Below are 47482 nucleotides of genomic sequence, written 5' to 3'. Positions count from 1 at the left end.
TTCATGGACATCTTGACGTTGGCGAGGTCGACACCGCTGTTGTCCGCCTTGACGCGAACCTTGACGTTGTAGTCAACCACGCGCTTTACGGCGACGAGGATTTTCATGGACGTTAGTCCTCCGCAAGTCTGTGAAACGCCCCGGTGGGCGTGTGACATTTAAAAGGGGTCTTAGCATACCGGGCACTTTTCGTGTTCGATAGTACCCGGTCACATGATTTACGATGAATTGGTCGGGAAAACAGGACAAAGCCCTGTTTTCCCGACCTGCTGCTGTGCCTCAGGCAACAACCAGCTGGTTGGAATAGGCTTCCAGATGATGATCGTCGTCACCGAACTGGTGACTGATCATGACCAGGCGCTTGGCGTAGTGGGCGCCGTTGTATTCCCAGGTCATGGCGATGCCGCCATGCAGCTGGATGCACTGCTCGGCAACGTAGCGGGCCGCGCGGTTGACGATGAACTTGGCGGCGGACAGCTTGGCGCTGCGCTCGTCGCTGTCCTGGTCGTCGGCGACGCAGGCTGCCAGGATGGCCATCGAGGTGCCGCGCTCCAGTTCGCTGATCATATCGACCATGCGGTGCTGCAGAACCTGGAACTTGCCGATCGGCACGCCGAACTGCTTGCGGGTCTTCAGGTAGTCCAGGGTCAGGTCGCAGGCGGTACGCATGGCGCCGACCGCTTCACCGCACAGCGCGGCAATGGCGCGGCCACTCTGGTAGCGAATCGCATCGTAGGCGTCGCCAGCAGAGCCCAACAGCTCGCCCTGGACCTTGTCGAGGAACAGTTCGCAGCCCTTGCGGCCATCCACGGTGGCATACACGCGGCGGGTGACGCCTGCCGCGGCGGGGTCGATCAGGAACAGGCTGATGCCCTGCTGGTCGCGGACGTCACCGGCGGTGCGTGCGGAGACCAGGATCTTGCCGGCGGTCTGGCCGCCGATCACCACACCCTTGCGACCGCTGAGCAGCCAGTTGCTGCCTTCCTGTACCGCGGTGGTCTGCACATCATGCAGGCAGTAGTGGCTGCTCGGCTCTTCCAGGGCGACGCTGGCCTGCAGCTCGCCGCTGGCGATGGCGCCCAGCAGTTCTTCCTTCTGTTGCTCGTTGCCCAGCTGGCCGATCAGGCCGCCGGCCAGGATCACCGACTCCAGGTAGGGTTCCAGGCAGATGCCACGGCCCAGCTGTTCCATGATCAGCATGGTTTCCACGCCGCCGCCGCCGAAGCCACCCAGTTCCTCGGAGAAGGGGATGGCGGTCAGGCCCAGCTCGCCCAGTTGCTGCCAGAATTCGGTGCTGAAGCCGGCGTCGCTGTCGCTGAACTCAAGGCGCTTTTCGAAGGTGTAAACGTCGCGAACCAGGCGGGCCGCGGTGTCCTGGAGCATCTGCTGCTCTTCAGTCAATTTGAAGTCCATGGTCGGCGCTCCTTAGAGTTCGAGGATCATTTTCGAGACGATATTCTTCTGGATCTCGTTGGATCCGCCGAAGATCGACAGTTTGCGCATGTTGAAATAGGTCGAAGCCGGGGCTGCGGCATAGTCGTCGACGAGGAACTCGCCGTCATAGTCCAGCTCCAGCTCTTCCGGCAGGAAGGGCAGGGCATACGGCCCCAGGGCCTTGCGCGTCAGGTGGGTGATGGCCTGGCGGATCTCGGTGCCCTGTACCTTGAGGATCGAGCTTTCCGCGCCGGGTACACCACCTTCGGAGGCGGCGGCGACGATACGCAGGGTGCTCACCTCGGCAGCCATCAGCGACATTTCCACTTCGGCGATCTGCGCGCGGAACAGAGTGTCCTCGAGCAGTGACTTGCCGTTCTTCTGCTGTTTGGCGGCGATGCGCTTGAGGTTGCTCAGCGCTGCCTTGGAGGTGCCGATACCGGCCAGGCCGGTACGCTCGTGGGTCAGCAGGTACTTGGCGCAGGTCCAGCCCTTGTTCTCCTCGCCGACCAGGTTCTCCACCGGCACGCGCACGTCATCGAAGAACACCTCGTTGACTTCATGGTCGCCGTCCAGGGTGATGATCGGACGGACAGTGATGCCGGGGGTGGCCATGTCGATCAGCAGGAAGGAGATACCGCGCTGCTGCTGGGCTTCCGGATCGGTACGCACCAGGCAGAAGATCATGTTGGCGTGCTGGCCCAGGGTGGTCCAGGTCTTCTGGCCGTTGACCACATAGTGATCGCCATCACGCACGGCGCGGGTCTTCAGCGAGGCCAGGTCGGAACCGGCGCCCGGCTCGGAGTAACCCTGGCACCACCAGTCCTCACCGGACAGGATGCGCGGCAGGTACTGCTGCTTCTGCGCTTCAGTACCGAACTTGATGATCACCGGAGCGACCATGGCGACGCCGAAGGGAATGGTGCGCGGTGCCCCGGCAGCGGAGGACTCTTCGTCGAAGATGTGCTTCTCCACGGCGCCCCATGTAGTGCCGCCATGCTCGACCGGCCAGCCCGGTGCATACCAGCCCTTCTTGGACAGGATCTGCTGCCAGCGCTCATGATCGGCCTTGGTCAGGTGCTTGCCGAGTTTGACCTTGGCTGCGATGTCCGCCGGCAACTCCTGCTTGAGGAATTCACGCACTTCGTCACGGAAGGCGAGTTGTTCAGCTGTGTAATGGATTTCCATGTTGGGTCCTCGTTGTTATTCAGCTGCCGGCGCCGCGTCAGGTGCGGCGCCGGCAGAAAAGTCTCAGAGATCGGCGAACTTGCGACCTTCTTTGGCCAGTTTCTCCAGCAGCGGAGCCGGTTTCCACCAGGCGCCGAGCTGTTCGTGGAATTCGCAGATGCGGGCATAGACACGATCCAGGCCGACTGCATCAGCATAGAACATGGGGCCACCCTGGTGCGCCGGGAAGCCGTAGCCGTTGATGTAGATCACGTCGATATCGCTGGCACGCTGGGCAATGCCTTCCTCGAGGATCTTCGCCCCTTCGTTGATCAGCGCATAGATGGTGCGTTCGATGATGTACTCATCGGACAGCTGGCGGCGCTCCACGCCCTGCTCTTTTGAAGCGGCATCGAGAATCGCCGGCAGTTCCGGGTTGGGCAGCGGGGTACGCGAGCCCTTTTCATAGACATAGAAACCCTTGCCGGTCTTCTGTCCGAGCATGCCGGCCTCGGCCATCTTGTCGAGGATGGTCGGCAGCTTGAACTCGGCGGGCAGGGTCTGGCGCTGGCGGGTGCGGATGGCCAGGCCGATATCCAGGCCGGACAGATCACGCATGGCGAACGGCCCCATGGCCAGCCCGAACTTGCGCAGCACGCCATCGACCTGCTCCGGAGTGGCGCCTTCTTCCAGCAGAAACTCGGATTCGCGGCCGTACTGGAATACCATGCGGTTGCCGACGAAGCCGTCGCACACGCCGACCGGCACGGCGACCTTCTTCAGCTTCTTGCCGATGGCCATGGCGGTGGCCAGCACTTCGTCGCTGGTCTTCTCGCCGCGCACCACTTCCAGCAGGCGCATGACGTTGGCCGGGCTGAAGAAATGCAGGCCGACCACGTCTTGCGGACGCTTGGTGAAGGCGGCGATCTGGTTCAGGTCCAGCGACGAGGTGTTGCTGGCGAGGATGGCGCCGGGCTTGCAGTTGGCATCCAGGGCTTCGAAGACCTTCTGCTTGACGCCCATTTCCTCGAATACCGCCTCGACCACCACATCCACATCGGCCAGGTCGGCGTAGTCGGTGACGCCGCTGACCAGCGCCATGCGTTTCTCCAGGGCGGCTTCGGTCAGGCTGCCACGCTTGACGCTCATGCCGTAGGTGTCGCGGGCGCGCTGGATGGCCTTGTCGCGGGCGTCGGTGCTGATCTCCAGGATCTTCACCGGGATACCGGCATTGGCAAAGCACATGGCGATACCCACGCCCATGGTGCCGCCACCGATCACCGCAGCGGATTTGATGTCGCGCACCGGGGTGTCCTTGGGCAGGCCATCAACCTTGGAAGCCAGGCGCTCAGTGAAGAAGGCATGCACCAGGGCGGCACGCTGCGGGGAGACCAGACACTCACCGAACAATTCACGCTCGCGCTTCAAACCTTCGGCCAGCGGTAGAGTAAAGGAGGCTTCGACGGCGGATACGCAGCGCTGCGGCGAGAACAGACCTGGGGTCTTCTTCTCGATCTCGGCGCGCTTGGCTGCGACCAGCGCGGCATTGTCCACGCCTTCGAGCTTGTCGGTACGCTCGCCGGTGCGGCGCGGGCCCTTGCCTTCGGCAATCAGCTTCTCGGCGAAAGCCAGGCCAGCGGCCAGCAGCTCGCCGTCGAACAGCTCATCGACCACGCCCAGTTGTTGCGCTTCGGCAGCAGCGATAGGTGCGCCGCTGACGATCATGTCCAGGGCCTTCTCGACACCGACCACGCGGGGCAGACGCTGGGTGCCGCCGGCGCCCGGCAGCAGCCCGAGTTTGACTTCCGGCAGGCCGACCTTGGCGTCCTTGCGGGCGATACGGTAGTGGCAGCTCAGGGCCACTTCCAGACCACCACCCAGGGCGGTACCGTGGATCACGGCGACGCTCGGCTTGTTGCCGGCCTCGATGCCGTTGACCACGTCAGGCAGCCCCGGCGCTTGCGGCGGCTTGCCGAATTCCTTGATGTCGGCACCAGCAATGAAGGTGTTGCCTTCACAGACCAGGACGATGGCCTTGACCTCAGGGTCAGCCTCGGCTGCATTGAAGCTGTTCTGCAGTCCCTCACGCACGGCCACACCCAAGGCGTTGACCGGCGGATTGTTGACTCTGACTACGGCAACGGCGCCTTGCCGTTCCAGGGTGACGACGTCCGACATGCTGAATCTCCTGTGAATCAGATCAGTTTCGTTGTGCGAAATAATGAAATCACGTTTCGCATAGCAAAATACAAAACTTGGGAAGCATTGTCGATGCCCGTTGCAAAATGGTGCGTTATAACGGGCGCTGATGATTACACTCCGAGGCGTTCGATATCCCGGGCGAGGATCGCCAACTGGTGCGCCAATTGGTTCTTCACCTTGTCTTCGGACACCAGGTAGGTTGGCGCGCCGCAGGTCAGTGCCATCAGCGTGCCGTCCTGCAGATGCAGGGCCACGCCGGCGGCATTGACGTTGCGATCCCAGTCACCCAGCGACAGGCAGAAGCCGTACTTCTGGTAATCGCTGAACGCCTGTTCCAGCTGCTTTTCCAGTTCCGGCCAGGTATCGGGATTGCGTGCCGCCAGCGAACTCATCACATGGCGGCGTTCCTCTTCCTTCATCGCCGCCAGGTAGGCGCGCCCGGCGGCGGTGGTGGCCAGCGGCAGGCGCACGCCGACATCCATGCGCAGCGAGGTGATCTCGGCGGGGCGGCAGTTCTCGACATAGATCATCGACAGGCGGTCGCGGCAGGTCAGACCCACGGAGGTGTTGGTATTACGGGCGAACTCGTCCAGGTACGGCTTGGCCAGCTGGCGCACCCGCAGGTTCGATACATAGGCGTAACCGAGGGCCAGCACGCCAGAATCCAGCTGGTACTTCTCCAGTTGCGGCGAATAGGACAGGTAGCCGAGCTTGGTCAGCGTGTAGGTCATGCGCGACACGGTGGGCTTGGGTAGGCCGGTGATCCGGGCGATATCCTGATTACCCATGACCACCGCGCCCTGGCTGAATGCGCGCAGCACATCGAGTCCGCGGGAGAGCGCCTCGACGAATTTGCGGTCCTTGGGTGGGGTTTGTTCTGGCAGATCGTCATTCATAAAGCATTCGTACCTTGATATGGCATCCGAGTGCGGCGCCTGCCATTCGATCGGCAGCGCCGGACTACTATTGTTGTGGGCTGGGCGGAACGATACAAAGGACGAAGCGTTCTGCACAGCGATATTGTTTTGATTTGTTCGGATGATTGCACAGCTGCGAGAGATAGAATAGCATCTTTTGGTATTGTGTTTCGCTGTGCAAAATAATAGTCCAAAAAAGAGGTTCCGATGTCCACATCTCCCTGCGTTGTTGCCGGCCAGTTGGCCGAACTTGGTCATGCCAACCTGTATGATCTGCTCCAGCAGGCCTGTCGTGATTATGGTGACAAACCGGCATTTTCCTGTGGCGCGGACTCGGTCAGCTTCACGGCGTTGGGCAGCCACGCGGACAGTTTCGCCCGCTATCTGCGGCATGAGGCCGGGTTGCAACCCGGTGATCGGCTGGCTATCCAGCTGCCCAACCTGCTCCAGTACGTGGTGGCCATCTTCGGCGCACTCAAGGCGGGCCTGGTCATCGTCAATACCAACCCCCAATACACCGCTCCGGAAACCCGCCACCAGTTCGCCGACTCCGGTGCCAAGGCGGTGGTAGTGCTCGACAAGCTGGTCCCGCTGGTACGCAGCATCCAGCCGCAAACCCAGATCGAGCGACTCATCGTCACCAGTCTGGATGACTGGCGGCATCCGCAGGAACAGGGCGATGCCGCCGACGTGACCCGTTTCATGGCGGCACTGGCGATCGGCAAGACCCTGCCGGAGATCGACACCGGACGCGGCCTGGATGACCTGGCCGTGCTGCAGTACACCGGCGGCACCACCGGCGTATCCAAGGGCGCCATGCTGACCCACCGCAACCTGCTGAGCAACGTGCTGCAGGCGGTGAGCATCATCAAGCCCGGCGAGGTGGAATACGGCAACGAGGTGCGGGTGTCGCCGCTGCCGCTGTACCACATCTTTGCCTTCACCGCGAACTGCCTGGCCTCGGTGTTCACCGGTTTCAACAGCGTGCTGATCACCAACCCGCGGGACCTGGACGGCATGATCGCCGACATGCAGCGGCACTCCATCACCCTGTTCACCGGCATCAACTCGCTGTTCGTCTCGCTGATGGCCCACCCGCAGTTCGACAGCATCGATTTCAGTCGCCTGAAATGGGTCAACTCCGGCGGTGCGCCGCTGAACCTCTCGGTGGCCCAGCGCTGGTTCGAGCGTACCGGCAGTGTCGTCCGCGAGGGCTTCGGCATGACCGAGACCTCACCCGTGGTGGTCGCCTCCACCGGCAACACGCCTTATAAGGAAGGCTTTATCGGCCAGGCGGTGATCGACACCGAAATGAAGATCGTCGATGACCTGGGCCAGGAAGTCCCGGCCGGCGAGCCGGGTGAGCTGCTGATTCGTGGCCCGCAGGTCATGCAGGGCTACTGGCAGCGTCCCGAAGCCACCGCGGAAACCTTCACCGAAGATGGCTGGCTGAAGACCGGTGACATCGGCGTGATCGACGAAGACGGATTCCTCAAGCTGGTCGACCGCAAGAAGGACATGATCCTGGTATCCGGCTTCAACGTGTATCCCAATGATGTGGAAGACGCGGTCATGCGCCATCCCGGTATCCGCGAATGCGTGGCGGTCGGCGTGCCGGATGAGCGCAAGGGCGAGGCGATCAAGCTGTTCGTCAGCCTGCACGATCAGAATCTGACTGAAGCCGACATCATTGCCCATTGCCGTGAACAACTGACCGGCTACAAGGTGCCGAGCTTCATCGAGATCCGCGACGACCTGCCCAAGTCCACCGTCGGCAAGTTGCTGCGCCGGGTGCTGCGTGATGAAGCCCGGGCGCAGGTACAGCCATGAGCGCGCTGGTGCTGAGTATCGTCGACGGCATTGCCGAGATCGCCCTGGATGACGGCAAGGTCAATGCGCTGTCCGAGCAGATGCTTAATGAGCTGCTGGCGGCCATCGACCAGGCTGCCAGCGCCGACGCTGCTCTGCTGATCTATGGCCGGGCGGGTTGTTTCAGTGGTGGCTACGATCGCAAGTTGATCGCTGCCGGCGGCCCGGCCTGTGACGCCATGCGCGCCGCCGGTGACCGCTTGACCCTGGCCCTGCTGGACTATCCGGCGCCGGTGTTGATGGCCAGCACCGGGCATGCCATGGCCAAGGCCGCCTTCATGCTGCTGCTGGCCGACTATCGCGTCGGCGCGGCCGGCGCCTTCAATATCGGCCTGAACGAAGTGGCCATCGGCATGACCATGCCCGATGCCGCCATGCCCCAAGCGCGGGCCGGACTGGCGCCGCAATGGCTCAACCGCTGTGCCCTGCAGGCGCAGATCCTCAATCCGCAGCAGGCGCTGGAGGCTGGCTTCTATGACGAGCTGGTGACCGGTGGTGAGCTGCTGGAGCGTGCCCGGGACAAGACCCGGCAACTGGCGGCACTGGACCGCAAGGCCTACCGGGAAACCCGTCTGCTGCTCAATGCGCCGTTGCGGGGTGAGGTGCTGGCAGCGTTGGGGTAACCGAGAGGGTTACGCTGCTGGGAACGTCAAGTACCAGCTTGATGGGCGGACTGGCTTGAGACACTGCGCCATCCGGCTGTTCCGCGGACGAGCTGGTGCTCGTCCCTCCCGGGCTGGCGAGCGTCTGCTCGCCGACCGGGGCGCTCACTCCTTGAAATACACCGACTGGGTGCTGGTCAACAACAGCACTCCATCCTCCGACCACAGGTGTGCTACCTGATCCGCATAGTTGCCATGCAATCGGGAAGCCTTCGCCTGACCCAGCACAAAACCCGTACCAGCCTTGCTCAGCTCATCAGCGGTGGCATGGAAGTAGTGCGTCATGGACACGGTGCCGGAGGGAGTGAAATGGTCGCGTAACAGGAAAATGCGTGGTGCAAACACGTCACCCAGCGCGGTCAGCGAGCAGTAGTCGAGTGGCCGTTCGGGATAATCACGGACCCACAGCAGTGACTCGGTATCTGCCGGCTGGTCCGCCGCACGTGGCTGCAGGGGGATGCCGCGTATAAAGCGGAAGTCATACTGCTTGAACCAGTTGCGGATGCTGATATCGACTCGCTTCAGCGTATCGGGGCGCGGGGCCGGGGGTGGGCTCAGTTGTTGCTCGGACAGGGTGTCCCGGCGAGTGGCAAAGAACGCCGTCGCGCTGGTGACTACCTCACCGTCCTGCTTCTGCAATAACAACCAGTGCTGGGTCGAGCGGTTGGTACGCAGTGGCGTAGCCTCGATCTCGAACTCTCCTTCGGCCACCGGGCCGGCAAAGTTCACCGTCAGCGACACCGGATCACCCAACCGCTCGGGGTGCTGCAGCACCGCGTTCAGCAGCGCGGCGGCGGTAATGCCGCCGAAGGGCCCGACCATGTTGTTGTAGGTCTCGGCGGTACGGCCGCTGTAGCGGTGAGTATCCATGGGACGCAGGCTGATGGCGCTGTCGAAAACGTGGGAGGCCGGGTGCGGATTGTTCATCTATCTGGGCTCGTCTGGCGAATGGGGTACGGATACAGGGATGATACCTCACTTGATTCGGCCGGCTGAGCGGGCCGGCCCATGCTGGCAATTTGCTGACCCCCTGAATGGGCGATTAACAATTTCATAAATAATGTGCTAGGCGCGCTTGTGAATGACCGCGGATCGACAATACTGGTTCTGGGTCATATTGCCCGAACGGCTCCAGTTGGATACATATGCGTCCATTGGGGCGGGAAACAACAATAATAAAGGATGATTCCCCATGCAAACCAGGCTGATCAGCGCGCTGGCTGTCGGTTCGTTTCTGCTGACCGGATGTCTCAGTGGTGGCGGTGGCTCTTCGAGCAGGCCATCGACTCCCTCACCCGAAGTTACCATTACCTATACTTCCCACGGCGTACCGCACATCCAGGCCCAGGATTACTACGGGCTGGGATACGGGGTGGCGCATGCCCATGCCGAGGACAACCTCTGCACCCTGGCCGAGCAGATCCTGAAAATGCAGGGCAACAAGTCCCGCTATTTCGGTCCCGGCGAGAATATGGCCAATCTGCTGTCGGATGTTGCCTACAAGGCACTCGACTTCGAGACTCGGGCCGCCGCGCTGTACGACAGCATGTCGGACAGTTCGCAGCAACTGATCGAAGGGTATGCCGAGGGCTATAACGCGGCCGTGGCCGCCTATAACAGTCCCCAGGACTATCCGTCACCCTGCCGTGGCGCCGAGTGGGTGCAACCGATCACACCTACCATCCTGGCGGCCTATCACCTGGATTTGGCGACGCTGGCCAGCACTCGCAACTTCCTCGCGGCCATGGCCATTGCCCAGCCGCCGACCGCGCCGATAGTGCAGGCCCGGCAGGCTGATACGCTGCTGGCCCAGGAGCAGGGGCCGCGCCCCCTGCGCAGTGCATACCCACTGACCGTCCAGCTGGATGCGGAGAAGGTGCTGACCAACGAAGGCATCGGCAGCAACGGCTGGGCGCTGGGGTCGCAGCGGGTCAATGACGCCAACAGCCTGCTGCTGGGCAATCCGCACTTTCCCTGGGACGGTGAACTGCGTTTCTTCGAGGCACACCTGAAGATCCCTGGTGAGCTGGAGGTGCATGGCGCCAACATGCTCGGCCTGCCGGTGATCACCATGGGCTTCAACAAGGATATCGGCTGGACCCATACCGTATCCCAGGCCAAGCGCTTCACCTTGTATCAGCTGGCGCTCGATCCGTCCGATCCGCTGCGCTACTACTATGATGGCGAGCTGCGGGATATCGAGTCGAAGACCGTGACCATCGATGTGCAAGGACCCGATGGTTCTGTGGTTCCCTACTCGCACCAGCTGTACTTCAGCCATTATGGGCCGATGGTCGACCTGTCCAGCCTGAGTCCCGCGCTGGGCTGGACCGGCACGGCGGCCATCACCTACCGCGACGTCAATATCGACAACAATCGCGGGATGGACCAGTGGCTGGCGATGGGGCTGGCGACCAGTACCCAGGAGGTGATGGACAGCTTCGCCACTCACCAGGGGCTGCCCTGGGTCAACACCATGATGATCGACAAGGAGGGCAACGCCTCCTATATCGACGCCTCGGTAACGCCGCTGCTGTCGCCGCAAGCCGAAGGCTACTGGCGCGCGGCGATGAACACGCCGGAACTGGCTGGCCTGTGGCAGGACGGCGCCGGCCAGATACTGCTGCCGGGCCATCAGTCGCAGTATGCCTGGGCCAACCACGCCGACGCCGTGGTACCGGGCATAGTGCCGTTCAGCCAGGCCCCGCGCCAGACCCGCACCGACTATGTGTACAACGCCAACAGCAGTCACTGGTTGTCCAACCTGGACGAGCCGCTGGAGGGCTACAGCATCATCTATGGGCCGGAGCAAAGCATTCGCAGCCCGCGCACCCGCTATAACGCGCAGATGATCAGCGATCCCCACGCCTTCGGCCTGACCCTGGCCGACCAGCGCTTCGATATCGACTCGCTCAAGGCGGTGCTGGACATGAACGGCTCGCTGTTCGGCGGCAGCTTCCGCAACCAGTTGGTCCAGCGCTGTACGCAGTATCCCGAGATCATCGTCGACGGCCAGAACCTGGATGTCAGCGAGGCCTGTGGTGTACTCGATCGCTGGGACGGCCTGTACAACCTGGACAGCCATGGTGCGCACCTGATGCGTGAGTACCTGCAGGGCTTCCGCGTGCCGCTGCACCGCGACCTGCGCGATGACCTGTTCGCCGTGCCCTTCGATGCCGCTGATGCGGCCTACACCCCGGGCGGGCTGAGCCAGACCATGACGCCGGAGGAACTGCTCAAGCCGCTGTACGATGCCGCCGAGCGGCTCAAGGCCGAAGGCATTGCGCTGGATGCGCCGCTGGGCAGCATCCAGTATGTGCTCAAGTCGCCAGCGCCGGAGCACAAGATAGCGGTGCACGGCGGGCAGTCCTTCGAGGGCCTGTTCAACATGATCAGCCAGGGCTCACGCTCGACCTCCGATCTGGCCACCATCCTCACCGGTGAGCCGGTGCCGGACAGCGCCAGCCTGTCCCGTCGTGATGAAGGCAACGGCGAGAAGAGCGCCTATCGCATCACCTATGGCTCCAGCTTCGTGCTGGCCCTGGCCTATGTCGATGGAGAGCCGCAGGCGCAGATGTACCTGAGCTACAGCCAGGCGCATGACCCCGAGTCGGCGTTCTTCGCCGACCAGACTGAGCTGTTCAGCGACAAGCAATGGCGCGACATGGCAGTGACCGAGGCGGATATCGCCGCGGATACGGTGCGGGTCGTCGAGTTGAATCTGCAATAGGGCGTGCGGGCCGGCCGTGGACCATGGCCGGCCCGATTTTGGAGATAGATCTCAGCCGCGCTGGTAGGTACCGATCAGGCGGTTCATCGCCAGGGTGTGCGGCTCGACCTTGGCCAGCAGCTCCCACATGTTCAGCCCTGCCGGCAGGTTCAGCTCGGTATCCAGCGCCAATACCCAGAAATAGTATTTGTGCTGGCCGTGGCCCTCGGGGGGCATCGGACCGCCATAGCCGGGCTTGCCGAAATTGTTCTGGCCCTGGGTATGCTCGCTGCAGTCCTCGGCAAGGCTGTCGATATTGCCGGGGATGTTGTACAGCACCCAGTGCACGAAGCCGTAGGTACCGTTGGCCGAGACCAGCGGGGCATCGGGATCGTGACAGATCACCGCGAAGCTTTTGGTGCCAGCCGGGGCATTGCTCCAGCTCAGTGCCGGGGAAACATCCTCGCCCTCGCCGGTATGCCGGGTGGGAATCGCGCCGTCGGCAGCGAAGGCGCTGCTGCTCAGTTGCAGATCGAGATTCAATGCAAAACCCATGGTGTTCTCCTTGTCAGTATGAAGAGGGAAGGTTGGACGCGTGGCCCATCAGCGAATCAGGGTGCTCAGCAGCCACAGCCCGAGCAGCAACCAGATGATCCCGCCGATGAAGCGCTTGCGGATAAAGGCGCTGACCCCAAGATAGATGAGAAACAGCCCTAGCACGACAAAGGCGATGCTGAGAATGCTGCTGTCGACGCCCAGCGCCCGGGAAAAACCATTGACGAAGGCGGTGCTGGCGCCACTGAGCATATCGAACACCCAGGCCAGGCCATCGACGATCAGCCTGACCAGGGTGCCGAAGGCCTGGCCCAGCCATTCAAAAGGGTTGGTATTCACATGCATCGGAAAGCTTCCGGTTGGATGGGATCGATACCATAGCAGAGATGTGGGCGCGGCCAGAAGTTCCAGTGCCGGGGTTGATCGGGCAGTATGATGGGTGCAGCTTTGTTCCCCCTCTCCCCAACCCCCCTTCGGGCCCCGGCCCTTCGCAGAGCTCAGGGCGTTCAGGCGGGCGAAGCAGTGCTTCGCTGATTACGCCTTCACCCCGCGAGGGGAGAGGGAGTTCGTTTGTGCTGGCCGAGACAACGTAGCTATCCTGCAGCGACGGTTACATCAAGCATACTCAGAACAGCCGGAGAGTACAGACTGGCTCCCTCTCCCCTCGCGGGAGAGGGTTGGGGAGAGGGGGAAACCCCTCACACCCGCTCAATCACCGCCGCCACACCCTGACCCAGACCGATACACAGGCTGACCAGCGCATAACGCTTGCCGCTACGCTCCAGCTGACGCAGCGCGGTCAGCGCCAGGCGGGCGCCGGAGGCGCCCAGCGGGTGGCCGACGGCGATGGCGCCGCCGTTGGGGTTCAGGCGTGGGTCGTCGAAGGCGATGCCCAGTTGCTTGGCGCAGCCCAGTACCTGGGAGGCGAAAGCTTCGTTGATCTCGATCACGTCCATGTCGTCCAGCGTCAGGCCGGCGCGGGCCAGGGCCTTGTTGCAGGCTTCCACCGGGCCCAGGCCCATGACGCGGGGTGCCACGCCGGAGACGGCGCCAGCGAGGATGCGACCGCGTGGTTTGACGCCGTATTTCTGGCCGATGGCTTCGCTGCCGATGATCAGTGCAGCGGCGCCATCGTTGACCCCGGAGGCGTTGCCGGCGGTGACCACGCCACCGTCGAACAATGATCGCAGGCCGGACAGGGCCGCCATGTCGCTGCTTGGGCGCGGATGCTCGTCCTGGTCGACCACCTTGTTGGGCTTCTTGCGGCCCTGCGGCACTTCGATCGGCAGGATTTCCTCGGCGAAAAACCCATCGGCGCGCGCCTGCTCGTACAGCGCCTGGCTGCGTGCGGCATAGGTGTCGGCTTCTTCGCGGGTAATACCCAGGTCGCGGGCCACGTTGTCGGCGGTCTGTGGCATGGTGTCGTCACCGTATTCGGCTTCCACCTTCGGGTTGGGGAAGCGCGCGCCTATGGTGCTGTCGAAGGCGCGGAAGTCGCGGGAGTAGGGGCTTTCGCTCTTGGCGATGACGAAGGGCGCACGGCTCATGCTTTCCACGCCACCGGCGACGAACAGTTCACCCTCACCGGCCTTGACGGCGCGGGCGGCATCGAGAATGGCCGCCAGCCCGGAACCGCACAGGCGGTTGACGGTGACGCCGGCCACTTCCTGCGGCAGCCCTGCCAGCAGCCCGGCATGGCGGGCGACGTTGCGCGCATCCTCACCGGCCTGGTTGGTATTGCCGATGACCAGGTCTTCATAGTCGGTACCGGCAAAGGCGTTGCGCGCCACCACCGCGCGGATCACATCCGCCAGCAGGTCGTCGGGACGCACGCTGGCCAGCGCGCCGGCGTGGCGGCCGAAGGGGGAACGCAAACCATCATAGATATAGGCAGTCATGGGGTTACTCCTGGAAGTCGGGGGTGGTCAGCGGCAGGTCCAGCTGTACGCGGCGGCGCAGCCAGGGGCTGGGACGATAGCGCGGCTCGCCATACACGGCCTGCATGTTGTTCAGAACAGCGAGAATCGCCTGTTTGCCATAATGCTCACCGAAGGCCAGTGGGCCCTGCGGATAGCCCAGGGCGAGCTGAATGGCGCGATCCAGGGTCTGCGGGGTGGCGATGCCTTTCTGGGCAATGTCGCAACCCAGGTTGACCACGCTGGCAATCAGCCGCTGGATGACGAAGCCGGGCGAATCATTGATCACTTCCACCGGTACGCCATCGGCACCCAGCGCCTGGCGGGCCTGGGCGACCAGGTCGGCAGCGGCGGCAGGCTGGCGCATCAGCGTGCGGCGCTTGTCCCAGTTGGCGAAGCTGTCCAGCGCCAGGGTGCGTGCAGCGGGCAGGTTCTGGCGGGTGAGGGCGGCGGTGCAGTCCTCGCCCAGCGGGGTGATCAGGCAGATGGCCTCGGCGGACGGCTGCTCAGCGGTTTCCAGGGTGGCACCGGCAGCGGCCAGTACCTGCGCAACCTGACTGCGCAGGGCAGCATCTTCAGTCTGCAACCAGTAGGGACGGTTCAGCAGTACGCTGTCTGCTGCCGGCTCGGGCTGCTCGATCTTCTGCCCGTCTTCATAACGATAGAAACCCTGGCCGGTCTTGCGCCCGAGCAGGCCGGCGGCGACGCGCTGCGCGGCAATGAACGACGGGGTGTAGCGCGGGTCATGGTAGAACTGCTCGTAGACCGACTCCATCACCGCGTGGGACACGTCCAGCCCGGTGAGGTCGAACAGCTCGAACGGCCCCATGCGAAAGCCCGGTCCGTCACGCAGGATGCGGTCGATCTGCTGGGGCGTGGCGACACCTTCGCTGAGCATGCGCAGGGCCTCGGTGCCGAAGGCGCGACCGGCGTGGTTGACCAGGAAGCCGGGGGTGTCCGGGGTGATCGCCGGGAAGTGACCGGCCTGTTCCGCCAGTGCCACAAGGCCATCGATATAGCGCTCCTCGGTGCGCGAGCCACGCACCACCTCGACGATCTTCATCAAGGGCACCGGGTTGAAGAAGTGGAAGCCCGCGACCCGCTCCGGACGGCTGCAACCAGCGGCAATGCGGGTCACCGACAGCGAGGAGGTGTTGGTGGCCAGCAGGCAGTCTGCGCTGACGATAGCTTCCAGATCGGTGAACAGCTTCTGCTTGACCTCGAGAATCTCGACGATGGCCTCGATGATCAGGTCGCAGTCCTTGAGTTGCTGCAGTTCGGCCGCCGGCTGCATGCGGGCATTGATCGCCTCGAACTCCGCCTCGCTGAGCTTGCCCTTGGCCAACTGGCGCTGCAGCAGGTTGCGGTTGAACGCCAGGGCATCCTCGATGGCTTCGGCGCGGGTGTCGAACAGCAGCACCTGTTGCCCGCTGCTGGCGAACAGCTGGGCGATGCCGCGACCCATGGCGCCGGCTCCAATGACTCCAATCCGATTGAACATATACAGACCCCTTGCTACCATGTTCCGCTAGGCGAAATGGTATTTCAATTTAAAGTGGGATGAGATTAAATCCTGCGGGCCATCAGTGCAAGCCAGCGCTGTTTATGGTGACCCATCAGCCAATATTGACTCTGCTTACGCCCGGTCTGGCCCATGGCATACTGCCTGCCCGTCGATAAGAGCCCTAGAGAACAGCATTCATGAGTGAAGATCATAATCTGGCCGTACAACGCACGGTAACCGGTTTTTTCCAGGATATCGGTGGTGAACTGCTGGAATTCGGCCCCGGTCGTGCGGTGATCGGCCTGACCCTGGAGCCGCGCCACCTGAACAACGCCAGCAACCTGCATGGTGGCGTTACCGCGACCCTGCTGGATGTGGCCATGGGCCTGTGCGGTACCTACGCGGAAGATCCCGACCAGCGGCGGGTCGCCATTACCCTGTCGCTGAACGTCAACTTCAGCAGCGTCGCCAGCGACGGTGCCCGCCTGCGCGCCGTCGCCACCTGCCGCAAGGCCGGCCACAAGGTCTTCATGGCCAGCTGCGACCTGCTCGACGAGAACGATACCCTGATCGCCTTTGGCGAAGGGGTATTCAAAAAAGGTGCATTGCGCAGAGACCTGCCGTGAGTAAACTGCTGCTGCCATTGGGCGTCGGCCTGGAGCTGATCGCCCTGGCCGGCCAATGGCAACAGTTGAGCTGGTTTGCGGCGGCGGCGCTGGCTGGTTATTTCCTGCTGCATTTCACCCGGCTGCTGCCCTATCCGCGTATGCTGGGCCTGCTCACCCTGGGCATGTTGCTGGCGCTGGCGGTATTGGGGCAGTCCGACCCGGCGCTGTGGGGCCGGTTGGCCGGCTCGGCGGCCTACTACACCAGTTTTCTCGGTGCCCTGGGGCTGATGCAACTGCTGGCCCGGCACCTGCCGCACCTGCGGGAAATGCACAAGGCGCTGCTCGCCGGGCCGGCATTGTGGCTGTATCCGCGCTATGTGCTGACCGCCGGCAGCATCGGCTCGATTCTCAACTTCGGCATGATGAGCCTGCTGTGTGGCACCCTCAGCCAGCATCTGCAGCAGTATGCGCTGGACGACGCGCAACGCCGCGCCGGCATGCGCGCGGTGATGGTCACCACGCTGCGCGGCTTTGCGCTGGTACCGCTGATTGCACCGACCAGCATCACCATCGCCATGATCAGCCGGGAAATGCCCGAGCTGTCCTGGGCGGTGATGTTTCCCTATGGACTGGTGGCCACCGTGCTGCTGGTGGTGGTCGGCTGGCGGCGGGAAACCCGCGGCCTGCTGGCCCTGCGCGAAAGCATCGGGGACAACAGTCGCGCTACCGGCATGGGCCAGTTACTGCTCGGCAGCCTGCTTGGCCTGGCCGCGATCGGCGTGCTGGCCTGGCTGACCGTGCTGACGCCATCCCAGGCGGCGATGATCCTGGTGCCGTTGGGCATCATTGCCTACCTGCTGTGGCGTGAGCGCTCGCCGCGCGAAGTGCTGAACCAGGTGACCGACAACCTGGTGAGCATGCACAACGAGATGTTCATCTTCGGCTGCGCCGCCTTGATGGGCGGCGTGCTCGGCGCCATCGCGCCGCTGGAGGAACTGGCGGCCTGGCTGGCGCAGGAGCCGAAGTACAACATGCTGCTGGCGGTGGCCAGCCTGTTCGGCATCATCCTGCTGGCCATGGCCGGGGTGGCGCCCATCGTCTCGCTGTCATTGCTGGTCGGCCTGCTGGCCGAGCTGGCGCGGCTGGGTGTGCCGATCATGACTCCGGCGCTGGGGCTGATGTGCGGTTTCTCGATCGCCATGATCTTTTCGCCATTCGGCCCGTCGACGCTGATCCTGGCGCGCTTCAGCGGCGAGAAGCCGCTGCGGGTGGCGTTCGGCTGGAACGGCCGCTTCGTCATCAGTGCACTGCCGCTGCTGTTGCTGCTATTGTTCGTGGTCCATTGGCTGCACGCATAACAGATCCATGCCCGAACTACCCGAAGTCGAAACCACCCGCCGCGGTATCGCCCCTCACCTGGAGGGGCACCGCGTAACCCGGCTGATCGTCCGTGATCCGCGCCTGCGCTGGCCGATCCCCGAGGATCTGGCGATCCAGATCGAGAACCAGACCTTCACCGCCATCCGCCGCCGCGCCAAGTACCTGCTGATGGATATTGGCGGCGGCACCCTGATCAGCCACCTGGGCATGTCCGGCAGTCTGCGCCTGGTGCCGGCCGGGACGCCGGTATTCAAGCATGAGCATGTGGATATCGAGCTGGATTCGGGCATGACCCTGCGCTACACCGACCCGCGCCGGTTCGGCGCCATGCTCTGGCAGCGTGCCGGGGAGCAGCATCCGTTGCTCAGCAAACTGGGGCCTGAACCGCTATCGGATGACTTCAACGGCGAGCGCCTGTACCAGCTGTCACGTAAGCGCAGCATGGCGGTCAAGCCGTTCATCATGGATAACGCGGTGGTGGTCGGGGTGGGCAATATCTACGCGACCGAAGCACTGTTTGCCGCCGGCATCGATCCGCGCCGCGACGCCGGGCGCATCAGCCGTGCCCGTTATCTGGAGCTGGCCGACGAGATCAAGAAAGTGCTGGCGCGGGCTATCGACAGCGGCGGTACCACGCTGCGCGACTTCATCGGTGGCGATGGCAAGCCGGGCTATTTCCAGCAGGAGCTGTTCGTCTATGGTCGGGCCGGGCAGTTGTGCAAGATCTGCGGTACTACCCTGTCCGAATGCCGGCTGGGGCAGCGCAGCTCGGTGTATTGTCGCCGCTGTCAGAGCTGAGTCGGGTCCGGCTCGGCGGTGCTGCTGCCTTCGCTGGCGGACTTTACCGGCACGGTGCCGAGCTGCGCCTGCTCGGCCAGGGCGAAGGTCATGATCACATCGCTGATCACCTGGCGCCGGGAGGGTGACAGTTCCAGGAACATCTCAATGACTTCCCGTTCCCGATGGGGAATGTCGGGATAGGGCAACTGCCGCTCGCGTACTTCATGGCTGCCCGGCTCACCGAAGCGCAGCGTGCGTGGATCGACCTTCAGCCAGCGGGCCAGCACCAGCAACTTGTCCTCGCTGGGCAGGGTTTCGCCTTTCAGCCAGCGCCGCACACCGTGCAGCGTCATCGGCTTGCCGAGATAGCGCAGATTGAATTCGCGTTCCAGCACCGCCGGCTTGGCTGGATAGCCGGCATGCTGCATGGCCTGTTGCAGGCGTTTGGCGAATTGTTGGCGGGTATTTTCCATGCAGGAAACACTACAGGCTATCGGTGGGAGGCGGCGTAACAGGAGAAATGCCTTTGGTTACGTTTTTTACGTGATTTATGGTTAATGCTCTCGTGCTACCATTCGGATGGCTTTCGCTGTCGGCAGGCTGGAACAATGGGGAAGCGAGCCTGGTTCATCGGACAGATACCTCGCTCCTGCTGAGGCTTTGATGAGGTGAGCAGCGAATCGTTGCAGCCGCGGCGAGTTTTAATTGGATGATGGCCATGCCCCGCCCGGTATCGGGTGGGCTGTATTTCCTGGCTGGTCATGGCGGGGATGAGGAGTCTGCGGTGAGAGAGCCGGGAGACAGGCTGGAAACGGGGGCGGGGGTGGCCGATCTGTTGCGGGCAGACCGGGACTCCGAGTTCCTGGCGATCCTGTTCGATGCCCTGGCCGATGGCGTGCTGGTTATCGATGAGCGGGGGATCATCCGCTCGGCCAGCCGGGCCGCTCTCGAGCTGTTCCGCTATGGCGCTGATCAGGCGCTGAATCAGCCTGTCTCGCTCTTGATGAGACTGCCCGCGCCCTCGGGCCAGGAGAGCCCCTGGCTTGCCGCGCAGTCCGTACGGCGGGAGGTGACGGGACTGTGCCGCGACGGTGAAGAACGTGCCCTGCGCCTGGGCGTCGGCAGCCTCATGTGGCAGGGACGGGAAATGCTGGCGATTACCTGCCATGACGTTACCGAACAGCGCCGGCACACCGAGCGCATCACCTTCCTCGCCTCCCATGACAGCCTGACCGGCTGCCCCAATCGTGAACATTTCCTGCGCCGTCTGACGCAGGCACTGCAGCAGTGCCGTGCTGCGGGGCGTTGTCTGGCCGTGCTGTTCATCGACCTGGATGGGTTCAAGGCGGTGAATGACCGGTACGGCCACCGGCTGGGGGATCTGCTGCTCAAACGGGTGGCCGAGCGCCTGCGCTGCCGGCTGCGTGATCTCGATCTGCTGGGCAGGCTCGGCGGTGACGAGTTCGTGGTGCTGGCCCACCTGGACAATGATCCGGTATTGGCGCAGAGGCTCGGGGCTCGCCTGGTTGACAGCCTGCAGCAGCCATTCAGCTTGAGGGGCCTGTCGGTGCAGGTCACCGCCAGTATTGGTATCAGCCTGCTGACCGAGCAGCAGAGCGCGGAGGACCTGCTGGATGAGGCGGATATCGCCATGTACCAGGCCAAGCTGGACGGCGGTGACCGGGTCGGCATGTTCAGCGAAGCGCTGCGCGAGCGCAGTGCCATGGCCTCTCGGCAACTGGCTGGATTGCGCCAGGCCGTGGCGCGCGGGCAGCTGGAACTGCACTACCAGTTGCAATTCGATATGCACAGCCTGCAACCTGCCGGTCTTCAGGCCATGCTGCGCTGGCGCTCCGAGCAGGGCCTGGTAATGCCCGAGCAGTTCATGTCTGCGGCCCGGGCGCATGGGCTGGCGTCCGGTATCGAACGCTGGGCCTTGCAGCAGGCTTGTCGGGACAAGGCCCTGCTCATGGCCGATGGGCTGCTGGACGCGCGGGTGGCCGTACGCATCGGCCCGGCTCTGCTCCGGGTGCCGGGGTTCGCGGCAATGGTGCAGGGCCTGCTCGAGGAGCATGGCCTGGCTCCCCGTCATCTGGAGCTGGAGGTCATCGAGGAAAGTGTCATGGACACCAGCGCACCGGCGCGGCAGAACCTGCTGACGCTGGCCGAGGCCGGTATCAGTCTGGGGGTGGGCAACTTTGGTTCCGGACATGTCTCTCTTGCCCGTCTGAAGGAGCTGCCCGCCAGCATCCTGAAGATCGACCGTATGTTCACGGCGGATCTGCCCGACAGCATCACTGATAGAGCGATCATTCGCGCTGTGCTGGACATGGCTGCGGCGCTGGACGTGCGCACCCTGGCGCAGGGCACCGATAGCGTGGCGCAGATGGCGTGCCTGCAGGAGCTGGGTTGCACGCTGGGGCAGGGTTGCTGGTACGCCTCGCCAATGTCGCTGGCGGAGCTGTGCGAGTGGCTAGGCGAGGCCGGCTGAGAAAATGTGCGTCTGGTAGCGCTTTGCCCGCGTCGCGTTTCCTAATAGCGTGAATGCGCCTACAATGGCCATTGAGTGCACTCCGGGAAGGGGTGCGCTGAACAATAAACGATGCTCCATCGGGCTCACCATCAGGGATTACACATATGCGCCTGCTACGTCACTTCACTGCCCTGTCCGCCGGTCTGCTGCTGGCCGGCAGCGTCATGGCCACCGAGGCCAACTTCGGTTATCAGGAACACGTCGAGAACCCCGGCATCTTCGCCATGGTCGGTGATCTGGTCATCGCCCGGCCGATCGGCGCGGCGATCACCGCCGTGGGTGCCGCGGCCTTCGTCATCAGCCTGCCGTTCACCGCGCTGGCCGGCAATACCGCCGAGGCGGGCCAGGAACTGGTGGTGCGTCCGGGCAAGGAAACCTTCATGCGTTGTCTGGGTTGCACCAAGAGCGGTTACGGTCGCAAGCAGCGCGACGAGAATCTCTGAGCGAGGCGATATCGGTACCGCAGGAAGCGGCGACCGGGGCCTGTCTGTCGGGTAGTCGGGGCTTATGCGAAAGATAGTCGAGCGGGCCTGGTTGCCGGGCCTGCTGCTGGTACTGCTCGGCTTGATGATATGGAGCGCGCAACTGGCCACGCTGGCGGCCGGCGTGGCGCTGTTCGTGCTGGGTATCGGGCGGCTGGAAGAGGGCTTCCGGGCCTTCTCCGGTGGTGCCCTGGAGCGCTGGTTGAAGTGGAGCACCAGTGGCCTGTGGCGCAGCCTGGCGGTTGGGGTGGTGGGTACGGCGCTGGTGCAGTCCAGCGCCCTGGTCACCCTGCTGAGTGTGGCTTTTCTCAGTGCCGGCCTGATCAATACCCTGGGCGGGGTAGGTCTGGTGCTGGGGGCCAACCTCGGCACCACCTCCGGCGCCTGGCTGATCGCGCTGGCCGGTCTCAAGCTGGACATGGCGCAGTTGTCGATGCCGATGCTGGCGTTCGGAGTGTTTCTGGCGCGGCGTGACAGCAGCCGCGAGCGCGGTACGGGGCTGGCACTGCTGGGCATTGGCCTGGTCTTTCTTGGCATCGATCTGATGAAAACCGGCTTCAGCAGCTTTGGCACCGGGGCGTTCGAGCCGGGCCAGCACGCGGTTGGGGGCTGGGCCGGGGTGCTGCTGTTCGTGCTGATCGGCACCGTGGCGACGGTGATCATGCAATCCAGCCATGCCACTCTGGTGCTGGTTCTGGCGGCGCTGGCGGCCGGCCAGTTGCAATACGACAACGCCCTGGCGCTGGTGATCGGCGCCAACCTGGGCTCCATCGCCCCGACGCTGTTCGCCGCCATCGGCAGCAATAATGCGGGGCGACGGATTGCCGCCACCCATCTGATCTTCAACCTGGTCACCGCCGGTGCCGCGCTGCTGCTGCTGCACCAGTTGATGGCGGCGGTGGAATGGCTGGCCGAGCTGGGCGGGCTGGCGCCGGATGCGCACATGCTCAAGCTGGCGATCTTCCATACGCTGTACAACGTCTTCGGCCTGGCGCTGGTGCTGCCCTGGAGTTTCCTGCTGGTCCGCGCGCTGGAGCGCTGGCTGCCCGACAGCGAACCGCTGCCCGAAGGTGGCGGCATGCTCAGCGAGCAGCCGCGTACCCGGGCACTGTACATCAACGATTCGGCGCTGCTGCACGCCGATACCGCGCTCAAGGTGCTGGACCAGGAGTTGCAGCATCTGGCGCAGTTGAGCCGGCAGGTGGTCGGGGCGGCGCTGTACCTGCCCTCGAGACTGGCCGAGCTGACACCCGCCGAGCTGCATGAGCAGGTACGCCAGCCGGTGCCGCTGGCCATGCGCGAGGATGCCGATGCCCTGTATGAGCGTCACATCAAGGGCGTGTATGCCGATATCGTCGACTTCCTCTCGCATATCGACGTCTCGCTGTTGCCGGAGCAGCAGCAGGCGCTGCTCAACGCCACCACCGCCGCGCGGGATCTGGTCAGTGCGGTCAAGGCGGCCAAGCACCTGCAGAGCAACCTGCGCCAGCAGATCGACAGCAGCCAGCCGCTGATCCGTGAGACATACACCCGGCTGCGGGAACAGGGCGGGCTGTCGCTGCTGGAATTGCGTCACTGGCTGGAAGTGGCCGGTGACGCCCCGGACCGGGAGCAATGGCTGGAGCACGGTGAGGCGCAGGACCGGCTATTCGCCGAGGCCTTCCAGCGTGACCTGCAACAGCATCTGCGCAACCGCGAGCTGGATGGCTGGCAGGCCACCTCGCTGCTCAATGACCTGCACTACATGCTGCGCGTGCGCCGACACCTGCGGCGCGGGCATCTCGGGCTGGCACAGCGGGTATCGGCGGATGAGGCCCAGCGCCTGGAACAGGCGGTCAGTCTGGCCTGACCTGACCTGGACGGGGGCTTTGTCACCTTCTGCTCCGTCATCTTTCTTCCCCGTCATCCTTCGCGCAGGCGAAGGATCCATGGTGCCGGCAGGCTCGGAGTTGCCGGTGGATCCTTCGCCTGCGCGAAGGATGACGAGGTGTGGGAAGGATGACGGGGCTTGGGAAGGATGACGAGGTTTGGGACGGCAAGGGTGGCAGGGGCTGGCCCAGTGAGGGGATGGATTATTGTGCAGTTGGGGCTGGGTGGCGGACGCTGGCCTGACCCTCACCCCGGGGATCGCTGGCGGCGCTGAGTTCGCCTTTGCGCTTGTCCCATAGCAACACCTGCATGTCGCCATAATCCCGGCCGACCGGCTTGATGCGGTGGCCCAGGGCTTCCAGCGCTGCCTGTTGCCGGCTATCGAATGTGCTGTCCTCGACCTGGATGTGGTCGGGCAGGTACTGGTGGTGGAAGCGCGGGCGACTGACCCACTCGTCTACCGGGCGCCCATCCATGGCCTGCAGCGTGCCGAGCAGGACCATGCTGATGATGCGGCTACCGCCGGGGGTACCGAGTACCGCCAGTTGCTCGGCGTTCTCCAGCATGGTCGGTGTCATGCTCGACAGCGGGCGCTTGCCCGGCGCGATGGCGTTGGCCTCGCTGCCGGCAAGGCCATAGCTGTTCCTGCCGGAGGGATCGGCGGCGAAGTCGTCCATTTCGTTGTTCAGCAGCACGCCGGTGCCCGGCACGGTGAAGGCCGCGCCGAATGGCAGGTTGATGCTGAGGGTGGCGGCCACCGCGTTGCCCTGGCGGTCGATCAGCGAGAAGTGCGTGGTATTGGTACCCTCATGGAACGGCTGCGCCGGCCCCAGTTCGAGGCTCGGTGTGGCGCGCTCGGGGTCGATGCCGGCGGCCAGCTGGCGCGCATGCTCGCGGGAGATCAGCCGCGCCGTGGGCACCTCGACGAAGTCGCTGTCACCCAGCAGGGTGGCACGGTCGCGATAGCTGCGGCGCATCAGCTCGACCAACTGGTGGGTCCATTGCAGCGAACCCGGCGTGGCGCGGGGCAACTGCTCCAGACCCTGGAGAATACCGGCCAGAGCGATGCCGCCAGCCGAGGGCGGTGGCGCGCTGATGACCTCGAAGCCGCGGCTGCTGAAGCGGATCGGCTCACGCTCAATGACCCGGTAGTTCGCCAGGTCGGCGGCCTGCCAGATGCCACCCGCGGCGCGCACCCCATCGATCAGGCGTTCGGCGACCGGGCCGCGATAGAAGCCGTCGAACCCCTGTGCCGCCAGGGCGCGCAGGGTGGCGGCCAGCTCCGGCTGGTGGACCAGGCTGCCGGGCGCGGGGGCCTGATCCTGATCGAGGAAGATGCGTGCGGTCTCCGGGTCCTGCTGCATGGCCGACAGGCGAAAGCCCACCAGCATGCGGTAGCTCTCGCCGACGGCGAAGCCCTGTTCGGCGGCGGCAATGGCCGGGGCCAGGCTCTGGCTCAGCGGCAGGCTACCGTAGTTGTCCGCCAGGTGCACCAGCGCCGCGGGCAGGCCGGGAATGGCCGCCGCCAGCGGGCCGTTGATTACCCGCTGCAGCTGCTCGGCATCGTCCAGGTACATGTCGCGATGAGCGGCCAGCGGAGCGGTTTCCCGGGCGTCGATGAAGCGGTAGCGGGGTTCGCTGTCGCCGGGCTGGCGCAACAGGAAGAAGCCGCCACCACCGATGCCCGAGCCGTAGGGCTCGACCACCGCCAGGGTGGCCGCCACGGCGATGGCGGCGTCGAAGGCGTTGCCGCCCTGATCGAGAATCTGATGGCCGGCGGCGGTAGCGACCGGGTGAGCACTGGCAACGGCCTGCTGATCGGGCGCTGAAGCGGCGTGGGCTGTCAGGCTCAGCAGCAGCGCCAGCAGGATTGGCAGGCGCATCAACATACTCATTTGCTGCTGGTGAGCAACTGATACTTGTCCATCAGCTGCTCCCTGGTTTCGACATGCCCGGGGTCAAGCGGAATGCAGTCGACCGGGCACACCTGCTGGCACTGGGGTTCGTCGAAATGGCCGACGCACTCGGTGCACAGGTTGGGGTCGATGACATAGATTTCCTCGCCCTGGGAAATGGCCCCGTTGGGGCATTCCGGCTCGCAGACGTCGCAGTTGATGCAGTCGTCGGTAATGATCAGGGCCATTGGGTCACTCCGGGAAGCTGTTCAGCCGTTGAAGCGCTTGAGCAGGGCTTCATGTACCACCGGATGAACGAATTTGCTGACATCGCCACCCAGGGAAGCGATTTCGCGGACCAGCGTGGACGAGATGTAAGAATACTTCTCCGACGGCGTGAGGAACAGGCTTTCCACTTCGGGCGCCAACTGGCGATTCATGTTGGCCAGCTGGAATTCGTACTCGAAGTCCGATACCGCGCGCAGGCCGCGCAACAGCACATTGGCGCCAACGTCCGCGGCAAAGTGCGCCAGCAGGGTGGAAAAGCCCACCACTTCGACGTTCGGGTACTGTTTCAGCACCTCGCGCGCCAGCTCCACGCGCTGTTCGAGCGTAAAGGCCGGGTTCTTCTTTGGGCTGGCGGCTACGGCCACCACCACCCGATCGAACAGCTTGGCAGCGCGCCCGACCAGGTCCGTGTGACCCATGGTAATGGGGTCGAAGGTGCCGGGATAGAGAACAGTATTCATTGGCTTCAGTCCTGCCTGTGGGTACCGGAGGGCAGATGGTAGCGTAATGACCCCGTCGCGGCAAAACGGAAAACCGCATCAAAGCCTGCCCGGCAGGCTGTCGGGGCCGGGGGGGCAGCTTTCGGGTTGTCGCGCGCCTGCGCGACGACAGGGGTGAGTTGGCCGCGAGGCCGCAGGCGTAGCGCCCGAACGCGGACCGGGGGGCTACACCCCCAGGCGCTACACCCGGGTAGGTTGCTGTCGCTGCCACAGGCTGTACCAGACCTGCCCGGCTTTCTTGTTCCGATGCAGCTGCCAGTTCGCTGGCCAGCTCAGGCGCTCCGGTGCGGTTTCGCTTTCGGTGTAGATGAGGGCGTTGGCGCTCAGCCAGCCGTTGGCTTCCAGCGCGGTGCAGGCCGGGATCAGCAGGTCCTGGTGAAAGGGCGGGTCGATAAACACCACATCGAAGGGCGCCTCCGGCGTGCCGGCCAGCAGGCCCAGGGCATCCTGTTGACGTACTTCGCCACGCTCGCAGTGCAGGGTCTGCAGATGGCCGCGCAGCGTTGCCACCACCTCGCGGCTCAGGTCGCAGGCCAGTACCCGGGCGGCGCCGCGGGACAGGGCTTCCAGGGTCAGGGCGCCGCTGCCGGCGAACGGGTCGAGGCAGTGTGCTCCTTCGATATCCCCGCTCAGCCAGTTGAACAGCGTCTCCCGGACCCGGTCGGGGGTGGGCCGCAGCCCGGGTTGCTCGGTGAAGCTGAAACGACGGCTGCGCCACTCGCCGGCGATGATGCGCAGCTGGCTCTGGCGGGCTTTGGTTTGCTTCATGCCTGCGGCTCCGCGAGGGCCGGGTCGGCATCCAGTGGCGCCGGTGCCTCACCCTGGCTCGGCAGATCCTCCGGGTCCTGCTGGATGACCAGCGCCGGACCGACGGTGATGACCAGCCGCCGGTCGGGGTGGAAGTGCCGGGCGAAGGCGTCGCGGATATCCTCGGTGGTCAGTGCCTGCACCTGGTCGAGGAACAGCTGCAGGTGATTCAGCGGCAGGCCGTAGAAACCGATCACCCCGAGCTGGGCGACGATGGCGGCATTGTTGGCGGTACTCAGCGGGAACTCGCCATTGATCTGTCGCTTGGTGCGCAGCAGTTCGGCCTCGGTCGGCCCTTCGCTGATGAATTCGTCGAGGCTCTGGTGGATTACCGACAGCGCCAGGTCCACCTGGTCGGCACGGGTCTGCATGCTGACCATCACCGGGCCGGTGGCCTGCATCGGTACCAGCCGGCTGCTGACCGAGTAGGACAGGCCGCGGCTCTCGCGGATTTCCTGCATCAGCCGTGAGCCGAAGCCCGAGCCGCCGAGAATCTGGTTGCCGACGTACAGCGCCGCATAGTCCGGGTCGTGCCGGCTGATGCCATGCTGGCCGACCAGGATATGGGTCTGCTGGCCGTTGAAGTCGATATGCCGGTGGCTGGAGGCAATCGGCAGCGGCTCGCCGATGGGGGCGGCGGCCGGACCCTGGGGCAGGGCATCGGCCAGCCGCTGGGCAATGCGCTCGGCGCGCTCGCGGTCGATGGCGCCGACCAGCGCGATCACCGCGTTGCCGGCGCTGTAGTACTGCTGGTGGAACTGACGCAGCGTGTCGGGATTCAGTTCGGCCAGGCTCTCGGCGGTGCCTTCGGGCAGGCTGCCATAGGGGTGCTGCGCATACAGGTCAGCCCAGAAGGCCTCGCTGGCCAGTGCCGAAGGGCGCTGCAGGCGGAACTGCAGGCTGGCCAGCAGCTGGTTGCGCAGGCGCTCGAAGGCATCCGCGGGGAAGCTCGGGCGGGCGATGACCTCGGCGAACAGCGCCAGTGCTGGGTCGAGCTTGTCCGCGGCGGTCAGGCTGCGCAGGCCGGCCAGTGCCATGTCCCGGTGCGAGCTGTTGGAAAACTCGGCACCCAGCCGCTCGAAGCCGGCGGCGATGGCACCGGCGTCCTTGTTGCCGCTGCCCTCGTTGAGCATGGCGTTGGTCATGGTCGCCAGCCCCGGCAGCTCGCCGTCGCGGCTGGCGCCGGCAGCGAACAGCAGTTGCACGTCGAGCATCGGGAGCTCCTCGGCGGGCATGAAGTAGACCCGCGTGCCCTGGCTGGTGGTCCAGTGCTGCAGGTCCAGGTTGCGCCGGGCCGGCGGTTGCTGCAGGTCGATGTGCTGCAGCGAATCCAGTTCGGGCAGCAGTTCCTCTACCGCATCGGGCTGCGCCTCGGGGTCGGCCGCGGCGACCGGCTGGCTGGTCTGCTCGGGTGCCGGCTGTGGTGCCTCTGGTGCCGGTTCGCGCAGCAGCAACAGCGCTGCGACCAGGGCGATCAACAGCAGCAGAATCAGCGCCCAGCGCCGTTTGGATGTTGCAGCGGCCATCAGCGCTCCTCCTCGGTGGCAACAGGCAGAATATGCGCGCGGGTCAGGCGCTCGGGTACCAGGTAACGCCGGGCGACCTCGCTGATCTGCTCCGGGGTGATCGCCTCCAGCGCGGCAATGTCCTCATCCAGCAGGGTCCACGGCAGGCCGATGCTTTCCAGCATGCCGATCTGGTTGGCCTGGTGACTGATGCTGTCCTGGGCGTAGACCAGCTGCGCAGTCATCTGCGCCTGCACCCGGTTGAGTTCTTCCTGGCTTGGCGGCGTCTGTTTGAGCTCATCGATCTGCTCCCAGAGTGCCTGTTCCAGCTGTTCGAGGCTGACCTGACGGGACTGGTTGGGTACCCCGGAGAGGAAGAACAGGCTGTCGCCGCGGGCGAAGCCTTCATAGTTGGCCGAGGCGGCGGTGGCCACGGCATCGGCACGCTCCAGGCGGCTGGCCAGGCGGGCGCTGTAGCCGCCATCGAGCACCGCTTCGAGTAGGCGCAGGGCGTGTACTTCCCAGGCCTGTTCGGCGGTACTCAGGGTGGGCACGTTGAAGCCGAGCAGCAGGCTGGGCATCTGCACCGGCAGGTTGACGGTCAGGCTGCGTTCACCACCGGCGGGCAGTTCCAGCGGCGCCCTGGCAGCAGGGCTGGGCGTATTGTCCAGCGGGCCGAAGTAGCGTTCGACCAGGCTGCGCACCGCCTCCAGCTGGACATCGCCGACCACCACCAGGATGGCATTGCTCGGTTGGTAATAACGCCGATACCACTCGCGCAGATCCTCCACGCTGAGGCGGTCCAGGTCATGCATCCAGCCGATCACCGGCTGGGCGTAGGGGCTGGCCATGTGCGCCAAGGTCAGGAAGCGCTCGTAGGCCAGGCTGCTGGGGTTGTCGTCCACGCGCAGGCGGCGCTCCTCCTTGATCACCTCCATCTCGCGCAGGAACTCGTCCTCGGGCAGGGTCAGACCGTGCATGCGTTCGGCTTCCAGCTCCAGGGCGATGGCCAACTGATCCCGGCTGAGCACCTGGTAGTAGGCGGTGTAGTCGCGGCTGGTGAAAGCGTTTTCCTGGGCACCGAGGCTGCTCAGCAGGTGCGAGGCCTGGCCCGGCGCCAAGCGCTCGCTGCCCTTGAACATCATGTGCTCCAGGGCGTGGGACAGTCCGGTGCGGCCCGGTGGCTCATAGCTGCTGCCGACCCGGTACCACAGTTGAGAGACCACCACGGGGGCGCGATGGTCCTCGCGGACGATGACCTTGAGGCCATTGTCCAGGGTGAATTCGTGGGTTGGCTGTCGGGTGTCGTTGGCCTGGACACTGCTGGTCAGGCCGACCAGCAGTAATAGAATGAAAAATAATGAGCGCCGCGCCATGTGCATCTGGAGTCCTGTGGCTAGAGGGTCATACCGTCGATAGCGGAAGTGGGGTAGGATAACCCAACCTGTGCGACACGTGTCGCGCTCGTGACGTAGGGTAGCTGGCCTGTTTGATGTCAACTTGTTGAAAAACAAGAAAAAACAGCATATTGAAGTTGCTAGTAAGCACAAGGGTACGGTGGCGGAGCTGCTGTATCTCTAGGCACATAGATGCCGTAAAATCCGCGTTTTATGGTTGAAATTTGACCAAAACGTGGTGACTGCAACATTTGGAAACAAATTGGTTGCAGCTAAAAAAACGTGCCCTAGGGGCGGCGTACTGCCCCTGCCTAGGGACAGTTGCGCCTGCCTTACCCTCGCTGAGAAGCGCAGGTGCAACTCAATACCAGAGCGCAAAGCTCTTCATCGAAATGTCGGGACGAAGCATCAGCATCGTTATCCGACCCAGCATATGCCTGCTGGTCTGCTAGGAAGGCATGCATACGGGGCCAACCTGTATGTGTGAAGCCCTTCTGACAATGTCTTGATAATCCATCCGCGAGGAAGGAATTTTCCTGTGAGCTATACGCAGGGACAGGGCTAGCAGCAGTAACCGCATGACTAACGCATGTAAATTCTCGACAGACCCCTCGTCATTATCGACGGGCCTACGATAGCTATCGGCCCCAGCCAAACGGCAACGCAGCTGGTTATTCCTGTAGGTTAAGGGAATACGGCATCGACACAGCTGCCGGGGGAAAGAGAAAGTCTAAACGGTGAAGTGGTTCGATGATGGGAACGTGGAAATCCTGACCATCCGCCAGTCGCACTGGCAAGCCAAGCGTAAGCAAGGCCCATGGGTGTGAGGAAGAGGAGGCAACAAAAAGCAAATGTCGGGCTGTAATGGTTCGAATAGCGGGTGAAACATACCGACGCCAGAAATGGTGGCCCACTTGTTGCTGGTTTATGAGGGCAGAAGTATCTGCTAAAACCTGAATGAAAGACCCAATGGGGAACGGACCTCCCCATTAGGGGTAAGTCCGTCCAGGGTATCTTGGAGGACAGTATGAAAAGTCATAAAGGAACATCTGACTCTGCGTCCCCCACCGCTCAAGGTTGGCACCAGCTGGACTGGAGCCGCATCAACCAAGCGGTGAGGAAGACGCAGCTACAGATTGCTCAGGCTACACGGGACAACGACTGGCGCAGAGTAGGAAGGCTGCAAAGGATGTTGACTCGTTCGTTCCACGGCCGCTGTTGGGCTGTGAAACGGGTGACGGAAAACCGGGGTCGCAAGACGCCGGGGGTCGATGGGCAAACATGGGGTACACCCAAAGCCAAATGGACGGCCGTCAGTAGACTGTCAAGAACGCGCGGGTACAGGCCCATGCCGCTTCGGCGTGTATGGATACCCAAGCCCGGAAAAGCGGAAAAGCGTCCTCTGGGAATTCCCACGATGCTGGACCGCGCAATGCAGGCGTTGTACTTGCTTGCCTTGGAACCAGTGGTGGAAACGACCAGTGACCCGAAGTCGTATGGCTTCCGGTCGGATCGTTCTACTGCTGATGCGATGGTGGAACTATTCCACCTGCTGTCCCCTAAAACGGGCCCGCAGTGGGTTATGGATGCCGACATCAAAAGCTTCTTTGACAGAATCAGTCATGACTGGCTAACCAAGTCCATTCCGATGGACAAGACCATGCTACGAAAATGGCTGAAGGCTGGGGTGGTTGACCAGCACACACTGATGGCAACGGAAGATGGAACGCCACAAGGTGGGATCATCTCACCTTGCCTGGCTAATGCCACCTTGAATGGACTGGAAACCGAGCTGAAAGCACACCTGTGTGAACAGTTCGGGAAAACCAAGGGAAGCAAACTCAAAGTCAATGTGGTGCGTTACGCAGATGATTTCGTGGTACTGGCCAGCTCCAAGGAGTTGCTAGAGGAAACCATCAAGCCGTGGATAGAGTCATTCCTTGCTGTTCGAGGCGTGGAGTTATCAGCGGAAAAGACGCAAGTCACACACATTGAAAATGGGTTTGATTTTCTGGGGTGGAATTTCCGTAAATATTCGCTCAAATCACATCGCAAGGACTCGAAGTTGCTGATCAAGCCCGCCGATAAAAACGTGCAAGCGTTCTACAGGCGGATACGAGAGGTAATCAGGAGTAGCGGAGAGCTGACGCAGGAAGCGCTCATTGGGCGGTTAAATCCAATGCTGCGGGGGTGGGCTAACTATCACTCTCCAGTAGTGGCAAAGGAAACCTTCAGTTCGCTGGATTCATTAATCCATTGGCGGCTCTGGAGGTGGGCAAAACGGCGGCATGCAAATAAGTCTGCCATGTGGATTAGAAAGAAGTACTTTCATTCCATAGGTGGGCGGAACTGGGTGTTTGCCAAACCCTATAAGACTGAACAAGGTGAAGCAGGATACAGGCAGCTTTATCAGCTGGCTGGTACCGCAATCGTGCGCCATAAACGGTTACCTGGGGCGTACAACCCCTTTGACCCGGAGCACGAGCTGAAGTGGGAGGCGCTCAGAATCCAACGGATGCAGCACAAGCTGCGTTACCGGAAACAGGTTCTGTGGCTTTTCATCAGGCAACAAGGCAAGTGCGCCTTGTGCGGGTACGCGATCAGCAAGGAAACAGGTTGGCACGACCACCACATTGTAAGACGTGTGGATGGCGGGCCGGACACGCTGGACAATCGCGCAGTGCTTCACCCCAACTGCCATGCACAGCTGCATAGCCGGCATGGTTCAGTAGCCCTGAGACACAGCGGAATAAGGGACATCCGCTCGTCACCGTAACCGGGTCAGTGTAGACTGGCTCTTTCATAGGCTTGAGCCGTATGCGAGGAAACTCGCACGTACGGTTCTTAGGGGGGGATAGGCCAGTAATGGCCCGTCCCTACCCGACTCAACGCGCAGGCCAAATGCCTGCGCCAGACTCAGATAGTGATCGTCAATGTTTGGTTCCAAAGACAAGCCAGAACACCCCGAACAGGACTCTGCGCGTAACGACGACGGCAAGGCCGGCAAGAAAGGTCTGTTCGGCTGGATGCGCCGCAAGGCCGATGAGCCGGCGGCCGAGCAGCCGCCAGCGTCACCGGCACCAGAGCCACAGGATGCCGCCCCGCAGGCCGCCTCTGCAGTGCCTGCCGAGCAACCGGCCACGCCACCGGCCAGTCACGACCAGGCCGCCCGCCAGGCGGCTGAAGAGCTGTTTTCCGGCCTCGGCGAGGCGCCGGCGCCGGTAGCCGAACCGCAGCAGGCGGCCGAGCCCAAGGGGTTCTTTGCGCGCATGCGGGCGGGGCTGTCGAAGACCAGCGCCAACCTCGGCGAGGGCATGGCCAACCTGTTCCTCGGCGAAAAGGAAATCGACGACGAACTGCTGGAGGAGATGGAGACCCGGCTGCTGATGGCCGACGTCGGCATCGAGGCCACCACCCTGATCATGGAGTCGCTGCAGCAGCGTGTGCGCCGGCGCGAGCTGTCCAACCGCAACGCGCTGTACCGCGCGCTGCAGAACGAACTGGAAAGCCTGCTGAGCCATGTCGCCAAACCGATGCAGGTCGATGCCGGCAAACAGCCCTATGTGATCCTGGTGGTGGGCGTCAACGGCGTCGGCAAGACCACCACCATCGGCAAGCTGGCCAAGCGCCTGCAAGGCGAGGGCAAACAGGTGATGCTGGCCGCCGGTGACACCTTCCGCGCCGCTGCGGTGGAGCAGCTGCAGGTCTGGGGCGAGCGCAACAGCATTCCGGTGATCGCCCAGCACACCGGCGCGGACTCCGCCTCGGTGGTGTTCGACGCGCTGCAGGCAGCCAAGTCCCGCGGCGCGGACGTGCTGATCGCCGACACCGCCGGCCGCCTGCACAACAAGGACAACCTCATGGACGAGCTGAAGAAGGTCAAGCGCGTGCTGGCCAAGCTCGATGCCGAGGCACCGCATGAGGTGCTGCTGGTACTGGATGCCGGCACCGGGCAGAACGCCATCAGCCAGACCAAGCTGTTCGACCAGGCGGTGGGACTGACCGGCCTGGTGCTGACCAAGCTCGACGGCACCGCCAAGGGCGGGGTGATCTTCGCCCTGGCCAAGCAGTTCGGCCTGCCGATCCGCTTCATCGGCGTCGGCGAGCAGATCGACGACCTGCGGCCGTTCACCGCGCCGGAGTTCGTCAAGGCCCTGTTCGGTCGCGAGTGACGCCATGATCCGTTTCGATCAGGTCAGCAAGCGTTATCCCAACGGCCATCAGGGCCTGGACAGTCTGAGCTTTCATATCCGCACCGGGGAGATGGTGTTCATCACCGGCCATTCCGGCGCGGGCAAGAGTACCCTGCTCAAGCTGATCATGTGCATGGAGCGGCCGACCTCCGGGCACGTGCATGTTGGCGGGCAGAACCTGCGCGACCTGGGCAGCCATGACATTCCCTACCTGCGTCGCCAGGTCGGCGTGGTGTTCCAGAACCACCAGCTGCTGTTCGACCGTACGGTGTTCGACAATGTGGCGCTGCCGCTGATCATCAACGGCACGCCGCGCGACGAGATTGGCCGCCGGGTACGCGCGGCGCTGGACAAGGTCGGCCTGCTCAAGCGCGAGAACATGTACCCGATTTCCCTGTCCGGCGGTGAGCAGCAGCGGGTCGGTATTGCCCGGGCGGTGGTGCACAAGCCGGCGCTGCTGCTGGCCGACGAGCCCACCGGCAACCTCGATCCGGAGCTGTCGGCGGAAATCATGGGGCTGTTCGAGGACTTCAACCGAGTTGGCGTGACGGTGATCATCGCCAGCCACGACCTGCCGTTGATCGCCCAGCTGGATCACCGCATGCTGACGCTCAGCGAAGGCCGCCTGCTGGCGGATGGGGACTGACATGGCGGCGAATCAGAAACCCGTGGACAAGCGCAGCCAGAAAGCTGCCAGCGGCGCGGCGCGTTCCAGTCGCAGCTGGCGGCATCCGCTGCGCAGCTGGGTAAGCAGCCACCGTGACAGCACCCGGCTGGCACTGCGGCGTATCGGCGACTATCCGTTCAGTACCCTGATGATCGTCCTGGTCATGAGCATCGTCCTGGCCCTGCCGATGGGGCTGGCGGTACTGATCGACCAGGTCGAGCGCCTGGGCATCGACTGGCAGCGCGCGGCGCAGCTGTCGGTGTACCTGGAGGACGGCGTCGAGGCCGATGCCGCCCAGGCGCTGCAGGCCGAGATCGAGGCGCTTGAGGACGTGGCCTCTACCCAATTGCTCGACCGTGAACTGGCGCTGGCGGAGTTCCAGCAGCATTCCGGGCTGGGCGATGCCTTGCAGCAACTGGCCTACAATCCGCTGCCGGATGTGATCCTGGTCATGCCGCAGAGCATCGAGGGTGGCGCTTCGGCGCTGCAGCCGCTGCGCGACCGCCTGGCGCAGCTGCCGGGGGTGGATGAGGTGCAGATCGACCTGCTGTGGGTCGAGCGGTTGACCTCGATCCTGGCCATGTTCGAGCGTTTTACCGGTGGCTTGGCGGTGCTGCTGGTGCTGGCGCTGCTACTGGTGATGGCCAATACCATCCGCCTGGCGATCGAGAGCCGGCGCAACGAGATCCTGGTGATCAAGCTGGTCGGCGGCACCGATGCCTTCGTGCGACGACCGTTCCTGTACCTGGGCGTATTCTATGGCCTGCTCGCCGGGCTGCTGGCCTGGTTATTACTGGCGGCTGGGCTGAGCTGGCTGAACGTCACCGTGCGCCAGGTGGCGGCGTTGTACCAGAGCGATTTTGCCCTGTCCGGCATGCCGCTGGCCGATGGCCTGGTGCTGCTGGCCGGGGCTATGCTGCTCGGCCTGGCCGGTGCGTGGCTGGCGGTGGGGCGGCATATTCGCGATATCGAGCCGCGGTAACAGAGTATGTATTTTTTATTAACATGTTGATTTTAAAGTAAAAATCAATGGATTGCGGAACTTGTTCGAGCGTTCCATGTCCTAGCATGTGGTGATACACTGGTGCGTCATTTATTTGGAGTTCAAGCATGAGCACTGCTTTGCAGCCCGTACATAACCTGATTCCAGGTGCCAACCTGGAGGCCTATGTTCAGACCGTAAGCAGCATCCCGATACTCAGTGTCGAGGAGGAGCGCGAACTGGCTGATCGTTTGTTCTATCAGCAGGATCTGGAGGCGGCCCGACAACTGGTCATGTCGCACCTGCGCTTCGTCGTGCACATCGCGCGCAGCTATTCCGGGTATGGCCTGGCCCAGGCTGACCTGGTCCAGGAAGGTAACGTTGGCCTGATGAAGGCGGTCAAGCGCTTCAACCCGGAAATGGGTGTGCGCCTGGTGTCCTTCGCCGTGCACTGGATCCGTGCCGAGATCCACGAATTCATCCTGCGCAACTGGCGCATCGTCAAGGTGGCGACCACCAAGGCCCAGCGCAAGCTGTTCTTCAACCTGCGCAGCGCCAAGAAGAAACTGGCCTGGCTGACCCATGACGAGGTCAACGCGGTGGCCGAGGACCTGGGCGTGGCCGCCCGCGAGGTGCGCGAAATGGAAAGCCGCCTGTATGGCCAGGACCTGGGCTTCGACGGCGCCGATGACGATGATGACGACACCGCCTACGCGCCGGTGCATTATCTGGAAGACAAGCGCTACGACCCGGCCACCCAGCTGGAGAGCGCCGACTGGAGCGACAGTTCCAGCCAGCAGCTGCAGCAGGGCCTGGCCCAGCTCGACGAGCGCAGCCGGGATATTCTCTACCAGCGCTGGCTGGCCGAGGAAAAGGCCACCCTGCATGAACTGGCGGCCAAGTACCAGGTCTCGGCGGAGCGTATCCGCCAGCTGGAGAAGAACGCCATGAACAAGTTGAAGAAGCACATCAGCGTCGATGACGCTGCCTGAGACTATCGCTTGAAGCGCAAGGGCATCCCCAGGGATGCCCTTTGTTTTTCTGACAGAGAGGAACTGCATGAACGCACGCATGGGTGTACGTATCGGGACGCTGGTTGCAGTGGTGCTGTTGTCGCTGCTGGCGCTCGATCAGTGGCGCGCCGAGCAGGAGCAGCATGGGCAGCCGCTGGCCTGGAAGCAGCAGTACCAGGCCAGCCTGTGGACGCCGGTGCGCGAGCGCGTGCTGACCCTGGCCGAGGTCGGACGGATACTCGGCGAAGGCAGTCTGTGGATGATCAGCGCCGATGGTGAACCGCGTCTGGTCAGCCGTCATCCGCTGGACTCCGATGGCCAGCGCTGGCGGGTGCAGGCGGTCATCGGCCTGGACCAGCAGCAGACCGACAGCCTGGTCGAGGCCCAGGCCTGGCAGCCAGACATGCCGGACCAGGCGGTATCCCCGGCGGTGGGTGCGGCGCTGGCGCAGTACCCGGTGGAGCGCCTCAGCCTGCTTCCCGAGAAGCCGCTCCGGCTGCGCGATATCGAGGCCACCTTCGGCCCGGCCGAGCTGCGCATGCCGGTGGAGGTCGGCGAGGCCTGGATCTATGCCCGCGAGGGCGTGGTGGTCGCGGTCAGCGATGGGCAGGCCCACTCGATCATGTTCGGTTTGCGGGAGGATTAGGTGTCATGTTGTTCGCTTGAGGGCTTTCCCCATCCCTGAGCTGACCTGAAACAATACGGTGTTGCTTTTCTCTACCTGGTCATCCTTTCTCTACCTCGCCATTCTTTCTCTTCTCTACCTCGTCATCCTTCGCGTAGGCGAAGGATCCACCGGGCCACTCTGAGTCAACCGGAACGGTGGATCCTCGGCCTTCGCCGAGGATGACGGTGTGGAGGTGAAGGATGACGGTGTGGGAGAAGGATGATGGTGTGGGGGGAAGGGTGATGTTGTGGAGACCGAAGAGTGACGTGCAGTGATCAGCAGGCGCAACATGCCTTGACCCGCCTCAATGCAAAGCCGGATTCCTTGCTTTACACTTTCCCTCACGTGATTTGCCAGACCGACGTCGCCAGATGATGAGGGCGAGAGACCCATGACGCAGAAAATCAGCTTCAACCGTGCCCTGATCGAGAAGTACGATCGCCCGGGGCCGCGCTACACTTCCTACCCCACCGCACCGCAGTTCCACCAGGCTTTCGCCATGGATGATTACCGCGCCGCGGCCAGGGCCAGCAATGCCGCCGAAACGCCCAAGTGCCTGTCGGTGTACATCCATATCCCGTTCTGCAAGAGCCTGTGCTACTACTGCGCCTGCAACAAGATCATCACCCACAAGACCGAGCGGGCGGTGGAGTACCTCGAATACCTCAAGCGCGAGATCGCCATGCAGGCGGCGCTGTTCGACAAGTCGCGCAAGCTGACCCAGCTGCACCTGGGTGGTGGGACGCCGACCTACCTGACCAGCGAGCAGCTGGCGGACCTGATGGCCACATTGCGCGCCTCGTTCAACATGGACGACAGCGATGAGCATGAGTTCTCGCTGGAGGTCGATCCGCGCACCGTCTCCCCGGTGCAGATCCACCAGTTGCGTGCGCTGGGCTTCAACCGCCTGAGTTTCGGTGTGCAGGACTTCGACGAGGCGGTACAGGCCGCGGTCAATCGCCTGCAGAGCGAGGAGCAGACCCGCGAGCTGGTGCAGGCTGCGCGCGAGGCGCAGTACAAGTCGGTGAGCGTTGACCTGATCTACGGCCTGCCGCTGCAGACCGTACAGAGTTTCAATGCCACCCTGGACAAGATCATCGACATGCGCCCCGATCGCATCGCCGCCTACAGCTACGCACACCTGCCGGACCTGGTGCGCGCGCAGCGGCTGATCCGCCCGCAGGACATGCCGCCGCCGGAGCGCAAGCTGGAGCTGCTGGAGCTGACCATCGAGCGGCTCACCAGCGCCGGTTACGTCTATATCGGCATGGACCACTTCGCGTTGCCCGACGACGAGTTGGCGCTGGCCCGCGAGAACGGTACGCTGCAACGCAACTTCCAGGGGTACTCCACGCACGCCGACTGCGACCTGATCGGTATCGGCGTGTCGTCCATCGGCAAGGTGGACAACACCTACAGTCAGAGCGTCAAGGAGCTGTCGCAGTACTATGCACGGATCGACGCGGGCCTGCTGCCGATCCACCGCGGCTATACCCTCAGCGAGGATGACTGCCTGCGACGCGAGGTGATCCTCGACCTGATGTGCCAGGGGCGGATCGACTTCGGCAAGTTCGAGGAGCACTACGGTATCGACTTCCAGGCCTACTTCGCCGATGCCCTCGAGCAGTTGGCCGAGCCGGTCGCCGATGGCCTGGTGGCGATCAGCGACCGGGAGTTGTTGCTGTTGCCCGAGGGCCAGCTGATGCTGCGCAATGTGGCGATGGCCTTCGATGCCTATCTGGGCGCCGCGCAGAAGGGCAATTTCTCACGTACGGTGTGAGCTGTGTAGGGGTGGTGCCCCGCCGCGATTTGCAGGCCCGCTATCGCGGCGGGGCGCTGCTCCCACAAAAAATGGCCGGGAGCCATTTTTGACGCCACGCAGTGGCGGCCTGCAGGGTGGTCGCCAGGGATGGCAGGCCACAAAAACAGCGGCCTGCCCCTCCGCTGTGGGAGGCCCGCCTCGGGCCGATGGTGCCCCGAACCCACACACATGATTCGAGTCGCCATGCTTGCCTGATGAGAGCTCAGTGCTGCAGTAGCTCGCGCTCGAACTCCTCGATAGCCATCGGCCGACCGAACAGATAGCCCTGGAAGTTGTGGCAGCCGCGCTCCTGCAGGGCGTCGCGCTGCGCCTGGGTCTCGACGCCTTCGGCCAGTACCGACAGGCCCATGCGCTCGGCCAGCAGTATGATCATCTGGGCGATTTCGCCGCTGTTGGGGTCCAGCAGGATGCTGTGGACGAAGCTCTGGTCGATCTTCAACTGGTCCAGTGGCAACCGGCTCAGGTAGGTCAGCGAGGAATAGCCGGTGCCGAAGTCGTCCAGCGAGAAGCAGACGCCCAGGCGCTTCAACTCGTTCATCTTGCCGATGGTGCTTTCTATCTCATCGACCAGTGCGCTCTCGGTCAATTCCAGCTTCAGGCGCTGCGCCGGAGCACCGGTGCGTTGCAGTATCTGCCGTACCTGGGCGACGAAGTCGGGCTGGCTCAACTGGTTGGCGCTGACGTTGACCGCCAGGCTCAGTTGGGCAGTGTGTGGGTCGTCGGCCCAGCGGGCCAGTTGCCGGCAGGCGGTTTCCAGCACCCAGTGGCCGAGCGGCAGGATCAGACCGTTTTCCTCGGCTACCGGAATGAAGCGCGCCGGGGAGATCATGCCATGTTCCGGATGGGCCCAGCGCACCAGCGCCTCAGCACCGGTGACGTGGCCAGCACCATCGACCTGTGGCTGGTAGTGCAGCACGAACTGCTGTTGTTCCAGGGCAATGCGCAGGCCGGCGTCGATCTCGCTGCGCTCGCGTACCTGGGCCTGCATCCTGGGGTCGAAGAAGCACAGGGTATTGCTGCCGGCGGCCTTGGCCTGGGACATGGCCAGGTCGGCGTTTCTCAGCGGCTCCTCCGACTCCAGGGTATCGCCGATACCGAACAGCGCGATGCCAATGCTGGCCGAGCCGCGGTACTCGCTCTGCGCCAGCAGGTAGGGCTTGGTCAGCGCCGCGAGAATATCCCGGCCGACCAGCTCGGCCTGGCGGGCGGCCTCGATCTCATGGCTGCCCAGGTCATCCAGCAATACCACGAACTCGTCGCCGCCCAGGCGCGCGACCGCATCCTTGTGCGGCACGCAGCCGATCAGGCGGGTGGCGACCAGCTCCAGCAACCGGTCACCGGCGGCATGTCCCTCGGTATCGTTCAGTGTCTTGAAGTTGTCCAGGTCGATCACCAGCAAGGCACCACGGGTCTGGTGGCGCTGGGCCGTGCGCAGGGCATGTTCGAGCCGTTCGAGAAACAGGCGACGGTTGGGCAGCTTGGTCAGCGAGTCGTAGAAGGCCAGGGTGCGCATCTGCTCCTCGGTGGCCTTGCGGGCGGTGATATCCGACAGTGAGGCCACGTAATGAGTGGTCTGGCCCTGTTCATTGCTGACGGCACCGATGGACAGCAATTGCGGATAGATTTCGCCGTTCTTGCGCTTGTTCCAGATCTCGCCCTGCCAGGCGCCATGCTGGTTCAAGGCCTGCCACATGGCGGCGTAGAAATGCTTGTCGTGGCGGCCGGACTGCAGCAGGTTAGGCTGGCGGCCGATGATCTCCTCGGCGCTGTAGCCGGTGATGCGGCTGAACGCCTGGTTGCAGCGCAGGATGTTCAGCTCGGCATCGGTGATCAGCATGCCGACCTGCGACTCGAAGGCGCGGGCGGCGATACGCAGGTCCTCCTCGACCTGCTTGCGGCCACGGATATCCCGGGCTGCGTTGAACAGCAGCGGCTGGCCATCGATCTCCAGTGGCACACTGGTGACCTCGACCGGGAACTCGTGACCGTCGCGGTGGCGGAACAGGGTCTCGAAGGTGATCAGGCGGTTGTACTGCAGCAGGCTGCTGATCAATTGCTCCAGTTCCCTGGGGGTGTGCAGCGCATCCCAGTTGTAGGGCGAGTGATCGGCGGGATCGCCGAGCGGATAGCCGAGCATCTGGTAGAAGGAGTCGCTGGCCTCCAGCAACCGGCCCTGGCTGTCGAGAATGTGAATGCCATCGCTGGCGTGTTGCAACAACATACGGCTGCGGCGGTTGGCCCGGTTACTGGCCTTGATCTGGCGCCACAGCAGCCGGGCGCCGATGCAGGTGACCAACAGGAACAGCAGACCCAGCACCAGGGCCTTGGTCCGATCCCGCCGCCAGGTGACCAGGTAATCATCCTCGCCGAGCCCGGCGACCACGAACACCGGCATCGTCTCCAGTCGGCGGAAGGCATCGGTACGTGCTATGCCATCGGCGGTGCCGTCGCTGTAGAAGATACCGGCCGGGAGGCCGGACTCCAGCAGTTCGGTCAACTCCAGCGAGCCGCCCACCGAGCCGGTATGGCCGGGTGGCGCATCCAGCGGCGGGTGGCGGGCCACCAGTTTCTTGTCCAGGTCGCGCAGCAGGGCGATGCCGTGTGGTCCCAGGTCGAGGCCGGAGATCAGCCGGACGAAATGACTGGCCGGCACCGCCGCGGTGATGACACCGGCAAAGTGGCCATCAGCATCATCGTAGCGCCGGGAGAATACATGCACCCAGTCCTGCGTGAAGCGGCTTTGGATAAGCCTGCTGACCAGCAGACCGGCGTTGGCATTATCCCTGTGGGCGATGAAGAAATCGTCATCGATATATTGGGTGGGGGCATCTGTGTCGGAGCCGAACCTGACCTGGCCCCGGGCATCGGCCACGCGGATGGTGGCAATATCGCTGATCCACTTCTGGCGAGAGGTGATCAGATTATTGACGGCCTCTTCCCGTAGCTCACCGTTGCGCAGCTCGGTCTCCAGGTAGGACTGGATCTCCTGCACCACCAGGCCGATCTCGGTGGCTGCGCCGCTTACACTATGGTCCAGGAGCAGCGCCAGGTTGGTCACATTGGTGCGTACTTCCTCGATCTGGCGTTTGTACGAGGCGTGCAGGGTATACGCCAGCAGCGCGATCATGAACAGGTTCAGGGCCACCACAGTGACCAGCAGCATCGATGCTACGGACTTCAGATTCTGCTGCATGTATGTTTCCTGACAGGTGCGGCACGCCCGGGGGCGGAATTATATCGATGTTACCGAGTGCTGTGGCCCGATAGTGTAGGGGGATCGGCGGGATGCGGCGAGTCCAAATGACGACAATGATGTGTTATTGCCACTATTGATCGAGTAGGCGCCAGTGTAGTTCGCCGCGCGTCGCGGTCAGCAATTGCTCATGCAGTTGCTCGGCGGCTGTGGCAGGCAGGCGCAAGCGCAACTGCACCGTGGCTGCATGCCGGACTTCCAGCAGCTCACCACCGGCCAGGCCCAGCAGATGGCGGGCAATCCCCTCATGCGCGTAGGGCAATTCACAATCGATCACCAGCGTGGGCACATGGGTGATCTTTTCCGCCTGCAGCAGCGCCTGGGCCACCGCATCGGTGTAGGCGCGCACCAGACCACCGGCACCCAGCTTGATACCCCCGTAGTAACGCACCACGGTGGCCAGTACGCCATCGAGCTGTTGATGGCGCAGCACATCGAGCATCGGTCGTCCGGCGGTACCGGATGGCTCGCCATCGTCCACCGCCGCGCTGTGCCCGCCGGCCAGCAGCGCCCAGCATACATGCGTCGCATCCGGATGCTCGGCGCGCAGCGCCGCCACCCGCGCCTGGGCGCTGGCCCGGTCGGCGACAGGTTCAACACAGCCGAGAAAGCGGCTCTTGCGGATTTCCAGGAGACTGGTGACGGGGTGGGCGAGACTGTACATGGGTGCCAGCATACCGGCGAGCAATGTGCATGGACAGCCCGGGGTTGCTGGTTGCCAGTCGCATGCAATTAAGGTGTAGAATGATTCGCATTCATTTGCCGGTCATGTGTCATGTTGCACGCTACCCAGCCCATTACCCGTATTCTTGCCGTTGAAGACGACCCGTTGCTCGCCAGCCATCTGCAGACCCATCTGCAGGGCAGTGGTTACGATGTCACGCTCAGCCACGACGGCGATGAAGGGCTGCGCCTGGCTACCAGCGAGCAGTTCGATCTGATTCTGATGGACATCCTGCTGCCCGGGCGCAACGGCCTGGAGGTATTGCAGCAGCTGCGCAGCAAGCATGGCGTGCCGGTGGTATTGATGTCGGCGCTGGGCGGCGAGCAGAATCGTATCGCCGGCTTCAGCCAGGGAGCCGACGACTACCTGCCCAAGCCCTTCAGCCTCGGGGAGCTGAGCGTACGCATCGAGGCCATCCTGCGCCGGGTGGCCTACGAGCGGCGCGAGCAGGCGCCCCGCGAGTCCACCGATGATCTGCATTTCGATGAAATGGGCTGTGATGTGGCGTTGGCCGGCACGTCGGCGGGGCTCACGCCCAGCGAGTATCGCGTGCTGGAACTGCTCTGGCGGCATATGGACGAGGCATTGAGCAAGCCCTTCCTGTACCAGCAGGCCCTGCGTCGCGGCTATGCCCAGCATGACCGCAGCCTGGACATGCATATCAGCCAGATTCGCCGCAAGCTGCAAGGTATCGGCTACCAGGGCGCACGGGTGGAGACGGTGTGGGGCAAGGGCTACATGCTGGCCCGCCTGGGATGAGACTGCCCAGCCGATACTCGCTGTTGTGGCGGTTGACCGGAATGCTGGCGCTGTTCTGCCTGTTGCTGGTCAGCCTGCACGTCGACCTCGGCCGTTTGCTGATACGCGCAACTTCCTACCTGCCGGCCTCGACCAAGACCATCCTGACCGACTATGCCCGGGAGGCCGAAGCCGCCTGGCAGACAGAGGGTGCACGGGGTGTGGACGGCTTTCTGCTGCGTCTGCGCGCCCGCGAACAGATCTGGGCGGTGGTGGTGGATGGCCAGCGGCAATCACTGTCATCCCGGCCGCTGGAGGAGAGCGAACGGCAACGGCTGCGCTTTCTGCGCCAGCTGGATGGGCAGATGGGGCGGCCCGACGGCACACCGACCTTCGAGCTGCCATTCAGCGATGGTGAGAACCGCCTGGTAATGACCCTGCCCGAACGCCTGAGCCCGCGCAAGTACCGCGAACTATGGGAAGCGTTGCTATACCGGGTATTGCCGGCACTGTTGGCGGTATTGCTCGGCATCCTGCTGTACCGCCTGCTGATCGCCCCGCTGGCGATCCTGCGGCACCAGGCCGTGGCCCTGAGTGCTGGTGACCTGGCGGCGCGGGTCGGGCCGCAGGTGGCCCAGCGCCGGGATGAGCTGGGCGATCTGGCCGGGGCGTTCAACCATATGGCCGGGCGCCTGGAAGATACCCTGACCTTCCAGCGCCAGCTGCTGCGCGATCTGTCCCATGAACTGCGCACCCCGCTCAGTCGCCTGCGGGTAGCCGGTGAGCAAGCCGAGGAGGTGCAGGTACTCGGCCAGCGCCTGGAGCGGGAAGTGGCGACTATGGAACGGCTGATCGCCGATAGCCTGGAACTGGTCTGGCTGGACACCGAGCGCCCAAGCCTGCCGCTGGAGCCGGTGGATGTGGGACATCTGTGGGATGTGTTGCGGGAAAATGCCTGCTTTGAAAGCGGCTGGAGCACCGAGCAGTTGCCCTGCGAGCTGCCAGCCGACTGCTGCGTGCTGGGCAACCTCAACGGCCTGGCCCAGGCCATGGAGAATATCCTGCGCAATGCTATCCGCCATTCATCGGCCGATGGAATGGTGCGTCTGGGTGGCCGGCGCGAGGGTGCCTGCTGGCACCTGTGGATCGAGGACCAGGGGCCCGGCGTCGAGGCGGGCGAGCTGGAAACCATCTTCCAACCTTTCACCCGGCTCAACGCCGCCCGCCCGGGCGGTGATGGCTTCGGCCTGGGACTGGCCATCGCGCGCAGCACGCTGCGCCTGCAAGGGGGAGAGCTGTGGGCTGAGAATCGTGCCCTGGGTCTGCGCCTGAACCTGCGTTTGCAAAGTGTATAAGTTGTAAATTGCATTTACCCGCAAATAGCAATGTATATCATTTGCGTCGATCTGCGCAGGCCGTGGAGCGCCGTCTCCGGTCCTGCGGCGCAGTTACAGCATAAAAATACAGCCAACAGCTCACATCATTCTTATTGGAGAGACAAGCATGTCACGCAGTAAGCGTCCCTTTGCCGGGAGTTCAAAACCACAGTTCAAGAAAACGCTGTTGGCGGTAACCATGGCCTCGGTAGCCTGTTCGGCTGCTGCGCAACAGGCGCAGGAAGCGCTGGACCTGGGTCAGACGGTGGTGACTGCCTCCGGTTTCGAGCAGAACCTGCGGGACGCTCCGGCCGCCATCACGGTCATTTCCCAGGAAGAGCTGAAGAAGAAATCCTATACCGATATCACCGATGCGCTGAAGAACGTCGCCGGTGTGCAGATCAATGGCGGTGGTGTCGAGCAGTCGATCATGCTGCGCGGTATGACCGCTGACTACACCCTGTTCCTGATCGATGGTCGCCCGGCGCAGGGCAACGATGCCTTCAGCGAACGCGGTTCCCAGGCCGGCACTCCGATCAACTTCCTGCCGCCGCTGGAGGCCATCGAGCGCATCGAGGTCATCCGTGGCCCGGCCTCGGCACTGTACGGCTCCGATGCCATGGGCGGGGTGATCAATATCATCACCAAGAAGGTCGGCAAGGAGTTGGCCGGTAGTGTCACCGCTGAATATGCCATGGCTGGCAGCGGTAACGACATCAACGAAGACGGCTTCCAGACCAGCGCTTTCCTGAACATGCCGCTGATCGAGGATGTACTGGGGCTGCAACTGACCGGTTCCTACCTCAACCAGGATGAGAGCAACTTCGTCGGCGGCAGCGACAGCGCCGCCACCGACCCCGAGTACAAGAGAAGAAACGCCGGCGGCAAGCTGTCGTGGAGTCTCAATGAGCAGAACCTGCTGACCCTGGGGCACAGCTATACCCAGCAGGAGCGCTGGAAGAACCCGGGACGCAGTCTTGCCGACGATGCTGACCCGACTTACACCGACTCGGTCAAGAAGAACTACTTCCTGTCCCACGAGGGCAAGTACGGCAACATCTTTACCAACTCCTATATCAACTATGACCAGTCGGAGAACAAGACCACCCTCAACGCCAATACCGGGAATGGTATCGAGTTCGAGGTGATCACCGCCAACACCCAGGCCAGCTGGTTCCTCGGTGCGCATACCCTGACCGGTGGCCTGACCCACAAGTATGAAAACCTGGAGCACGGCAGTAACGGCCTGCGTGAGCCGGTAGTGCCCGATGCGGATGCCGTAGTCAAGATGAACCGCTACCAGAACTCCGTCTTCCTGGAGGATAACTGGAGCCTGACCGACGACCTGATCCTGACCCTGAGTGGCCGTCTGGACGACAACCAGGTCTTCGGCAGCGAGTTCAGCCCCAAGGTCTATGCCGTCTGGCACATGAACGACAACTTCACCCTCAAGGGCGGTGTCACTTCCGGCTACAAGGCACCTGACCTGCGTTCCAGCGCCACCGACTTCGGCTCCACCTCCATGGGTGGGGTGATCATCGGTAACCCGGAGCTGGTCCCGGAAACCAGCCTGAACCGTGAGATCGGTATCCACTACGAGAATTTCGAGCTGGGTCTGGCTGGTTCGTTGACCGCCTATGTGACGGATTATGAAGACAAGATCAACCGCACCGGGCGTGTTTGTCTGCAAAACGAACCCTGCTTCTACAAGGGCAAGGAGTATCCGGCTCACCAGTTCGGCTACACCTCCTACGAGAACGTCGACAAGGCCGAACTGCGGGGCGTGGAATTCACCATGGATTACCGCATCCTGGATAACCTGACTTATCGCCACAGCTACACCTACACCGATACCGAGCAGAAGTCTGGTGAGTACAAGGGCGAGCCGCTGAACAACGTGGCCAAGCACATGTTCAACGCGTCGCTGGACTGGCAGGCTACCGAGCGGGTCAATCTGTGGGTCCAGGGTAACTACCGTGGCAAGACCTCCGGTCGCTGGCAGACCGGTACCAGTGGCTCGCAGAGCAACGGTATCAAGTATCCATCCTACACCTTTGCCGACATGGGT

The 47482-nt window shown here is 63.4% G+C and carries 37 protein-coding genes and 1 pseudogene (1 of these 38 running past the window's edge); 19 read left to right on the top strand and 19 right to left on the bottom strand.

Going from position 1 to position 47482, the window contains the following annotated elements:
• The 5 genes and pseudogenes from H6X51_RS11265 to H6X51_RS11245 all read right to left on the bottom strand — a co-directional run.
• A pseudogene (locus H6X51_RS11265) lies at positions 1–107 on the bottom strand (electron transfer flavoprotein subunit beta/FixA family protein); the annotation flags it as partial.
• Between the two features lie 172 nt (positions 108–279).
• On the bottom strand, positions 280–1413 hold the full coding sequence (locus tag H6X51_RS11260) for an acyl-CoA dehydrogenase family protein (protein WP_185267621.1): 1134 nt from the start codon (positions 1411–1413) through the stop codon (positions 280–282).
• A 12-nt stretch (positions 1414–1425) separates the two neighbouring features.
• On the bottom strand, positions 1426–2622 hold the full coding sequence (locus H6X51_RS11255; RefSeq protein ID WP_185267620.1) for an acyl-CoA dehydrogenase family protein: 1197 nt from the start codon (positions 2620–2622) through the stop codon (positions 1426–1428).
• 63 nt (positions 2623–2685) lie between these two features.
• Positions 2686–4779, bottom strand: a complete 2094-nt coding sequence (locus H6X51_RS11250; RefSeq protein ID WP_185267619.1) for a 3-hydroxyacyl-CoA dehydrogenase NAD-binding domain-containing protein — start codon at positions 4777–4779, stop codon at positions 2686–2688.
• A 134-nt stretch (positions 4780–4913) separates the two neighbouring features.
• Complete coding sequence (locus H6X51_RS11245) at positions 4914–5699, bottom strand: IclR family transcriptional regulator (protein WP_185267618.1); 786 nt, start codon at positions 5697–5699, stop codon at positions 4914–4916.
• A 228-nt stretch (positions 5700–5927) separates the two neighbouring features.
• Between H6X51_RS11245 and H6X51_RS11240 the strand changes: the two genes are divergently transcribed.
• Positions 5928–7550, top strand: coding sequence for an AMP-binding protein (locus tag H6X51_RS11240; protein ID WP_185267617.1), 1623 nt, complete (start codon positions 5928–5930; stop codon positions 7548–7550).
• Positions 7547–8212 (top strand): crotonase/enoyl-CoA hydratase family protein, encoded by a 666-nt coding sequence (locus H6X51_RS11235; protein WP_185267616.1) that lies wholly within the window; start codon positions 7547–7549, stop codon positions 8210–8212. Before H6X51_RS11240 ends, H6X51_RS11235 begins: the two co-directional genes overlap by 4 nt.
• 144 nt (positions 8213–8356) lie before the next feature.
• Here H6X51_RS11235 and H6X51_RS11230 read toward each other — a convergent pair whose 3' ends face one another.
• A complete protein-coding gene (locus H6X51_RS11230; protein ID WP_185267615.1) occupies positions 8357–9178 on the bottom strand; it encodes an acyl-CoA thioesterase in 822 nt (273 codons plus the stop codon).
• Positions 9179–9443: 265 nt separating this feature from the next.
• On the opposite strand from H6X51_RS11230, the gene H6X51_RS11225 reads away from it, so the two are divergent.
• Complete coding sequence (locus H6X51_RS11225) at positions 9444–11981, top strand: penicillin acylase family protein (RefSeq protein WP_185267614.1); 2538 nt, start codon at positions 9444–9446, stop codon at positions 11979–11981.
• Between the two features lie 51 nt (positions 11982–12032).
• Here the strand turns inward: H6X51_RS11225 and H6X51_RS11220 are convergent, their stop codons facing one another.
• From H6X51_RS11220 to H6X51_RS11205, 4 genes are all read right to left on the bottom strand, one after another.
• On the bottom strand, positions 12033–12515 hold the full coding sequence (locus H6X51_RS11220) for a YbhB/YbcL family Raf kinase inhibitor-like protein (RefSeq protein WP_185267613.1): 483 nt from the start codon (positions 12513–12515) through the stop codon (positions 12033–12035).
• Between the two features lie 48 nt (positions 12516–12563).
• Entirely contained in the window at positions 12564–12860 is a 297-nt protein-coding gene (locus tag H6X51_RS11215) for a hypothetical protein (protein WP_185267612.1), read from the bottom strand.
• Positions 12861–13213: 353 nt separating this feature from the next.
• Complete coding sequence (locus H6X51_RS11210) at positions 13214–14413, bottom strand: 3-oxoadipyl-CoA thiolase (RefSeq protein ID WP_185267611.1); 1200 nt, start codon at positions 14411–14413, stop codon at positions 13214–13216.
• A 4-nt stretch (positions 14414–14417) separates the two neighbouring features.
• Positions 14418–15932 (bottom strand): 3-hydroxyacyl-CoA dehydrogenase, encoded by a 1515-nt coding sequence (locus tag H6X51_RS11205; protein WP_185267610.1) that lies wholly within the window; start codon positions 15930–15932, stop codon positions 14418–14420.
• Positions 15933–16132: 200 nt separating this feature from the next.
• On the opposite strand from H6X51_RS11205, the gene H6X51_RS11200 reads away from it, so the two are divergent.
• Genes H6X51_RS11200 through mutM form a run of 3 tightly spaced genes read left to right on the top strand, consistent with a single transcriptional unit; the run spans position 16133 to position 18721 of the window.
• The gene (locus H6X51_RS11200) at positions 16133–16561 is read left to right on the top strand and encodes a PaaI family thioesterase (protein WP_185267609.1); all 429 of its coding nucleotides are present in this window, start codon (positions 16133–16135) and stop codon (positions 16559–16561) included.
• Positions 16558–17901 carry a hypothetical protein gene (locus tag H6X51_RS11195; RefSeq protein ID WP_185267608.1) on the top strand — a complete coding sequence of 448 codons (1344 nt, stop codon included), beginning with the start codon at positions 16558–16560 and terminating at the stop codon, positions 17899–17901. The genes H6X51_RS11200 and H6X51_RS11195 overlap by 4 nt, the downstream gene beginning before the upstream one ends.
• 7 nt (positions 17902–17908) lie before the next feature.
• Complete coding sequence (gene mutM / locus H6X51_RS11190; RefSeq protein ID WP_185267607.1) at positions 17909–18721, top strand: bifunctional DNA-formamidopyrimidine glycosylase/DNA-(apurinic or apyrimidinic site) lyase; 813 nt, start codon at positions 17909–17911, stop codon at positions 18719–18721.
• Here mutM and H6X51_RS11185 read toward each other — a convergent pair.
• Positions 18712–19176 (bottom strand): transcriptional regulator, encoded by a 465-nt coding sequence (locus H6X51_RS11185; RefSeq protein WP_221627320.1) that lies wholly within the window; start codon positions 19174–19176, stop codon positions 18712–18714. The two genes, mutM and H6X51_RS11185, sit on opposite strands and share 10 nt — an antisense overlap.
• Before the next feature lie 245 nt (positions 19177–19421).
• On the opposite strand from H6X51_RS11185, the gene H6X51_RS11180 reads away from it, so the two are divergent.
• From H6X51_RS11180 to H6X51_RS11170, 3 genes are all read left to right on the top strand, one after another.
• Complete coding sequence (locus tag H6X51_RS11180; RefSeq protein ID WP_185267606.1) at positions 19422–21194, top strand: putative bifunctional diguanylate cyclase/phosphodiesterase; 1773 nt, start codon at positions 19422–19424, stop codon at positions 21192–21194.
• Positions 21195–21400: 206 nt separating this feature from the next.
• A complete protein-coding gene (locus tag H6X51_RS11175) occupies positions 21401–21679 on the top strand; it encodes a hypothetical protein (protein WP_235991317.1) in 279 nt (92 codons plus the stop codon).
• A 64-nt stretch (positions 21680–21743) separates the two neighbouring features.
• Positions 21744–23567, top strand: a complete 1824-nt coding sequence (locus tag H6X51_RS11170) for a Na/Pi cotransporter family protein (protein ID WP_185267604.1) — start codon at positions 21744–21746, stop codon at positions 23565–23567.
• A gap of 223 nt (positions 23568–23790) precedes the next feature.
• On the opposite strand, the gene ggt is transcribed toward H6X51_RS11170, so the two are convergent.
• The 6 genes from ggt to H6X51_RS11140 all read right to left on the bottom strand — a co-directional run bounded on the left by ggt (position 23791) and on the right by H6X51_RS11140 (position 29964).
• Positions 23791–25476, bottom strand: a complete 1686-nt coding sequence (gene ggt, locus H6X51_RS11165; protein ID WP_235991316.1) for a gamma-glutamyltransferase — start codon at positions 25474–25476, stop codon at positions 23791–23793.
• Positions 25477–25478: 2 nt separating this feature from the next.
• A complete protein-coding gene (locus H6X51_RS11160; RefSeq protein WP_185267603.1) occupies positions 25479–25730 on the bottom strand; it encodes a YfhL family 4Fe-4S dicluster ferredoxin in 252 nt (83 codons plus the stop codon).
• 21 nt (positions 25731–25751) lie between these two features.
• Positions 25752–26231 (bottom strand): pantetheine-phosphate adenylyltransferase, encoded by a 480-nt coding sequence (gene coaD / locus H6X51_RS11155; protein ID WP_185267602.1) that lies wholly within the window; start codon positions 26229–26231, stop codon positions 25752–25754.
• Between the two features lie 219 nt (positions 26232–26450).
• Positions 26451–27038, bottom strand: a complete 588-nt coding sequence (gene rsmD / locus H6X51_RS11150) for a 16S rRNA (guanine(966)-N(2))-methyltransferase RsmD (protein ID WP_185267601.1) — start codon at positions 27036–27038, stop codon at positions 26451–26453.
• Positions 27035–28603, bottom strand: coding sequence for a M16 family metallopeptidase (locus tag H6X51_RS11145; protein ID WP_185267600.1), 1569 nt, complete (start codon positions 28601–28603; stop codon positions 27035–27037). Before H6X51_RS11145 ends, rsmD begins: the two co-directional genes overlap by 4 nt.
• The gene (locus H6X51_RS11140) at positions 28603–29964 is read right to left on the bottom strand and encodes a M16 family metallopeptidase (protein ID WP_185267599.1); all 1362 of its coding nucleotides are present in this window, start codon (positions 29962–29964) and stop codon (positions 28603–28605) included. Before H6X51_RS11140 ends, H6X51_RS11145 begins: the two co-directional genes overlap by 1 nt.
• 1042 nt (positions 29965–31006) lie before the next feature.
• On the opposite strand from H6X51_RS11140, the gene ltrA reads away from it, so the two are divergent.
• The 7 genes from ltrA to hemN all read left to right on the top strand — a co-directional run bounded on the left by ltrA (position 31007) and on the right by hemN (position 39281).
• The gene (gene ltrA, locus H6X51_RS11135; RefSeq protein ID WP_185267598.1) at positions 31007–32755 is read left to right on the top strand and encodes a group II intron reverse transcriptase/maturase; all 1749 of its coding nucleotides are present in this window, start codon (positions 31007–31009) and stop codon (positions 32753–32755) included.
• A gap of 157 nt (positions 32756–32912) precedes the next feature.
• On the top strand, positions 32913–34151 hold the full coding sequence (gene ftsY / locus H6X51_RS11130; protein ID WP_185267597.1) for a signal recognition particle-docking protein FtsY: 1239 nt from the start codon (positions 32913–32915) through the stop codon (positions 34149–34151).
• A 4-nt stretch (positions 34152–34155) separates the two neighbouring features.
• The gene (gene ftsE / locus H6X51_RS11125) at positions 34156–34818 is read left to right on the top strand and encodes a cell division ATP-binding protein FtsE (protein ID WP_185267596.1); all 663 of its coding nucleotides are present in this window, start codon (positions 34156–34158) and stop codon (positions 34816–34818) included.
• A 1-nt stretch (position 34819) separates the two neighbouring features.
• Positions 34820–35821 (top strand): permease-like cell division protein FtsX, encoded by a 1002-nt coding sequence (ftsX, locus tag H6X51_RS11120; protein WP_185267595.1) that lies wholly within the window; start codon positions 34820–34822, stop codon positions 35819–35821.
• Positions 35822–35949: 128 nt separating this feature from the next.
• Positions 35950–36813 (top strand): RNA polymerase sigma factor RpoH, encoded by an 864-nt coding sequence (gene rpoH / locus H6X51_RS11115; RefSeq protein WP_185267594.1) that lies wholly within the window; start codon positions 35950–35952, stop codon positions 36811–36813.
• A gap of 67 nt (positions 36814–36880) precedes the next feature.
• Positions 36881–37480, top strand: coding sequence for a hypothetical protein (locus H6X51_RS11110; RefSeq protein WP_185267593.1), 600 nt, complete (start codon positions 36881–36883; stop codon positions 37478–37480).
• A gap of 412 nt (positions 37481–37892) precedes the next feature.
• Positions 37893–39281, top strand: coding sequence for an oxygen-independent coproporphyrinogen III oxidase (gene hemN, locus H6X51_RS11105; RefSeq protein ID WP_185267592.1), 1389 nt, complete (start codon positions 37893–37895; stop codon positions 39279–39281).
• 244 nt (positions 39282–39525) lie between these two features.
• Here the strand turns inward: hemN and H6X51_RS11100 are convergent, their stop codons facing one another.
• Together H6X51_RS11100 and H6X51_RS11095 are read right to left on the bottom strand one after the other, a co-directional pair.
• The gene (locus tag H6X51_RS11100) at positions 39526–42516 is read right to left on the bottom strand and encodes a bifunctional diguanylate cyclase/phosphodiesterase (protein ID WP_185267591.1); all 2991 of its coding nucleotides are present in this window, start codon (positions 42514–42516) and stop codon (positions 39526–39528) included.
• Between the two features lie 133 nt (positions 42517–42649).
• Complete coding sequence (locus H6X51_RS11095; protein WP_221627319.1) at positions 42650–43240, bottom strand: IMPACT family protein; 591 nt, start codon at positions 43238–43240, stop codon at positions 42650–42652.
• 111 nt (positions 43241–43351) lie between these two features.
• Between H6X51_RS11095 and H6X51_RS11090 the strand changes: the two genes are divergently transcribed.
• The 3 genes from H6X51_RS11090 to H6X51_RS11080 all read left to right on the top strand — a co-directional run.
• A complete protein-coding gene (locus tag H6X51_RS11090; RefSeq protein ID WP_185267589.1) occupies positions 43352–44059 on the top strand; it encodes a response regulator transcription factor in 708 nt (235 codons plus the stop codon).
• A complete protein-coding gene (locus tag H6X51_RS11085) occupies positions 44056–45393 on the top strand; it encodes a sensor histidine kinase (RefSeq protein ID WP_185267588.1) in 1338 nt (445 codons plus the stop codon). Before H6X51_RS11090 ends, H6X51_RS11085 begins: the two co-directional genes overlap by 4 nt.
• A 148-nt stretch (positions 45394–45541) precedes the next feature.
• Positions 45542–47482 carry the 5' portion of a TonB-dependent receptor domain-containing protein gene (locus tag H6X51_RS11080; protein ID WP_185267587.1) on the top strand. It continues 141 nt past the right edge of the window, so only the first 1941 of its 2082 coding nucleotides appear in the window; it begins with the start codon at positions 45542–45544; the stop codon falls past the right edge of the window.

It is taken from the genome of Halopseudomonas xiamenensis (assembly GCF_014219065.1).
Taxonomy (GTDB): Bacteria; Pseudomonadota; Gammaproteobacteria; order Pseudomonadales; family Pseudomonadaceae; genus Halopseudomonas; species Halopseudomonas xiamenensis.
The sequence above is the reverse complement of the archived record's forward strand: the minus strand, read 5'-3'. Positions and strand labels throughout refer to the sequence as shown.

Bases quoted from the DNA above. Each gene is read 5' to 3' on its own strand.
- H6X51_RS11260 (WP_185267621.1), bottom strand. From the start codon at position 1,413: ATGGACTTCAAATTGACTGAAGAGCAGCAGATGCTCCAGGACACCGCG.
- H6X51_RS11255 (WP_185267620.1), bottom strand. From the start codon at position 2,622: ATGGAAATCCATTACACAGCTGAACAACTCGCCTTCCGTGACGAAGTG.
- H6X51_RS11250 (WP_185267619.1), bottom strand. From the start codon at position 4,779: ATGTCGGACGTCGTCACCCTGGAACGGCAAGGCGCCGTTGCCGTAGTC.
- H6X51_RS11245 (WP_185267618.1), bottom strand. From the start codon at position 5,699: ATGAATGACGATCTGCCAGAACAAACCCCACCCAAGGACCGCAAATTC.
- H6X51_RS11240 (WP_185267617.1), top strand. From the start codon at position 5,928: ATGTCCACATCTCCCTGCGTTGTTGCCGGCCAGTTGGCCGAACTTGGT.
- H6X51_RS11235 (WP_185267616.1), top strand. From the start codon at position 7,547: ATGAGCGCGCTGGTGCTGAGTATCGTCGACGGCATTGCCGAGATCGCC.
- H6X51_RS11230 (WP_185267615.1), bottom strand. From the start codon at position 9,178: ATGAACAATCCGCACCCGGCCTCCCACGTTTTCGACAGCGCCATCAGC.
- H6X51_RS11225 (WP_185267614.1), top strand. From the start codon at position 9,444: ATGCAAACCAGGCTGATCAGCGCGCTGGCTGTCGGTTCGTTTCTGCTG.
- H6X51_RS11220 (WP_185267613.1), bottom strand. From the start codon at position 12,515: ATGGGTTTTGCATTGAATCTCGATCTGCAACTGAGCAGCAGCGCCTTC.
- H6X51_RS11215 (WP_185267612.1), bottom strand. From the start codon at position 12,860: ATGCATGTGAATACCAACCCTTTTGAATGGCTGGGCCAGGCCTTCGGC.
- H6X51_RS11210 (WP_185267611.1), bottom strand. From the start codon at position 14,413: ATGACTGCCTATATCTATGATGGTTTGCGTTCCCCCTTCGGCCGCCAC.
- H6X51_RS11205 (WP_185267610.1), bottom strand. From the start codon at position 15,932: ATGTTCAATCGGATTGGAGTCATTGGAGCCGGCGCCATGGGTCGCGGC.
- H6X51_RS11200 (WP_185267609.1), top strand. From the start codon at position 16,133: ATGAGTGAAGATCATAATCTGGCCGTACAACGCACGGTAACCGGTTTT.
- mutM (WP_185267607.1), top strand. From the start codon at position 17,909: ATGCCCGAACTACCCGAAGTCGAAACCACCCGCCGCGGTATCGCCCCT.
- H6X51_RS11185 (WP_221627320.1), bottom strand. From the start codon at position 19,176: ATGGAAAATACCCGCCAACAATTCGCCAAACGCCTGCAACAGGCCATG.
- H6X51_RS11180 (WP_185267606.1), top strand. From the start codon at position 19,422: ATGCCCCGCCCGGTATCGGGTGGGCTGTATTTCCTGGCTGGTCATGGC.
- H6X51_RS11175 (WP_235991317.1), top strand. From the start codon at position 21,401: ATGGCCACCGAGGCCAACTTCGGTTATCAGGAACACGTCGAGAACCCC.
- H6X51_RS11170 (WP_185267604.1), top strand. From the start codon at position 21,744: ATGCGAAAGATAGTCGAGCGGGCCTGGTTGCCGGGCCTGCTGCTGGTA.
- ggt (WP_235991316.1), bottom strand. From the start codon at position 25,476: ATGTTGATGCGCCTGCCAATCCTGCTGGCGCTGCTGCTGAGCCTGACA.
- H6X51_RS11160 (WP_185267603.1), bottom strand. From the start codon at position 25,730: ATGGCCCTGATCATTACCGACGACTGCATCAACTGCGACGTCTGCGAG.
- coaD (WP_185267602.1), bottom strand. From the start codon at position 26,231: ATGAATACTGTTCTCTATCCCGGCACCTTCGACCCCATTACCATGGGT.
- rsmD (WP_185267601.1), bottom strand. From the start codon at position 27,038: ATGAAGCAAACCAAAGCCCGCCAGAGCCAGCTGCGCATCATCGCCGGC.
- H6X51_RS11145 (WP_185267600.1), bottom strand. From the start codon at position 28,603: ATGGCCGCTGCAACATCCAAACGGCGCTGGGCGCTGATTCTGCTGCTG.
- H6X51_RS11140 (WP_185267599.1), bottom strand. From the start codon at position 29,964: ATGCACATGGCGCGGCGCTCATTATTTTTCATTCTATTACTGCTGGTC.
- ltrA (WP_185267598.1), top strand. From the start codon at position 31,007: ATGAAAAGTCATAAAGGAACATCTGACTCTGCGTCCCCCACCGCTCAA.
- ftsY (WP_185267597.1), top strand. From the start codon at position 32,913: ATGTTTGGTTCCAAAGACAAGCCAGAACACCCCGAACAGGACTCTGCG.
- ftsE (WP_185267596.1), top strand. From the start codon at position 34,156: ATGATCCGTTTCGATCAGGTCAGCAAGCGTTATCCCAACGGCCATCAG.
- ftsX (WP_185267595.1), top strand. From the start codon at position 34,820: ATGGCGGCGAATCAGAAACCCGTGGACAAGCGCAGCCAGAAAGCTGCC.
- rpoH (WP_185267594.1), top strand. From the start codon at position 35,950: ATGAGCACTGCTTTGCAGCCCGTACATAACCTGATTCCAGGTGCCAAC.
- H6X51_RS11110 (WP_185267593.1), top strand. From the start codon at position 36,881: ATGAACGCACGCATGGGTGTACGTATCGGGACGCTGGTTGCAGTGGTG.
- hemN (WP_185267592.1), top strand. From the start codon at position 37,893: ATGACGCAGAAAATCAGCTTCAACCGTGCCCTGATCGAGAAGTACGAT.
- H6X51_RS11100 (WP_185267591.1), bottom strand. From the start codon at position 42,516: ATGCAGCAGAATCTGAAGTCCGTAGCATCGATGCTGCTGGTCACTGTG.
- H6X51_RS11095 (WP_221627319.1), bottom strand. From the start codon at position 43,240: ATGTACAGTCTCGCCCACCCCGTCACCAGTCTCCTGGAAATCCGCAAG.
- H6X51_RS11090 (WP_185267589.1), top strand. From the start codon at position 43,352: ATGTTGCACGCTACCCAGCCCATTACCCGTATTCTTGCCGTTGAAGAC.
- H6X51_RS11085 (WP_185267588.1), top strand. From the start codon at position 44,056: ATGAGACTGCCCAGCCGATACTCGCTGTTGTGGCGGTTGACCGGAATG.